Raw genomic sequence first — 56049 nt, 5'->3', positions numbered from 1 at the left:
TTCGCCATGGCAAGCCCATCGCGCAGTGCCGCACCAGAGCGGGCGCGGACCTGAACCTCGAAACCCGGCGGGATCTGCATTTTCAGCCCGGTCGGGATAAGCCGCCGTTCCAGCGGCGCAAGCGTGACCTCGTCCCCGCGCAGGTCTGCGCGAAGGTCGGCACCCGCTGCACCCGCCGTCTCATAGGCAGGCAAGGGCAGCAGAGGATCGGCACCCTCGTCTTTGAGGATCAGAATTTCGGGCTGCATGACATGACCTTCCGGCAAAGCAAAAGGCCGCCCGAGGGCGGCCCCATTGGATATCGCTCCTTAGCGTGGTGCGATCATCATGACCATCTGCCGGCCTTCCAGCTTCGGCATGTTCTCGACCTTGCCAGCCTCGCCGACATCGTCGCGAACGCGGTTCAGCAGGTCCAGCCCCAGATCCTGGTGCGCCATCTCGCGGCCGCGGAAACGAAGGGTCACTTTGACCTTGTCGCCCGCTTCCAGGAACTTCATGACGTTGCGCATCTTGACGTCGTAGTCGTGCGTATCCGTACCCGGACGGAACTTCACTTCCTTGATGTCGATGATCTTCTGCTTCTTGCGGGCCTCGGCCTCGCGCTTCTGCTGTTCGTATTTGAACTTGCCAAGATCCATGATCTTGCAGACGGGCGGGGTCGCATTGGGCGAGATCTCGACCAGATCGAGACCGGCTTCCTGTGCCATCTCCAGCCCGCGGGCGGGCGAGACGACACCGACATTTTCACCGTCAGCGCCGATCAGGCGAATTTCGGCGACACGAATACGTTCATTGACGCGGGGACCGGCGTCACGGTTCGGGGGCGGCGCGTTGTGCGGACGACGAGCTATGGTCGGATTCCTTTTATGGTGCGGTTGAATGCCGGGCAAAATAGGGATTCGTTCGGCGCGTTACAACCGGATTCCCCGCTATGACCTTCGACGCGCGGGCTTTTCGCCACAGGCTGCTTGTGGCAACAGGGGACATCAAAAAGGAACGCCCGATGCGCAGGCTGATCGCGATTGTCATCATAATGCTTCTTCTTGGCGGCGCGGGCTGGTGGGGCTGGACGCATCCTGATGCGTTGCCGGGTGCATTGCGCGATAAGCTCCCGCCCCTTGCCGAAGAAACCGCGCCATCTGCGACAGATCCATCGGGGCCTTCGACCGAAGCGATGACCGAACCGGCGCAAGCGCAGGCAGACCCGGCAATACCGGACGATGCAGCCTCGTCCAGGTCTGACACGGCTGGCACCGCCGCAGCCACGGCAACAGAGCCTACGCCCACGCCCGCACCCATGGATGCGCCGCTTCCCGCGCAGACCGGAAGCGCCATGGCTGTCGAGACAGAGCGCGTTGCCGAAGCCGTGATCGCCGCCGCCGATTCCCGCGCCCGCGCCGAAGCCACAGCCCGCGCCGAGGAAGCGGCGCTCGATACCGCGCGCGCCGATCTGCGCGACGTGCTGGCGCCGTATCTTGATGCGCAGGCGTTCGACAGCGCCGCAATGCGCAACGCGTTATCGGCCCCACCGTCGTCCGATGACATGCTGGTCGCGCAGCAGCGGAACCGGCTGGCCGCGCAAGTCGAAGCGATCCTGTCAGACGCGGATCGCGATGCAGCCAATGCTATCCGCGCCGCCGCGACGGGCGCTGCGGCTCGTGCCGCGCTGCCTGACAGCACGCCCCCGCTTCAGGGCTATGACCCATCGGCCCAGCTGGCCCGGCTTCGGGAATTGCTGCAATGACACCGTCACTTCGCGATTATCTGGCCGCGCACCCGGCAGAGCTTAAATCCGGGCCCATCGCGATTATCCTGTTCGAGGACGAGACAGAAGCGGCCTCGACCGTCGATCACGCACTGCGCGCCGGGTTTCGCACGCTGCTTGCCCTGTCGCCCGAACCGCTGAGCTTTCAGGCGACGCGCGACGGGATACGCAACCTTATCTTCGACACCCGCCGCCCCAACGCCCATGCAGAGGCTGTCAACGCGGTGAACGATGCCGTGCCGGCGGGCACATGGATCTACTACGGATACAATGCCGAGTATCTGTTCTATCCCTTCTCGGAATCGCGGCGTGTCGGCGAAATGCTGGCATTCCATACCGAGGAGCGCCGCGCCTCGATGCTGAGCTATGTGATCGACCTTTACGCGCCGGATCTGACGCGCTTTCCGGATGCCGTCAGCCTGCCCGACGCGATGTTCGACCGCATCGGTTATTACGCGCTTGGCCGCAAGGATGCGACCGGACAGTTTCTGCAGCGGCAGCTGGATTTCCACGGCGGCCTGCGCTGGCGCTTCGAGGAATACCTGCCCGAGGAACGCCGCAGGATCGACCGCATCTCGCTGTTCCAGTCCCGCGCGGGACTGCGACTGCTGCCCGATCACCGCTTCAACGATCAGGAATACAATACCTATTCCTGCCCCTGGCATCACAATCTGACTGCCGCTATCGCGTCCTTCAGGGTCGCCAAGGCGCTGATGCGCAATCCGGGATCGCGCGACGAGATCAAGCGCTTCACCTGGCGCAATTCGCATCCCTTCGAGTGGAGTTCCCAGCAGCTGATGGATCTCGGCCTGATGGAGCCGGGTCAGTGGTTCTAGACCGCAGCTTGCGGGAACGAAAGTTGATCGTTAGACAGGGCGCCTGAAACAGGGTGACGACCCGTCAACTAAGGAAGGCGATTGCAGGCATGGCAATGCAGAAGACCAAATTCGACAAGGACGATCTGCTGGCTTGCGCGCGCGGCGAACTTTTCGGACCCGGCAACGCTCAACTGCCCGAACCGCCGATGCTGATGATGGACCGCATCACCGACATATCCGAAGATGGCGGCCAGCATGGCAAGGGCCATGTCGTGGCCGAATTCGATATCAATCCCGATCTGTGGTTCTTCCCCTGCCACTTCCCCGGAAATCCGATCATGCCGGGCTGCCTCGGTCTTGACGGGTTGTGGCAGCTTACCGGCTTCAACCTCGGCTGGCGCGGCTGGCAGGGACGCGGCTACGCCCTTGGCGTGGGCGAGGTCAAGCTGACCGGCATGGTCCGGCCCGACCGCAAGATGCTGACCTACAAGGTCGATTTCACCAAGGCCGTGCAGACCCGACGGCTGACGATGGGCGTTGCCGACGGCATCGTCGAGGCCGATGGCGAGGTGATCTATCAGGTCAAGGACATGAAGGTCGCGCTTTCGGAAAGCTGAGCCTGCCTGCCTTCGCTGCACGATGAATGAAGGGCCGCCGTCGAAAGCGGCCCTTTTCATGTCGGCCAGGATGCCAGCAAGCGCGGAAGCGCAAGCGTGATGACCGGGAACAGCAGCAGCAGCGCAACGCGCAGAAGCTCGGCAAAGAAGAACGGCAGCACGCCCTTGAATGTCTCGATCATCGGCACGTCCTTCGCGAGGCTGGAGATGATGAACACGTTCATTCCGACCGGCGGCGTAATCAGCCCCAGTTCGACCACGATCAGCGCGAGGATACCAAACCAGATCTTCAGGTCCTCTGTGCTCATGCCGAAGCCCGCGCCGTCCGCGCTGATCTGGTAAAGGCCTCCGTTCAGTTCCAGCAGCATTGGCCAGAAGAAGGGTATCACCAGCAGGATCATCGAAAGGCTGTCCATCAGGCAGCCGAGCAGTATCAGCGCGATCAGGATGACGACCATGACCGCCATGGGAGACATGCCACTGTCGGCGATCCATGCGGCCGCAGTCTGCGGCAGTCCGGCGCGCGACATGAAGATCTTCATCAGCTCCGCGCCCAGCAGGATCAGATAGATCATCCCGGACGAGCGCGCCGTCGCCTTCAACGCCGTGATCATCGAGCCCCAGCGGATGGAACCGCGCAGCAGGCCATAAAGCGCGACCAGAAGCACGCCAATGGCGGCGGCGGGGGTCGGGTTGAAGAAGCCCAGATAGATGCCGCCAAGCACGAGCCCGAAAATCCCGATCACCGGAAGCAATCCGATGCTGGCGGACAGGAACTCCTCGCGCGATGTCGCACCGCCGCGCGGGCCTGCCTCGGGACGGATGGCGACATAGATCGCGATGGTCAGGATGAAAAGGAATACCGCGAGTATGCCCGGCAGAAGTGCAGCGGCGAACATGGTGACGATATTCGCCTCGACCATGACGGCATAGACGATCAGCACAACCGAGGGCGGGATCAGAATACCGAGCACCCCGCCAGCCGCCAGCGAGCCCGTCGCCAATGCGCCGGAATAGCGGTATTTTCGCAGTTCTGGCAGCGCCACCTTGCCCATAGTCGATGCGGTGGCGAGCGACGATCCGCAAACCGCGCCGAACCCGGCACAGCCCGCAATAGCCGCCATTGCCGTGCCCCCCCGCATCCAGCCAAGCCACGCGTTCGCGCCGCGAAACAACGCCTGACTAAGACCCGCAACCGTCGCCAGCTCTCCCATCAGGATGAACATCGGCACGATCGACAGGTCATAGACAGAGAACTGACCGTAGGCGAGCGTCTTGAGCTGGCTCAGCAGCAGTGCCGGGCCGCTCAGCATCATGATGCCCCCCGCCCCGACGAGGATCATCGAATAGGCGATCGGAATCCTTATCGCGATCAGCGCGACCAGCAGAACCAGCGCGACAAGGCCAAGGGTGATCGGATCGCTCATGCGACTGCCTCGCGCAGAGACTCGATAAAGCTCAGCACCGAGGTTGCGATCAGCAGCACGAGCGAGACGAGAACTGGAACGAAGGCCCACCAGACGGGAATCTGCAGGATCGCCGTGATTGAGGAATAGCTTCGGTGATCGGCCAGACCCAGCGACATACGCCACAACAGAACGGCGGCGAAACCGCATGCGACAAGGGCCGCGAGCGCGCGCAGCGCAGACACGGACCGGGCGCTGGCGCGTGCGGTAAAGATATCCGCAGTGACATTCGCGTCGGTCAGTTGGCAATACGGCAGGAAGGCGAAAACGGCGACGGCGATACCCATCTCTGTCATCTCGAAATCGCCGGCAAGCGGGTGGCCCAAAGCTGCACCTGCAACCGATAAGGCGTTGATGCCCACCACCGCCAGCAGGACCAGCCCGCCAAGCAGCGCCCATCCCGTGGCAAGGACGGCAACCACAGCGGCAAGGCCGCTGCGGCCGGAACGTTCTTCTTCGAACATTACTGCGACGCCCCTTCGTCGCCTGTGTTCTTCGCGATCAGGTCGCGAGCCGTCGCGACAAGCGCCGCACCGTCTATGCCAAGCGGTTCAACCTCGCTCACCCAACGATCCACGACAGGTTCCAGCTTGGCGCGGAAAGCCTCGGTTTCTTCCGGGGTCAGAGTGATATGCGTATTGCCGCTATCGACAGCGACCTTGATGCCGCGATCATCCGTCTTGCGCCAGATCTCGCCGACCTCAACCAGCCAGTCATGGCCCGACGCATCGCGGAACGCTTTTTGAACATCCTCTGGAAGGCTGTCCCAACGCGCCTTGTTCATGGAAACCTGAAACACAGATGTGCCGAGGCGGGTCTTGTCTGCGCCTTCGATCTGGAACTGCGTCTGATCCTGTATCTTCAGCGCCGGTATTATTTCCCACGGGATCAGTGCACCGTCCACGACGCCTTTCGACAACGCAAGCGGCAGATCGGGTACCGGCATCGAAACGGGTTGCGCATCAAGTGCCTCGATCACCCAGGCGCCTGTGCGTGTCGGGATGCGCAGCTTCATGCCGGCCATATCCTCGGGCGAGTGCACCTCTTTCGATACTGTCTGGATCGCCTGGCCTGCATGGGTGTGCAGGAACATCGGCTCGACGCCCTTGTATTCCTCGGCCAGATGTTCCGGATAAAGCTCGGCCAATGCAAGATTGGCGGCAACCGGGTCGTTCACGAAAACGAAGGGCAGTTCCATCACCTCGGTCCTTGGGAACAGGCCGGGCGTATAGCCATTCAGCGTCCAGACGAGATCGACAACACCGTCACGGACCTGGCTGACCAGTTCCGGCGGGCGACCACCAAGTGTCATCGACGGGTAGATCTCGATTTTCACCTTGCCGCCCGAGTTCTCCTCGACCCGCTTCGCCCAAGGCTCAAGCATATCCTTCTGCGCAGGCGATTCCGCGCCCAGAAAATGGTGCAGTTTGAACACGTGCTCCTGCGCGAGCGCGCCGCCCGCGCCAAGAAGCACCGCGAGTGCCGCCGCGCCAGCGGCAATGCTGATATTGAAGACTTTCATCCGTTTTTCCTCCCGTTTGGTTTATTGTCCCGGCCCCGGTCGGGATTTCACAGCATTGGCGGGGCGCAGGCGGTCCGCCGCAGGAGGCGGGCCGCCGTCTGTCAAAGCGCCGCGGTCACAATGAATTCGACGCGATAGGCGGGCGTTGCCAGACGCGCCTCGCCCGTGGCACGGACCGGTGGATTATCCTTGTCGATCCAGGCTTCGTAAACCTTGTTCATGGCGTCGAAGTCGCCCATGTCGGCCAGCCAGACAATGACCTGAAGCGCTTTCGACTTGTCGGTCCCGGCCTCTGCCAGAAGCGAATCAACTGCCGCAAGCGCCTCCTCCGCCTGCTCCATGACGCCGCTGCCGGGGTTGCCGACCTGCCCGGCCAGATAGACTGTGTCACCGTGAATGACGGCCTCGCTCATCCGGGGACCGGCGTGAAGGCGTTTGATCGACATGACTGTTTCCTTTCTGCTGCTGTCGCTTGTCCCATCATATGCCCACAAGTGGTGCCGCCGCACAGTGCAAAGGGCAAGCCCGGACCGGTCACGCCGCCAGATTGCCCTGAAGATTGGGGCGGGTCGCCGTCGCCCTATGCGCGGGACGGTGGATTCGTTTATGATGACCGCCAGCATCGGTTTGAATGCGCCCCCGCAACTTGTATGGGAGGGGTAGCGTGATTATCGTCACGTCAACAGGGCCAAGCCCTTGAAGGAATGAGAAGAGGAGCGTGCATGCGCCGCGTCGTCATCACCGGGCTGGGGATCGTCTCGCCCATCGGCAATAACGCCCAGGAAGTGACCGAAAGCCTGAAGGCCGGTCGCTCAGGCATCGTCTTTGCACCGGAATATGCCGAACATGGCTTCCGCAGTCAGGTTCACGGCATGCCCCAAATCGTGTTGGAAGATCATATAGACAAGCGCAATCTGCGCTTCATGGGTCCGGGTGCGGCCTATAATTTCCTTGCGATGCAACAGGCAATCGCCGATGCGGGGCTAGAGGAAAGCGACGTCTCGAACCCCCGTTCTGGATTGATCATGGGATCTGGCGGTCCATCCACATCGAATTTCTTTGATGCACATCAGATCGTTATCGAGAAAGGTTCACCCAAACGCATGGGGCCGTTCATGGTCACGCGCTGCATGTCGTCAACGAATTCCGCCTGCCTTGCGACACCGTTCAAGATCAAGGGTGTCAACTATTCCATTACCTCGGCCTGTTCGACCTCTGCGCATTGCATCGGAAACGGGGTCGAGCAGATTCAGATGGGCAAGCAGGACATCGTCTTTGCTGGGGGTGGCGAAGAACTTGACTGGACCCTGTCCTGCCTGTTCGACGCGATGGGCGCGATGTCGTCCAAGTATAACGACACGCCCGAAACCGCATCGCGTCCCTATGACGTCAGCCGCGACGGCTTCGTCATCGCAGGTGGCGGCGGCGTCGTGGTGCTGGAAGAACTGGAACACGCCCGCGCCCGCGGCGCCAAGATTTATGCAGAGGTGACGGGTTACGGGGCCACGTCGGACGGCTATGACATGGTCGCGCCATCCGGCGAGGGCGGCGAAAGGTCCATGCGCGTCGCGCTGGCGACGCTGCCAGAGGATCGCGTGGTGAGCTATATCAACTCGCACGGGACGTCGACGCCGGTTGGCGATATCGGCGAGGTCAAGGCGATCCGGCGTGTCTTTGGTGAAGGCTCGACCCCGCCCATCGCATCCACGAAATCGCTGACCGGCCACAGCCTTGGCGCGACCGGCGTGCACGAGGCGATCTATTCGCTGCTGATGATGCAAAATGGCTTCATTGCCGCATCGGCGAACGTGGCCGAGCTTGACCCCGAACTCAAACCCGAGGAAATCGCTACACAGCGTATCGACAATGTCGATTTCGACACGGTCCTGTCCAACAGCTTCGGCTTTGGCGGCACCAACGCGACGCTGGTGATGTCGAAATTCCTGGAGTGATTTGAGAATGGGCGATCTTCTGAAAGGCAAACGCGGTCTGGTCATGGGGGTCGCCAATGACCGATCCATTGCCTGGGGGATCGCAAAAGCGCTGGCGGATGAAGGTGCGGAACTGGCCTTTTCGTATCAGGGCGACATGTTCGCAGGCCGCGTCGCCCCTTTGGCGGAATCGGTCGGATCGGACTTCCTGATCGACGTCGATGTGACCGACGATGCCAGCCTGGATGCCGCCTTTGCGCAGATCGGCGACCGGTGGGGCAAGATCGACTTTCTTGTTCACGCCATCGCCTTTTCCAACAAGGACGAGCTGGCCGGCCGGTTCATGAATACCAGCCGCGCCAATTTCAAGCACTCGCTGGATATCTCGTGCTATTCGCTGATCGAGGTCGCGCGCCGCGCCCACCCGTTGATGGGTGCTGGCGGGTCGATCCTGACGCTTACTTACGGCGGATCGAACCGTGTGACGCCGTTCTATAATGTCATGGGCGTCGCCAAGGCAGCGCTGGAGGCATCGGTCAGGTATCTTGCCAACGATCTTGGCCCGGACGCAATTCGTGTGAACGCAATCAGCCCCGGCCCGATGAAGACGCTGGCTGGTGCCGCCATTGGTGGCGCGCGAAAGACCTTCCGCCACACGGCAGCGAATTCGCCCCTGCGCACCAATGCGACGCTGGAGGCCATTGGCGGCACCGCAGTCTGGCTGACAAGCGATTGGGCCAATGCCACGACGGGTGAAATCATCATGGTCGATGGCGGCTATCATGTCCTCGGGATGCCCCAGAGCGAAAATCTGTAACCGGTCGGAGGCGAAATGACGCAATTCTTCACTGCGGAAGACGGCGCCCGTATCGCCTATTCAGACGAGGGTGAGGGTCTGCCGGTCCTGTGTCTGGCAGGGCTGACGAGGAACATGGCGGATTTCGACTATGTCGCGCCGCATCTGCGAGGCGTCCGAATGATCCGCATGGACTATCGCGGTCGTGGAGAGTCCGATCACACCGGCGCTGCGACCTATACCGTCCCGCAAGAGGGCAAGGACGCGCTGGCTCTGCTCGATCATCTGGGCATCGAAAAGGCGGCCGTCCTTGGCACGTCGCGCGGGGGGCTGATCGCCCTGCTTCTTGCCGCCGTCGCGAAGGATCGGCTGCTGGGACTGTGCCTGAACGATGTCGGCCCTGCGATAGAGCGTGCGGGGCTGGATCGCATATTCGACTATGTCGGGCGTAACCCGATGGCCAACACCCATGAGGAGCTGGCCGCGAAGTTGCCGGCGAATATGCCAGGCTTCGCCAATGCGCCTGAGGGTCGCTGGCTGGCGGATGCGCAAAGACATTATGCGGAAACGCCCGAGGGGTTGCAGATCAAATACGATCCCGCCCTGCGCGATGCGTTTCTTGCAGCGTTCGAGGGCGAGGCCCCTGACCTGTGGCCACTATGGGACGCGACTGCCGGCTTGCCGGTTGCCGTGATCCGCGGCGCGAATTCTGACCTGCTCAGCCCCGATGCCTTCGCCGAAATGCAGCGGCGCAGGCCAGACGGCGTCTATGCCGAGGTGCCGGACCGCGCCCATATCCCGTGGCTTGACGAGGCGGAGAGCCTCGGCGCGATCAACTCATGGCTGGATGCGCTTCGTGCCCGAACCAAATAACGCGGGTTAACGCGCTGTCAGGCGACGGCGCGCGAAAGCAGTGCCTTCGCCTCTGGCGTCAGGTTTCGCGCGCAGGTGTCGTCAATCAACGCGATCTGCGCTTCGGTCAGGTAATCGCCGAACCCACCGACCTTGCCGCGACGCATGCGAAGATTTTCGCTGTCGCTGCGATCATATTCATGCCCCGGCAGGCCTGATTTCAGTTCCAGATTGAGCATCCGCTTGAAACTCGCGGTTTCGATTGCGGCGTTTAACATGTCCGGATTTTCTTCCAGCCCGAGAAAGGCCAGAACCTTCGCGGTTTCCGTCACCGGATCGCTCGAAAGTTTCTCGTAGCTTATGACGATATGTGGACGGTCGCTAAGACCTGCGGCCCATCCGTTCAGATATTCTGTCAGAGACGAGATTCCCTGTTTCGGATCAACCAGAAACGCGTCGATATCGCCCGAGAAGCGATGCTTCTGTCGCGTCGCGTGAAAATATGCAGATACCAGCACGTCCTTCGGATCGCGGACCATGAATACGGTCGGATAGGACCGGAACCACCTGCGGGCATAGCGAAGATGGCTGACCGCGATCAGTGGCGGTTTCGGTTTATGGTCGGCAAAGGCAAATGCCGGAAGCCCGCGAACCGGATCGAGATCGAAATTCGGCAGAACCCTGAACATCGTATGCAAATCCGGGGCAGGTTCCAGCTTGTAAAGCCGGGCGATATAGGATGACAGGATGTACCTGAACCACGTCCGCCCGGATTTCGGATAGGAGGCCAGAATTGCGTCGATCCGATCAGAATAGCGCCAGAGTGAAAATGTATTTGACGCGCGCTTCCAAACCAGGCGCGGCATATGCTGTAGCTTGCTCATTCCCGTTACTCAGAAAAAACAGATCCCGTTAACGAGGATGGTACTGGAGCCTATCGGGTTTTCAATCTTATTCCCGCGCGGGTAACGAGTTTTTCAGCGACTGCGTCTATCCAGTTCCCTGACGGTCGCGATTGCCCCCTTTTCGGTCAGCTTATAGCGCGCGCGCTCGTGCCAGTCGGCATCGTCGAAGTCTGGAAAGAATGCATCCGCATCTTCGATCAGGGTATCGACCTCGGTAATCAGAAGGCGGTCAGCGCGGGGCAGCATCTCGCGATAAATCCGCTCTCCGCCGATGCCATAGATGCGCGCATAGCCCGCCGCCTGCGCGGCAGCTAAAGCCGTATCTATATCGGCCACGGCGTGCCCCGGCAGATCCAAGGTCGAGGTGACCACCAGATTAAGGCGTTCTTTCAATGGCTTGAAAGGAAGGCTCTGCCATGTTCGCCGTCCCATGATGATCGCACCCCCAAGCGTTTCGCGCTTGAAGAAAGCCAGATCCTCGGGCAGATGCCACGGGATCTTCCCGTCTTTGCCAATGGCCCCGTTTCGCGCACGCGCCGCGATCAGTGTCAGCATCAGACGGCCACCGGCGCTTTGATCGCGGGATCGGGGTCGTAGTTCAGGAATTCGAAATCCTCGAACTTGAAGTCGAAAATCGAATCGACCTTGCGGGTGATCCGAAGCTGCGGCAGCAGCTTTGGCTTGCGCGAAAGCTGAAGCTGCACCTGATCCATGTGATTCGAATAGATATGCGCATCGCCAATCGTGTGAACAAAATCGCCGGCTTCATATCCCGTCACATGGGCCAGCATCGCCAGCAGCAGCGCATAAGACGCGATGTTGAACGGTACGCCAAGGAACATGTCTGCCGATCGCTGGTAAAGCTGAAGATGCATCTTTCGCCCGATGACACGGACCTGCCACAGCGTATGGCAGGGCGGCAGCGCCATGTCCGGCACCTCGCCGGGGTTCCACGCAGACACGATCAGGCGGCGGCTGTCCGGGTTCTTGCGAATGTTTTCGACCAATTCGGCAATCTGATCGACTGAACGCGCGAAAAACAGCGGCTGGCCGTCAGGGTCTTCGCCCGCCGGTTCCAACGCGGGGAAACGCCGCCATTGTGCACCGTAAACCGGGCCAAGATCGCCGTTTTCATCGGCCCATTCGTCCCAGATCGAGACTTTGTTCTCGTTCAGATAGCCGATATTGGTGTCGCCGGCGAGAAACCACAGCAGCTCGTGAATGATTGAGCGCAGGTGCAGTTTCTTCGTCGTCACCAGCGGAAAGCCATCGGCCAGAGGATAGCGGGTTTGCATTCCGAAATACGCCAGCGTGCCGGTGCCGGTGCGGTCGGTCGTCTGCTCTCCCTGTTCGAGAATCGTCCTCAGCGCGTCGTGATATTGCTGCACCCTCGTCCCCTGCCCCCGTGCCTGTCGGTGTTGTTCGACCCTCTTCTTATCGCTCCCGGAACCTGCCGCAAACCGCCAATATTGTCGCGGCCGGTGGTCCGTGCCACATTGCGCGCAACCACTTCAGGGAAAGGAACACCGATGCCGCTGCGTTATCTGCACACGATGGTTCGGGTCAAAGACCTCGACAAGACCATGGATTTCTTCCGTCTCCTCGGACTGGAGGAGACGAAGCGGATCGAAAACGAGAATGGGAGGTTCACGCTGGTTTTCATGGCGCCTCCGGGTCAGGAGGACTGCCCGGTCGAACTTACCTATAACTGGGACGGTGATGACGCCCTTCCATCCGACAGCCGTCACTTCGGTCATCTGGCTTACCGCGTCGATAACATCTACGACATGTGCCAGAAACTGATGGATGCGGGCGTCACGATCAACCGGCCCCCACGCGATGGCCATATGGCCTTTGTGCGCAGCCCCGACAATATTTCGATCGAGCTGCTGCAGGACGGACATCTGGAACCGCAGGAACCCTGGGCGAGCATGGAAAATACCGGCCATTGGTAAACGCGCGGCGACCCGGTCCTCGCGGTCAGGCGCAGAGCTTTCTGCGTCATTTATGCCAGCCGCGACAGGACCTGCATCGCTTCAGGCCCAAGATTTTCGACGCACCCGCACAACGCTTCGTACCGCGTCCCGGCAGCCCTGCGATCAGACGACAGCAAATGGTGCCGTCAGTAGATATAGCGGATCTGATCGAGCCAATATCGTTCGATCCGCCGCCACTGCCGGTTCACGGCATCGAGCGGTGGGTCGTCAAGGATGCCCGTATCAACCAGATCGGCAGCATGACGCGCGAAAAGCTGGCCGATCTGTTCGCGCACAGACTGTCCGTCCACGGTCAGACGCACGCGAACAGATCTGCGGTCCTGATCGCTGCGTTCGTGATGGACATATCCCATCCCAACAAGCTTCTTGAGATTGTAGGACACGTTCGAGCCCTGATACATCCCGCGAGAGCGCAATTCGCCCGCTGAAACCTCCGCCTCGCCAAGATTATACAGCAGCAGCGCCTGCACAGGCGTGAGATCGCACCGGCCGACACGTTCGAAATCATCCTTTATCAGGTCGAGCATCAGGCGATGCAGCCGCTCCAGAAGCTGGAGGCACTGGAAGTAGCTTTCTGCGGCGTCGAGTTGCGGCAGGTATTCCTGTCTGGGCAGCGCTGAAGTCATGTTGTCATCCCCTTGCTGAGAATGACCATCGCCCAAAAACAAGAATCTTCGGTTAATCCGCGAGATCTTTTTGCGGACGGTTCGTGAACTCTGCAGGCATCTCGGCAAGCCGACCGAATGCATGGGCGGCGATCACATCCAGCACGTCCGCAATTTCGGCGGGGCCGGCATCCTCGCCACGCGAACGTGCAATCACCCAGCGATAAAGGTCCTGGTCGTTCTCCGCCATCACCTGCTCGTATGCGTCCAGCAGTTCTGGGGCGAGCCCGGCAAGCGCGGTATCCGCGAAAGGCCCAAGGATCAGGTCCATCTCTTTCATCCCACGCCGCCAACTGCGCATCCGCAGCCGTTTCAGCCGGATGTCGGGATCTTCCATTCTTTGCCTCGCTTGTGGCCCGGGAAAACGCAGCATATGACGTGAAACCAGAGATTCCAAGGAGCGCAGCATGGCTTTCCTCTCAGACGCGATCAACCGCATCAAGCCTTCTCCAACCGTTGCGATGACCGGACGTGTGGCCGAACTGCGTGCCGAAGGCCGCGACATTATCGGGCTTTCGGCAGGAGAGCCGGACTTCGACACGCCCGAACATATTCGCGACGCCGCCAAAAATGCGATCGATGCTGGCCACACGCGCTATACCGCCGTCGATGGGATCGCCCCGCTGAAACAGGCGATTTGCGACAAGTTCGCGCGAGAGAACGGGCTCGATTACAGCCGCGATCAGGTCAGCGTCGGGACCGGCGGCAAGCAGATCCTGTTCAACGCGCTTCTTGCCACGCTGAACCCCGGTGACGAGGTTATCATTCCCGCGCCATACTGGGTGAGCTATCCCGATATCGTCGGGCTGGCGGGCGGGGTGCCGGTGATCGTCCCCTCGACCGCGGAAGACGGTTTTCGCATCTCGGCTGCGGCGCTGCGCGCGGCGATTACGCCCAAAACGAAATGGCTTATTCTCAACTCCCCCTCCAACCCGTCGGGGGCGGCTTACGACGCCGACCAGATGCGCGCGCTGACCGATGTGCTGCTGGATTATCCGCAGGTCTGGGTCCTGTCGGACGACATCTATGAACATCTCGTTTTTGACGGCTTCACTTTCGTCACGCCTGCCCAGATCGAGCCGCGCCTTAGGGACCGCACGCTGACGATGAACGGTGTCAGCAAGGCTTATGCCATGACAGGCTGGCGGATTGGCTATGGTGCCGGCCCCAAGGCGCTGATCGCCGCCATGGCGAAACTGCAATCGCAATCGACCTCTAATCCCTGCACGATCAGTCAATATGCGGCGCTCGCCGCGCTGGAAGGGCCGCAGGATTATATCGCGGCCTCTCGCGAGGCGTTTCAGCGTCGCCGTGATCTTGTCGTCGCAGGGCTGAATGAATGCCCCGGTGTCAGTTGTCCGATGCCGCAGGGCGCATTTTACGTCTATCCGTCAATCGAAGGGCTGATCGGCAAGGTTTCGGCGGCGGGCACCACAATCAGCGATGACGAGGCGTTCGCCAATGCGCTGCTGGACGAAACCGGCGTGGCAATAGTCTTTGGCGCGGCATTCGGCCTTTCGCCGCATTTCCGCGTCAGCTACGCGGCAAGCGACGACACCCTGAGCGAGGCAATTCGTCGCATCCGCACCTTCTGCCAAGGCTGTCAGGAACCCTGATCGGGCACGGGCGTTTTTCCGGCAGACCAAGCAAGGAGCCAGTCATGCTGGAACATAATGCACTCGTCGTCGTCGCTGACGGACACCACGCGATCCTTTACCGCAACAGCGCGAAACAGGGGATCGAGCTAACCGAGGTTCAGCAGCTTAACCCCAAGAACCTCGCCGATGAGGCCGAAGGCCATGCGCCGCAGGAGCGATCACCAAAGGATGAGGACGAGGCGACCTTCGCCAAGCAGTTGGCAGAACGGCTGAACGGCATCGTTTTGCGTCACAAGGCCGATCAACTCGCGATCATTGCCGATCCGACAACGCTTGGCACATTGCGCAAGCACTATCACAAAGAGCTGGAAGGCAAGCTGAAGAAAGAACTTGCGAAGGATCTGACCAAGGCGTCGCCTGAAGATATCGCGAAGGCTTTGTCCTGATCCGCTGTCCCTGACAATCATTCGGCCCGTGCGCTGTTCTGCGCACGGGCTTTTTTCATTGACTCACCAGCCCCACTGGCGCAGCGCGGGATCTACATTGTGATCGAGGATGCGGCCGCTTCCGCGCGATGGACGAAGGCTTGCGCCGCCATCCAGGCCGATATCGCGGCGAAGATGTTCCGGCACCTCTTTCAGCGAGGCGCGCAGCATGGCACGTTGATGCCGTTTTTCGTGCCACATCGCGATCGCCTGAAAAACCCGTGCAAGCGATGATTGCATATGTGCCACGGCGGGCAGCTCGATCGGGGTCATGGTCATCTTGTCTCTCCCTTTCATGGCGACGCGTCATCCCTCCCTCATAAAGCGGGCTTGTGCCGCCTGGGGCGCCGGATCGGGCGTCGAATTGAGTTCTCTTGCAGAATTTCGCCGTCTGTGTTGGCTTCTGCTTCTATCGATACTCAGATGATGCTAGCTTTGCTGAAGGAAATCCAACAAAACGCAAGTAACAACGCATAAGGAGTGCTTATGGAGATTCCGCCCCTTGCAGCGCTGCGCGTCTTTGACGCCGCCAGCCGCCAGCTCAGCTTTACCCGCGCAGCCGAGGGGCTGGGCATGACGCAGGCGGCGGTCAGTTATCAGATAAAGCTGCTGGAGGAGCGGTTGGGAGGACAGCTTTTCCTGCGCAATCCCAAAGGGCTTGAACTGACCGAACTCGGGCAGCGCTACGCTGGACCCACAACCGATGCGTTCGACCTGCTGCGCGAGGCATTCTCGTCAAGCTCCGGGCAGCAGGAAACATTGTCGATCTCGACCATGACGACGATTGCAAGCAACTGGCTGGCCTATCGGCTCGGTCGCTTTCAGCTCAGGCATTCCGAACTCGCGGTAAGGCTGGATACTGACGACAAGGTCGTCGATTTCGCGCGGCAGGATGTCGACGTGGCCCTGCGTCATGGACATGGCGAATGGGAAGGGCTTGTGTCGAACTTTCTGTTCAGTTCGGACGTGACCCCGATGCTGTCCCCTGCCCTGATCGAAGAATATGGGCCGCTGCGCAAACCCGAAGATGTTATCGACATGCCCTGGCTGAACAGCACTGACCGGGAATGGGACGGGTGGCTGAAACTGAACGGGGTGGCCGAGCTGTCCTGCGCGCCGACTCGCAGGTTCGAGATCGAAGCGCAATCCCATCTGGGCCGGGCGGCGCTTGCGGGGGAAGGCATTGCGCTGCTGAACCCGCGTTTCTTCCGGTTCGAGCTTGCGACCGGATCACTTGTCCAGCCCTTTCCGTCTGTGCTGAAGGGCGAGAAAAGCTATTGGCTGGTCTATCCCCATGCCCGCAGGAACCGGCCCGCAATAAAGTCGTTTCTTCGCTTCCTGCAGGAGGAGATTGTTGCGGAAGATTCCGAACTTGCAGCCTGATGCGATCCGGCACGCGACCATTCACGTCAAGCGCGATGCGCAGGCTTAGACCAGCCAAATAGATTGAAGCGGCAACAGCCCCCGGCGCGCCGCTTCAATCCACGATTTCATTCAGAAAAGGTCATTCAGAAATCAAAGCGCGGTCCACCCACCGTCCACACTGATCGTCGTGCCGGTAATCTGATCCGCCGCCGGGCTGCACAGAAATACTGCCGTCCCGCCCATCTGCTCGACCGTAGCAAATTCACCGGATGGTTGACGGGCGAGCATCACGTTCTTGATGACCTCTTCGCGGTCCATGTGATGGGTTTTCATCTGATCAGGGATCTGCTTTTCGACGATGGGGGTCAGGACATAGCCGGGGCAGATGGCGTTGCAGGTAATGCCCTTTCCGGCCTCCTCAAGCGCGGTCACCTTGGTCAGCCCGACGACGCCGTGTTTGGCGGCGACATAGGCGGATTTGAACGGGCTCGCCGTCAATCCATGCGCCGATGCGATGTTGATGACGCGGCCCCAGCCCTTTTTCTGCATCTCCGGCAGCGCAGCGGCCGTGCAGTGAAATGCCGATGAGAGGTTGATCGCAATGATCGCGTCCCATTTTTCGACCGGGAAGTCGGGAATTGCGGCCACATGCTGGATGCCGGCATTGTTCACCAGGATATCGCAAGCGCCGGCCTTTTCGATCAGGGCGCGGCACTGATCTGCCTTTGACATGTCCGCCTGAATGTATCGCACCTCGGTTCCGAATTCCTTCGCGATTTCCGTGGCCAGTTCGTGATCCGCGGCGTCATCGGTGAAGCTGTTGATGACGACGGATGCACCTGCTTCAGCGAATGAACGCGCGATACCCAATCCGATACCGGAATTGGACCCGGTAACGATCGCCGTCTTACCCTTCAGGATATTCTCGAACATGGTCTTGCTCCGCCAGTTGATGCTGCGGGATTTCTACGCCTGCCCCAAGCGGACCTCAAGTGAAGGCCGCGGTGCCATCAACCGTGCGCTCGCGCACAAAAAAAAGCGCCCGCACGAAGCGGGCGCCAGTCATGAGGCAGGTTTCATACAGGCAAGAAACCTATCGAGCAGTGAGTCATGTATAGGCGAAACCGCGCGTGAGTCCAAGGCTGTTGTTTGTATCGGTAAACTGGCTCGGATAGTCTCTGCATTGAAAACAATGACATTTGCCGCAGAGGGGCCATCGTCGAGATGCGAATCTTCAAAAACTCTAACGATTCCGCGATCAGAAGGTCATTTCTGGGCGTTCTTATGGCCGCCGCAACTGTTGCCGCGATGCCGCTGGCAAGCCTTGCCGAGCCGACCTATGGCATTGCGATGTATGGCGAACCTGCGTTGCCGAGCGATTTTTCTCACCTGCCATATGCCGACCCTGAAGCGGCGAAAGGCGGCTCGATTCGGTTGGGCGAATCGGGCAGCTTCGATTCGCTCAATCCTTGGGTTTTGAAGGGAAATCCCGCCTGGCCTGTTTACACGATGCCCGGAGTCATTGCGGAAACGCTGATGTTTCGCAGCCTGGATGAACCCTTCACACTTTACGGTCTGCTCGCCGAATCGGTCGAGACAGATGAAGCGCGAAGCTGGATTGAATTTACGCTGAGACCCGAGGCGAAATTTTCCGACGGCTCTCCGGTGACGGTCGAGGACGTCATGTGGTCCTATGAAACGCTCGGTACCAAGGGCCACCCGCGCTATCGCGGCGCATGGTCGAAGGTCGAAAATATGGAACAGACCGGACCGAACAAGATCCGCTTCACCTTCAACACGCCGGACCGCGAATTGGCGCTGCTTATGGGGATGCGCCCGATCCTGAAGAAAGCACAGTGGGAGGGCAAGGATTTCGATGCCTCGGGGCTGGAGGCTCCGATCGGTTCCGGCCCCTATATTGTCGATAACGTCGATCCGGGCCGCTCGCTGACGCTTCGCAAGAACCCCGACTGGTGGGGCAAGGATCTGCCGATCAATCAGGGACTTCATAATTTCGACCGCGTTATTTACGACTATTACGGCGACGCAAACGCCATGTTCGAGGCGTTCAAGGCGGGCGAGTTGGACGTCTGGAGAGAGTTGAGTTCCAGCAAGTGGAACACCGAGTTCAGCTTCCCCCGCATGTCGTCGGGCGAGGTTGTCAAATCCGACATCCCGCATCAGCGCCCGTCCGGAATCTCGGGCCTCGTGATGAATACGCGCAATCCGCTCTTTGCGGATTGGCGCGTGCGACAGGCGATGATCGAAGCGTTCAACTGGCAGTTTATCAACAACACGGTTTCGGGCGGCGCAGATCAGCGGATCACGTCGTATTTCTCTAACTCTGATCTTGGGATGACGCCCGGCACCCAGGCGACGGGGAAGGAACTGGAACTTCTGGAACCTTTCGCCGGCGAACTCCCGCCCGGCACGATCGAAGGCTATGCGCTTCCCGAAGGCTCTGAACGTGCGCTAGACCGCAAGGCGCTGCGCTCCGCTCTCAAACTGCTGGAAGAGGCAGGGTGGACAATCACGGACGGAACGCTCCGAAATGCAGAAGGGCGCGCCTTCGAATTCGAGATATTGCTGAACCTGTCAGGTGACGTCACGACCACCGCTGCAGAGATGCGCCAGATCGCAGATATCTATGCGCAGGCCCTGCGCAATCTGGGCATGTCGGCGAAAATCAGCCTCCTCGACAGCGCGCAATATACTGAAAGAACGACGAATTATCAGTTCGATATGACTTGGTATCTGCGCGCCTTGTCGCTGTCGCCAGGGAACGAACAGATGCTGTATTGGGGCTCCAGCGGCGTGACGGAACCGGGGACGCGAAACTTCATGGGCATGAATTCGCCCGCCGCCGAGGCCATGATAAACGCCATCGTCAACGCCGAGTCCGAGGAAGATTTCCTGGCCGCTGTTCACGCACTTGACCGCGTTCTGACGGCCGGGCGCTACGTCATCCCAGCAGGTTTCTCGCCGGTCGGCCATCTCGCACATGATGCGACGCTGAAATTTCCTGAGCACATCCCGATCTACGGCGACTATCCGGGGTTCCTTCCCGAAACCTGGTGGCGAGAAGGTGGCGGTTCCTGAGGAACCGCTGGCCTCGCGACGCCGTTGGGGCGCATGATCGAACAAAGGAAAGGCGCATCCGCGCAAAGGATGAAGGAATTTGCTGATGAAGTGGCATCATGTCGCCGAGAATTGGCCAGCATTTTACGAGGCGATCGTCGACCGCTGGCCCGGTATTGACGAAGCCGATCTGGACGAGGTTGACGGCGATCAGCGTCGCTTCGTACGTCTTGTCGCGGAAACCGAGGAGCTTGAGGTCGAAGAGGCCCGCGCAGAAATCCGCGAATGGCTGATCGGCGAAATCCCGTCGGATGTCGTGATGGACGAAGCGCATGACGACCGCTCGATCCGCAATTCCGCAAAATATGTCGGTGAGGGCGAAGACGAATATGACGACGATGCCCGCTTCGGCGATGATGACGAGGTCGATGAAGACGGCGACTGAGCCTAAGCGTCTGCGTCAGCACGAGGGATCGCTCGCTTTGAGGACGGGGTAGTTCAGTCAAGAAAAGGCCCGCGCATTCTGCGCGGGCCTTTTGATACCAGAGGGCTGACCATCAGTCTTCGGACAGCACATCCTCTTCGCCTGCACCGCCGGGCACCGCAAAATCGAGCCCGTGGCTTGCACGGATCTTGTCCTCGATCTCTATCGCAAGTGCCTGATTGTCACGCAGAAATTGCTTCGCATTCTCTCGCCCTTGGCCGATCCGTTCGTCGCCATAGGAATACCAAGCACCCGATTTGTCGACGACGCCTGCCTTGACGCCAAGGTCGATCAGTTCCCCCATTTTCGAGATACCCTCGCCATACATGATGTCGAATTCGACCTGGCGGAACGGCGGCGCGACCTTGTTTTTCACCACTTTTACGCGGGTCGAATTGCCCACCACTTCGTCACGATCCTTGATCGAACCGGTGCGACGGATATCGAGACGAACAGAGGCATAGAATTTCAGCGCATTGCCGCCCGAGGTCGTTTCCGGGTTGCCGAACATTACGCCGATCTTCATGCGGATCTGGTTAATGAACACGACCATGCAGTTCGACCGCCCGATCGACGCGGTCAGCTTGCGCATCGCCTGGCTCATGAGACGCGCCTGCGCGCCGACCTGAGCATCGCCCATATCGCCTTCAATTTCTGACTTAGGGGTCAGCGCGGCCACCGAATCGACGACGACCATACTGACCGCACCCGATCGCACCAGCGTATCAACGATTTCCAGCGCCTGTTCGCCGGTATCCGGCTGCGAGATCAGAAGCTCATCAAGGTTAACGCCCAGCTTTCGCGCATATTGCGGATCGAGCGCATGTTCGGCATCCACGAAGGCGCAAACGCCGCCCTTCTTCTGCTCTTCGGCGATGCAGTGCAGCGTCAACGTTGTCTTGCCAGAACTTTCCGGCCCATAGATTTCAATGATGCGGCCCTTCGGCAGACCGCCAATACCGAGCGCGATATCAAGACCGAGCGACCCGGTCGACGTCGCCTCGATCTCGGCCACAGGGTTGTCGGCCCCAAGCTTCATGATGGAGCCCTTGCCGAACTGCCGCTCAATCTGCGCAAGCGCGCTGTCCAGAGCCTTCTGCTTGTCGGCCGATCTCTTGTCCATGTTCGTATCGCTCATCCTGCCAAAACTCCTTGCCCTTATATTCGGAACAGTGCCGGCATCTCAACCAATGTCGCGAAATGTTCCGTTAATGTTCTAATAAGTGAATCGCCGCGTTCTGGCAAGACTCCACCTTCAGAACTCTATCGGCAAAATCTTAACCGAAGGTTTACACCACAGCGGCCGCGTCCTATCGGATAGCCAACAAAACACGAGGAAAGATCATGCTGATTTTCTGGGACCAGAGGCTGGTCTTCCTGGCAACGCCGAAGGCCGGATCGACCGCGGTTGAAGTTGCGCTTGAACCGCTTGCAAGCTTGGCCGTTCAGCGCCCGCCGGAGATGAAGCATGCGGATGCGGCCGGTTTTCACCGCCATATTCACCCCTGGCTGACCGAGATGACGTCCGATCATTTCACGACCGTCGCGCTGATGAGAGAGCCGCTCGACTGGGTCAGAAGCTGGTATCGCTTCCATTTGCGCGATGCGCAGGATCAGGATGCGGACGCCGAGCGTTTCGAGGATTTCGTGCAGGCGTATCTCGGCGATAGCAAGACGCTTACGCAGGGTATCGGGACGCAGGCCGCCTTTCTGACAGGGGGTGACATCCCGGTCGACCGGATATTCCGGTACGAGGATATGCCGGCCTTCACAAACTTTCTCGACGAATGGCTGGACTGTGAAATCAGCCTGCCGCGCATCAACGTGCCGCCCGCCGCAGATGTGTCACTCTCACCCGGAACCGAGGCGTCGTTGCGTCAGGCGCTTGCCGCGGATTTCGCGCTTTACGCCTCGCTCGTCTGAAGGGCGGGCAGTTCGGCGGCGTGATCGAACTTCTCGCCGACCGCAGCGACGAGATCGCTGAGCGAGAAAGGCTTCTGCAGAAACGACGCCCCTTCGATCGAGCTGCGCCCGTCCTCGAACACATCTTCGGTATAGCCCGACATGAAGATGACACGCGTTCCGGGACGGTCGCGCAGCGCGCGCCTAACCCAGCTCAGCCCGTCCATCCCCGGCATGACAACGTCAGAGACGAACAGATCGACGGTCAGCTTGTCGTCGGTCAGCAATTCCAGTGCTTCCTCGCCTGATTCCGCCTCTATCACCTGATAACCGCGCAGCTTCAACGCGCGGCTGGCAAAGGCGCGCACGGGCGCCTCATCCTCGACCAGCAGCACGCGACGGTCAGGCGGCGCTGTCATGCTGACGCTGCGCACCGGATCGGCGATCTCCTCGGGCGGGGTATCGTCGGCACCGAAATATGCGGGCAGATAGATCGTGAAAGTCGTTCCTTGCCCCGGCGCGCTCTCGCACATGATATAGCCGCCGGTCTGCTTCACAATCCCGTAAGCGGTCGAGAGGCCAAGACCCGTGCCCTCACCGACGCGCTTCGTGGTAAAGAAAGGCTCGAATATCTTGCCAAGAACATCCGCGGTCATGCCGCAGCCCTGATCGGTTACGTCTATGCGCACATACCGACCGGGCGGGACCGCAAACCGACCATGCAGCTGAGGCTGCGACAGGTCGATATTCTGCGTGGCAATGTCGATCCGGCCGCCCTGAGGCATTGCATCCCGCGCATTCACGACGAGGTTCATCACAACCTGCTCGAACTTGCCACGGTCGACGCGAACAGGATAAAGCCGTGGATCGTGCCGTTGTTCCAGCGTGATCTTCTCGCCCACTAGCCGGTTCAGCAGATGCGAAAGATCGGCGATGGTGTTTCGCAGATCGACGCGCTGCGGCTTCAGCGTCTGCTTGCGCGAGAAGGCGAGCAAGTGGCTGACGAGATTGGCTGCGCGGTTGGCGTTCTGGCTGATCTGGTCAAGATCGGAGAAGTCTGGATCGCCCTTGTCATGGCGCAGCATCAGCAGATCGCAATGACCACTGATGGCTGTCAGCAGGTTGTTGAAATCATGCGCAATCCCGCCGGCAAGCTGCCCGATCGCCTGCATCTTCTGGCTTTGGACGAACTGCGCTTCAAGCGTCTTGAGGGCGCGCGCGTCGGACAGCACGGCAATAAGGGCCGACCCGTGATCCTCAGCATGCATGGAGACCTGAATAAAGCGGTCCTGCCCAGCATGTGGCGCGCGCAGCACCTCGGGGATCGAGGTGCCGGGCGACGCGAGCGTTTCGTGCAGCCATGCGTCAAAGGGCCGCCCTAGCCCGTCCAGAACCCGTGACACATGCGCTCCGACCGCATCATGGCCACAGAAGGGCGTGGCGGCGCTGTTCACGTTCAGTATCGTCCCGTCAGGCGCTAGGCGCAGGATCGCGATCGGCAGACGCTCGTAATCCATCGGATCGGCGGTCGAAGGGCTGGCGCTTTCAACCAGAGATGACATTGAAATCCGAAGAAGATCGGTGCCGGAGCGTTCGAACAGCAGCTTGACGCCGTCCGGAAGATCGCGTTCGGCGCGACCATGCCGCAATGCGCGTGCGATCAGGCGAGTAGTTTCGCGCTCCGCATCGGCGAACTGCCCTGCAAGAAGCTGCGACAGCGGACGCCCCTTCCAGTCACCCCAGCGATCAAGCGCCTCGGGCGATTGGGCAAGAACCATGCCGCCGCCAGCGACCGCCCACCCCGGCTGGCCCGCAACCTCCAGCATGGGTCGCAATTTCGATAACTGGCGTCGTTGCAGTATTCCGTCGCGGGCGCGGGACAGCGCAATACCGCCCGAAAGCAGATACCAGCTGAGTATCGCCGTCATTGCCAAGAGCGAGACTTCAAGCCCCGGATTTCGCCGCGCGCCCTGCAGATGCAGCCATATTTCACCGATCACCAGTGGCAGGGCCAGCAAGGGAACCCAGAGCACGGCATGACGCGGTATCCGATGCAAAAGCCTCAGCATGGACCTTTCCCCCGATGTCAGTCTGCCCGAGCTAACATCGAGAGTTTAAGGAAGTATTAACGCCCGCCTGCCCCGCGTCGAAGCAGCGCCAGGAAAAACCCGTCAGAGCCGTCTTCAGGCGACCAGGATTGGCGCTCTATTTCAACGAATTGCGGCTGCCTGCCAGTGAAAGCCGAGATCTGTTCGCCATTTTCTGCATCGAGCAGCGAACAGGTCATATAGGCCAGCAGCCCCCCGTCGCGAACAAGTCCGGACGCATCGTCAAGGATCTGGCTCTGGACCGCCAGCAATTGATCCAGCCCGGCGCGGGTCAATCGCCATTTGGCGTCCGGCGTCCGACGCCAGGTTCCCGAACCCGAACAGGGAACATCCGCGACCACCAGATCATAGTCGCCCCCCAACTTAGCAGGCGGCGAAAGCGTGACCTCGACGCCAGCACGCCGCGCGCGTTCGGGCAGATCTGCCATGCGCTTCGGTGCCGCATCATGGGCGGTAACCTCGATATCTTCGCGAGACAGCAATGCCAGCGCTTTGCCCCCGCCCCCTGCACAGTAATCCAGAACACGCGCGCCCTGTGCGAGAGGCAGGGACGCGCAGGCGAGTTGCGGCGACAGGTCCTGCAACTCTACCCATCCTTCCCGATAGGGTTCGGAATTCGCGATCTTCCTTTCGCCCGCCGTCACGCGAAGGGCGGTTGGCAATGCGTCGGCTTCGACCGTTTCGATCCCGGCTTGCGCCAACGCCTTGCGTGCTGCGCTGACGGAAGCGCGTCGCGGGTTCACGCGCAGCCAGACAGGCGCCCTTGCGCGCATCGCATGGGCCAGAGGCAGCGCACGCTGTCCGATCGATGCCTGCCAATCCGGCCAGAGCCAGTTCGGCAGATCGGGAAGAAGATCGGCGGCCTGCGCGCTGCCGCCACTTGCGCGCTCTTTCTCGGTAAGGGCAGCCGGGGCGTGGCCCGTCCCGGTAAAGAACTCGTCCGGATTGGCCTCATCGGTGCGCAGCAGACCCAGCATCAGCGCACGACCGTCCCGACCGCCACCAAGCAGCGCGAGGCTGTCGCGACGCCGCAACGCCTCGAATACAAGATCCCTGACCGCAGCGCGATCGCCCGACCCTGCGAAGCGGCTGGCGCGCGCCCACCCGATCAGCGCTGCCTCGGCAGCGGTACCGCCCAGCACCCGATCCAGAATTTCGATGGCCGCGGCGACGCGCGCAGCCGGGGTCACGAATGCCCCCGCGCGCCGGATGCGCTGTTGATCCCGATCCGGCGACGCAGCCATTGGCCAAGCCGCGTCTGCGCGCCGTGGATCACGGAAAAGAGTGCGGGAACGAACAGCAGAGACAGAAGCGTTGACAAAAGCAGCCCGCCGATCACCGCCGTCGCCATAGGCGCGCGGAACTCACCACCAGCGCCGGTGCCGATCGCAGACGGCACCATCCCTGCGGTCATCGCAATGGTGGTCATGATGATCGGACGCGCGCGCTTATGAACCGCATCCAGAAGCGCGACCCGCTTGGGCGCGCCGTCGCTCATTGACGTCAAGGCGAACTCGACCAGCATGATCGCATTCTTGGTAACGATCCCCATCAGCATGAGGAAGCCGATCAGCACTGGCAGGCTCATGGCGTAGTTGAAGAAGAACAGCGCGAAGATCGCGCCGCCAATGGCCAATGGCAGCGAAAGAAGGATCGAGACAGGCGTGATGAAACTGTGGAACAGCAGCACCAGCACGACGAACACCAGCATCACGCCGGCGGCCATGGCAGTGCCGAACGCCTCAAAGATGTCGGCCATGATTTCGGCGTCGCCCGATGCCTGTATCTCGGTTCCGGGGGGAAGTTCCAGCGTCTGCTGCAACGCAGCCACCTGAGCATTCACAGGGCCGAGCCGTGCGCCATCAACAAGATTGGCTGTCACTGAAACCCGATAACGGCGATCATAGCGCCCGATTTCGGCAGCGCCGGCGCTATAGCCTATGTCGGCGACAGTTTCGAGAGGGATGAGCCCTTGCGAGCTGGGAACCCGCAGACTGCGCAGAATTTCCATGTCTTCGCGCGCATTCCGGTTGAGCCGCACCATAATCGGGACCTGACTGTCGCCCGAGTTGAATTTGGCGAGGTTTTCCTCGACATCGCCGATCGTCGCAATCCGCAGGGTCGCAGCAAGATCGACCGCGCTGACCCCGAAACGCGCCGCGAGATCAGGCTTCGGCGTGATCGTGATCTCAGGGCGCAGCAGGTTCGCATTGCTCAGCACACCTTCCAGTTCCGGCATGCCTGCCATCGCTTCGGCAAGGCGCTGCGCGGCAAGGGCGGCGCTTTCCTCGGTATTGCCAAGAACGCTGATCGAAAGATCGTTCTCGCCATTCTCGTTCTGAAAGCTCAGCCGCATATCGGGAATGTCGGACAGGGCCTGCTTGATGTCTTCCTCGATCTCGAACTGGCTGCGCTCGCGTTCCTCTTTCGGGCCGTAATTCACGAACAGCTTCGCTTCGGTCACGTCGCTGCCGCCGCCTTCGACAAAGACGGACTTCACATCCGGGAACTTGTCGAGCCGCCGGGTGACAAGGCGCGCCGCATCATCGGTTTCAGATATGGTGGCACCGGGCGGCAGTTCGAGCGTGACGGTCGAGCGACCGATATCGGTCGGCGGCATGAACTCCCCCGGCAGAAGCGTGGCCGAGTAGATCGAGCCTGCGAAAATGGCAAACCCCGCCAGCAGTGTCAGCGCGCGGTGCTTCAGCGTCCACGCCGAAACTTTCATCAGATTGCGCATCACCATCCCGTCCTTTGCGTCGACATGGTGCGCATCTTTAAGGAAATAGGCGGCAAGCATCGGTGTGACGATCCTTGCCACCAACAATGACAGCAGGACCGAAACCGCGACAGTCAGGCCGAACTGTTTGAAATACTGCCCCGCGATCCCGGACATGAAACTTACCGGGGCGAAAACCGCCACAATCGAGAAGCTGATTGCGATAACCGTGGTGCCGATCTCTGTCGCGGCTTCCTCGGACGCCTGATAGGCGGGCACACCCATATTGATATGCCGCACAATGTTCTCGATCTCGACGATAGCATCATCGACGAGAATCCCCGTCACCAGCGTGATCCCGAGCAGGCTGATCGTGTTCAGCGTGAAGCCCAGCATATCCATGATGAAGAATGTGGGAATGATGGATAACGGGAGCGCAAGCGCGGCAATGAGTGTGGCGCGCCAGTTTCGCAGGAACAGAAAGACCACCACGATCGACAGGGCCGCGCCTTCGTAAAGGGTTTCCATCGCGCGGTGGAAATTGGCCTCGGTATAGACGGTCGTGTCGTCGATCAGGTAAATCTCGGTCGAGGGATAACGCTCCTGCAACTCGGCCAGCTTTTCCTTGCTTCCCTCGGCCGCCAGAAGGTCGGATTCTCCGCTTGCGCGGAAGATGCCGAAGGCAACGACCGGGGTGCCGTCATACAGCGCGAAGCCGCGCTCCTCGGATGCGCCGTCGATGATCCTGCCAAGCTGATCGAGCCGCACCGTCGCCGCATCGGAAATGCTGATCGGCGTTGCGGCAAGCTGGTCAAGCGTTTCGGCCGCACCAAGCGCGCGGATCGAAAATTCGGTTCCCGCAAGGTCGCCGCGCCCGCCGCCAAGGTCGATATTGCGCATGCGCAACTGCTCTGAAACCCCAGCCGCAGTCAGCCCATGTGCGAGCAACCGGTCGGGATCGAGTTCGACCTTGATTTCGCGATCCGCCCCGCCCAGCCGGCTGACCTTTCCGACCGCATCGACCGTGGCGAGGTCACGCGCGACAACATCATCGACGAATTTCGAAAGTTCCTCGATCGAGCGTGTATCGTCACGCACCGCATAGGTCAGAATGGGGACGCCGGTGACGTCCAGCCTGCGGATGATTGGCTCGGTCACGCTGTCGGGGAGTTCACCCCTGATCTCGGCCACTGCGTCCTTGATGTCGTTGACGGCGCGGTCGCTGTCGGTCTCCAGCTCGAACTCCACCACGAAGGAAACCGCACTGTCCTGTGCCGTCACGGTCGTGTGCCGCACACCGACAACCGCGGCAATCGCATCCTCGATGGGCTGGACGACCTGTGTGACCAGTTCCGATGGCGCAGCACCTGGTTGGCCAACCGACACCGTCACAAGCGGCAGGTCGATATTCGGGAACTGCGTGACCGCCAGCGAACGGAAGCTGTAGAACCCGGCCAGCATGAGGACCAGAAACAGCGCAATCGGCGGGACCGGGTGGCGGATGGACCAGGTTGAAAGGTTCATTGCCCGGCCCCTGACATTGCCGCGCGCGGTGTCGCGGCACTCTCGCCCTGTTTCGCGGATACCGTGCTTTCTGCGGGCGGCTCCTCCGCCGTGACCGGGGACACCTTGTCGCCGTCGCGGAAGAATGCGCCTGCGCGTTCGATGACCTGTTCGCCCGACGCAAGTCCGGTCAGTATCTCTCGATTGCCTTTCCAGATCGCGCCTGCTTTGATCTCGCGCGTCTCGACAATGCCGTCGCGCACGACCTGCACGATCTGCGCGCCGTCGCCTTCCAGCACTGCCGTCAGCGGCACCGCAACCCCGTCATGGCGATCCACGATCACCCAGCCAGAGGCGAACAGGCCGGATCGCAGCCCCACCACCTGATCCAGCGAAATGCGCATTTCGCCAAGCCGCGTCACCGGATCAACGGCAGCAGGCAAAAGCCTGACCACGCCCGGCACCTCGCCCATCCCGGCGACCGAGGCCAGCACCGGATCGCCGACCTTCAGCCTGTTCAGTGCGGTTTCGACCACATCCGCCTGCCATTCGATGGTCCCGTCGGCAATGATGGTGAACATCGGATCGCCCGCCGCACTGCCGAGCGCGCCGAGCCGGGCGCTGCGTTCGCTGACAATCCCGTCAACGGGGGACGTGACGCTGGTGCGATCACGATTCAGCTTGGCCAGATCGAGCGCTGCATTTGCCTGCGCGCGCGCAGCCTCTGCCACGGCAAGTCCGTCGCGCGCCGAGGCCGCCGCTGCGCGCGCCGCCGCTTCGTTCGCCACGACCTCATCCAGCGCCGCGCGTGTCGCAGAGCCGCCGCGCTGAAGCTGACGGGTGCGTTCCAACGCAGCCGCAGCCTGCGCGAGCGTCGCCTCCGTGCTGTCGATCTGGCTGCGTGCCTGACCGACGGCTGCATCCGCGCGCTGCGCCTCTGCGTCTGCCTGTGCAAGCTGCGCTTTCACCGTCAGATCGGACAGCCGCGCCAAAACCTGACCCTTCGTAACGCGGTCGCCTTCCTCAACCAGCAATTCGGTTATCTCGTCCCCGGCCAGTTGCGGATAGACGAGCGCCAGCTCGCGCGCGACCAACGAGCCCGAGGCCGGAACCCGGATTTCAATCGGCATAACGGTCGCCGGCACCACCGTCACCGGCAAGGCGCCGCCCCCTGTCGTCGCGTCTGCAGGCGGATCGCCGGCCTCTTGCGCGGCAAGTGGGCCAACGGGTGCAAGGACAGCAAGCGCGCTTAGAAAGGCACAAAAAACGACCCGACAAAACACCATGCTCATCCCTTAGCGCACGACGCACCAGTTCAGGACGACGTGAAAAGCTCCTCATTGCGCGGGACATCATGTTGCGGGCGGTCCCGTCAGACATGCGCCCCGTCGCTCTTGCGCGAAAGCCTACAGCAGCCGCACCGGATAAAAAAGGACAAGCCGGGCGGCCAGCGATCACATAAGCAACAACTGGCCCTGACCACGCCCCGGACGATACACGGCTCAGTTGAGGCCAGCCGCAATTTCTGTCCCCAAAAGCGCGTTATCTCAACATAAATTCCTGTTTGATACCGTTTTCATTGACGTGTCGCTTCAGGAACGTAACACTCGACCTGTAAATATACAGGTTGCCATCCTGATGTCCCAATCACCGAAGCCGACCAGATCCGGCAAGCCCCGGAAAGCGGGTCCGCGCGCCACGCAGACCCGCCGGACCCGAGAGGAATTGCGCGCAGAGACGCTCGCAGCCGCGCGCGAGATCATCTTGCAGGACGGGCCCGAGGCACTGACGGCACGGCGTCTCGCGCAGGCAGTGGGTTACACCGCAGGCACCATCTATAACTTGTTCGACAGCCTGCCCGACGTTCTGTGGCAGGTGAACCGCGAAAACTTTTCCAGGATCGCCACGCTGTTCAAGGATTTGCCCGGCGACGACCCTGCCGAGCGCCTGCGCGCGCTGACCGTGCGCTATCTGGACCTGGTCGAGGCAGAGCCGATGCTGTTTCGCGCCCTGTTCGACGGCCCCCGGAAGTCCGAGAAATTCCCCGACTGGTATATGGATGCGATCTCGACCCTGCTCGACGGTGCTGCGATCGAACTTCGTGCATTGGCACCGAAGCTGACGCGCGAAGCCGCGAAAAGCGAGGCGGCGGCCATGTTCGCGGCGGTGCAGGGCATCGCATCCCTCAGGGCGTCGGGCCGACTGGAGTTGCTGACCCCGGTTCCGGCGATCGACCTTGCCGACCGCCTGATTACGCGCGTCTTGCGCGATGCATCCACCCAGGGCGGCTGAGAGGCGCCGCAGGCATCGACCTGCGCGCGTCACTCTGCCGGGGATACTGCATCCGTTTTCTGCTTGTGCCAGCCGCCGAAGACCCGTCGCACGACCATGAAAAGCGATGGGATCAGGAAAACACCAAACAGCGTCGCCGCGATCATACCGCCCATCACGCCCGAGCCGATGGCGTTCTGCGCGCCTGCACCGGCACCTGTCGCGCGCGCCAGTGGCAGCACGCCCAGAATGAAGGCAAGCGAGGTCATCACAATCGGCCTAAGCCGCTGACGTGCAGCCGTCAGCGTCGCGTCGAGCAGCGATTTTCCCTGATTTTGCAGCTCAACGGCGAATTCAACGATCAGAATGGCATTCTTTGCCGCCAGCCCAATCGTCGCCAGCAGTCCGACCTTGAAGTAAACATCGTTCGACTGACCCAGCAGATCGGCACCGACAAGCGCCCCCATGAGGCCGACCGGCACCGCCAGCATGACAGCCAGGGGGATCGTCCAGCTTTCGTACAACGCTGCAAGCGACAGGAACACAACCAGCGCAGAGATCGCGTAAAGGAAACCCTCTTGCGATCCCGAAAGCCGCTCCTGATAGGAAATCCCCGTCCAGGCGATCCCATAGCCACCGTCCAGATCGGCTGCCAGCGCCTCCATCCTGTCCATGGCATCGCCAGAGCTTATGCCGTCTGCAGGCGACCCTGACAGCGACAGTGCCGCGGTCCCACCATAACGGTCCAGCGAAACCGGCACGTCCTCCCAACTCACGGTCGAAAATGCGCCGAAGGGCACCATTTCATCATCGGAATTGCGCGCGTTCCAGTCCTCGATGTCATCGGGCTGCATCCGATAGGGGGCATCGCCCTGCACGATGACAGGTTTCAATTCCGCCCCAAGCTGAAAGTCATTGACCTCGGTGCCGGAATAAATGGTCGAAAGCATCTCATTGACCGAGGAGAGCGTCAGCCCGAGACGTTCCGCACGTTCCCGGTCAATATTGATCCGAAGCGCCGTTTTCTGCTGATCTTCCGCGCCGCGCAAGTTTGTCAGCTCGCCGCTCGCCTCCCCGGTGGCCACCAGGTCTTCCGCAGCGCGCACAAGTGCGTCATGCCCGTTGCTTCCCTGATCGACCAGATAGGCACTGAACCCGTCGGTATTGCCCATGCCCATGATCGCCGGCGGCTGCATGAAGAATATCCGCCCGCGCCGATCGCCCGCGAATGCCATTGTCGCCCGCCCGGCAATTTCCGCCGCGCTCTGGCCATCCATCGCTAAGCGCTCGTCATAATCGCGAAGCTTCACAAACAGCATCGCAGAGTTCTGCGAACTGCCGCTGAACCCGAATCCGAGCGAGCCGAAGACAGCCTCTACCCCTTCGGATTCTTCATTCAGCAAATAGTCCTCGACATCGGTCATGGCTGCCGCGGTCTGCGCGGTGGTCGATCCCGATGGCAGGTTTATCATCGTCATCAGCACGCCCTGGTCTTCTTCCGGCAGGAACGACGCGGGCAAGCGCTGATAGAACAGAACCGCCAGCGCAACGACGACCGCCAACCCGGCAATCGCCGCAAGCGGAATACGAAGCAGTCTGCCGAGAACGCGGATATAACCGTCCTGCGTGCGTTGAAAGCCGTTGTTGAACCAGCGCGCAGGTGCGATTTCACGCCCCTTCTTCGGTCGCAGCAAAGACGCGCACAGCGCCGGCGTCAGGGTCAGCGCGAAGACCGTCGACAGCACCATGGCCGAGATGATCGTGACCGAGAACTGGCGATAGATCACACCCGTGGCCCCGCCGAAAAAGGCCATGGGCAGGAATACCGCACACAGCACGGCGGTCGTGCCGATCAGCGCGCCGGTGATCTGGCCCATACTCTGCTCGGTCGCCTCCATCGGGGGAAGGCCTTCTTCCTCCATGACGCGCTCGACATTCTCGACCACGATGATGGCGTCATCGACAAGCAGACCGATCGCCAGAACCATCGCGAACATGGTCATCGTGTTGATCGAATACCCTGCGATGGCCAGAACACCGAAAGTGCCCAGCAGGACAACAGGAACTGCAAGCGTCGGAATCAGCGTCGCGCGCCAGCTTTGAAGAAAGACCAGCATGACGAGGAAAACGAGGACGATAGCTTCGGCCAGCGTGTGATAGACTTTCTCGATCGACAGTTCGACGAAAGGTGATGTGTCATAGGGAATCTGGATCGACACGCCCTCGGGCAGCGAACCTGAAAGCCTGTCCAGTGTTTCGCGGACCGCTGCGGCGGTATCGACGGCATTCGCCCCGGTCGCAAGGTTCACGCCGAAGCCCGCGGCCGGCTTGCCGTTGAAGCTCGAATCGCCGCCGTAGCTTTCCTGCCCTATCTCGATCCGGGCGACATCGCCAAGCCGGACCATTGCCCCTTCTGCGGTGGTCTTCAGCAGGATCTCGCGGAACTCGTCCACGGTGGTCAGCTGGCTTTGCGCGGTCACATCCGCCGTGAATTGCTGCGCCTCCACTACCGGCTGATCGCCGATAGAACCGACGGAAACATTGGTGTTCTGCGCCTCGACGGCACTGGTAATGTCGGATGGTGTCAGCGAGAATTGCTTGAGCTTCACCGGGTCAAGCCAGATGCGCATCGCATAGCCTGAACCAAACGTATTGACGCTGCCCACACCCTCGGTCCGCTCGATGCTGTCCTGGATCGAGTTTTCCATCAGATCGGCCAGCTCGATGGTTTCGCGCGCACCGTCATCGCTGACGAGCGCCCCGATCATCAGGATCGACGAGGTCGAGCGCGAGACAGTGACCCCGCGCTGCTGAACGCTTGTCGGAAGCTGGCTGGTGACGCCCGATACCTTGTTCTGCACCCGGACCTGCGCATCCTCGCCGTCCTCATCCTGCTCGAATACCACGGAAACCGAGGCGCTGCCGCGCGATGACGACGACGTCATGTAGACCATACCGTCAAGGCCGGTCAGCGCATCCTCGATGACCGAGGTTACGCTGTTCTGCACCGCTTCGGCGGATGCGCCCGTATAGGTCGCGCTGATCCGGACTGTTGGCGGCGCGACCTCGGGGTATTGAGACACGGGAAGCTGGGTCATCCCCAGCATGCCAAGAAGCATCGTGACAATGGCGATGACCCAGGCGAAGACCGGGCGGTGAATGAAGAAGCGCGACATGGTTACTGCCCCGCCTGCGCATCACTGGCCGAGGCATCGGCGCCCCCTGATGTCGCGTCATTCGCGACGGCAGGCTCCGCCGGTGCCGGGCTCTCGGTTTCGGCGGCTGCGTCGGTCCCGGCCGTGCCAGACGTTTCTGCGCCGCCCGCCTGAGCCTGCGCTGTTGCATCTGCCTCGCTGACGACGCCGCCGGTGCCGAGGGTGACGGCGACGGGCTGCACGTCCGCGCCGTCGCGCAGGTTATCCTTGTTGTCCACGATCAGGATCGTTCCCTGCGCAATCCCTTCCGGCACGATCCATGCCGAATCCGTGCTTCCGGTGGGCTGCACATAGACTGCTTTTGCCTTTCCATCCTCGACCGTGAAGATCTCGATCGTCCCATCCGCCTGCGCGGACGCCGCGACCTGCGGGACCAGCACCGCCTGCATCGTTCCGAAAGTCAGTCGGGCAGTGACAAACATTCCCGGCAGCACCGCGCGGTCAGGGTTCGCGATTTCCACGCGAACATTGAACGTCCCCGTGCTGGTCGAAACCTGATCGCCGACCGAGACGACCTTGCCGTCTCCGCTCAGTTCCTCGCCGTTTTCAAGGATCAGCCGGACCTCAAGCGACGCGCCCGGTTTCAGGACGCCCTGCGCGAACATGGCGCGCAAGCGCAGCATCCGGGCGCTGGTATCCGCGAGATCGGCATAGATGGGGTCAAGCTTTGTCACCGTGGCAAGAATGTCAGATTGCCCGCTGGTAACCAGATCGCCGACCGAGATTTCTGCGACCGAAGCCTCACCCTCCAGCGGGCTTTTGATCGTTGTATTGTCGAGGTCGAATTGCGCGGCTTTCACCTCTGCCTCGGCCTGCTCGACAGCGGCCTGCGCCTGCAACAGCGTGCTTCTGGCGCTGTCCGCATCCGCTTGCGTGACGCCCCGCCCCGCAAGCGCGTCATAACGATCAGCATTTGCCTGTGCCTCGTCGCGCGCGGCCTCGGCGCTGGATAGGCTGGCCTTGGCGACAGCCAGGGCCGCGTCATAACTGGTCGGGTCAATCTGGAACATCGGGCTGCCGACGCTCAGCCTTTCGTCTGGGCGATACAGGATTTCCTGCACAACGCCCTGAACCAAGGGCCTTATCTGGGCGCTTTCCGCCGCAACCGCCGTTCCCGAAAGATCGAGCGTCAGCGGGACTGCCTCGGGCGACAGCGTAACGGTTCCGACGCTCACCTTCTGGTTGGCCATACCGGCAGGTGGCGCGGACTGTGCCCAAAGCGTCGCAGGAGTGGAAAAGGTCAGGGCAAACGCGGTCAGGACGACCCAAGGTGAATAACTCAAATGACTTCCCTCATTCCAGACTTCAGGCAAAAACGGCGCCCGGCATAGATCGATGTCGGAACATCGCGCGGCGCGACGGCCATGTCCATGCCTGCCGTCGAGGTCCTATTTCGGGTTTTACGCGACCGGCACCGATATGACCGGGATGGGCCAAGACCGGTGCCGAGCCTTTAGGTCCGGTGGATCGTTATCTGCATCACCTCGACAGCACCGATGCGATTACGCCTGTGACCGAAGAAACCAGCAGGTAGCTTTCGCCGTCGCGCACCCATATCTGGTGTTTGCTGGGCGTGGGAAGCCCGGCGTCACGGTAATCGACAAGGCTGCCCTTGCCGGAATATCGCGCCCCGCGCTTCCATTCGGCTGGCGACGCCATCTCCGCCAGCTCTGCCGCCGCAGGCACTCGCGAGGTGTTGCCGACTGCATCCGCCGCATGGACCTGACCACCCAGACCGAACAACACGACCGCGAGGAGCATGCCTGTATGTTTCATGTCACTGTCCTCCGATCACTTCTGCAGCGGCGGACAGGGCATATCGGCGTCGCGTCCTTGGGGTTTCATATCGCGCTGCACCTGCCGCTCGCCCTTTGGGGGCGCGGGCATCTTGCAGTCGCTGGCATCACGCCGAGACGACTTGTCTGCCAGCCTCTGAGCGTCACGCAGTGGAGGCTTTGGCTGATCGTCAGAAATCGCCGCGCGCTTGCCGTCAGGCGGTGGCTTGCGCGCCGCGTCGCCTTTCCGTTCGCGCGTGGTCGCGTCCGCATCGCTGCGCTTCTTCTTGACCTTGGCGGGCGGGCAATCCTGAGGCGCAGCTTTGCCCTTCACCGTCTGCTCGCATCGCGGCGGCGATTTCTCTTGCGCTGTGGCGACTGCGGGCATTGCGGCAGTGCCGGCAAAGGCCAACAGGGTCGAGATCATGATGGCTTTCATCTTGTGGTCCTTCATCCAAATACGACGCGCCCCAGCTAGGCGAAAACTTTGTCCCGGTTACGTCGCGCGAGTAACAAAAGGTCTCTGCGCAGGGGAAATTTGTGAACGAATGTTTCTGCTGCCGGACTGGAAACATTTCGTTGCAGATTTGCCGGTCGCGGGGCGCACGGCGACGCGCTATGTCAGTCTCATCAGCAGGAGCGGGCGATGCCGAACCAAAGCCAGAACCAGACCCACATCCTCGTCGTCGATGACGATGCAGAGATCCGCAGCCTGCTGGCGCGCTATCTTGCCGGTCAGGGATTTCGCGTATCGACCGCCGCGGACCGTCGCGAATGTATGGCACGCCTCGCGGATGCGAAGCCCGATCTGATTGTTCTGGACGTGCTTTTGCCGGACGGATCGGGACTGGAAATCTGCCGGGCGATGCAGGACAGCCAGCCACGCGTGCCCGTCATCCTGCTTACCGCGCTGAAAGAAGAAATCGACCGGATTGTCGGGCTGGAAATCGGTGCGGACGATTATCTAGGCAAGCCCTTCAATCCACGAGAGCTGAGCGCGCGCATCCGTGCGGTCCTGCGCCGCGCGGCAGGGCCTGCCAATCCCGGCCCTGCGACCGGTGCCCGCCGTTTCGATTTTGGCGGTTTCCACGCCATGCCGGAACAGCGCCGCATCGCGCGAAGCGATGGCAGCGAAATCGACCTGACCGGCGCCGAATTCGACCTGCTGATGGTGTTTCTGGAACGACCTGGCCGTGTGCTTTCGCGCGAATTGCTGCTGGACCTGACACAGGGTCGCAACCGCGATCCGCTCGACCGCTCTATCGACGTGCTGATGAGCCGGCTGCGCCGGAAACTTGCCACAAGCGACGGGAGCGCGGTGTTCAAGACAGTGCGGAACGGAGGATATCAGCTTGTCATGCCCGTCAACACGCAACTGAACGGCGGGGGCGAGGTTTAGATGACCTCATTGCGCAACCGGATCGCGGCGCTGCTTATCCTCGCGATTGTCAGCGTGGTCGGATTGGCGACCTTGGCGGCGGTTCAGATGATCCAGCGCCGACCGCCCGATGTTTTCCTGATTCCGATTGCCCGGCAGATCGGCTGGCTGGCAGACATGAGCGCCGAAAGCCCTGCCGAAGCGTCCGCACTGGGGGTCAGGATAGAGGGGGGTCCGCAGGACGGGCGCATCGATACCCGCGAGACGCGGATGTGGGAACGCGAATTGAAGCGCGCCGGTCATGACGGGCAGCTTGTCGTCACGAGCGAGCAGAATGGCCGCAATCTGTACATATCGCTGGATATCGGCGCAGCTGGCTGGGTGATCCTGCCGCTGCCCGATCTGCGTCCGCCACGAAACGCGTGGCTGGCGTTCGGTGGGTGGCTTCTGCTGATCGTGGCCGGGTCGGCGGCGATATCGCTTCTTGCGGCGCAGCGGATCACGCTGCCCTTGCGGCTTCTCAACTCTGCGGCCAATCGCATCGGCCCCGAGGGCGTGCTGGCGCCATTGCCCGAAACAGGCCCACCCGAAACCCGTGCTACCGCCCGCGCGCTGAACCAGTTATCGGCTCGCCTGAAAGCCGCGATGGAAAGCCGGATGCGACTGGTCGCGGCTGCCGGCCATGACCTGCGCACGCCGATCACGCGCATGCGCCTGCGCGCCGAGTTCATCGAGGACGAAGCGGATCGCGCGAAATGGCTGGCAGATCTGGCAGAGCTTGAGACGATCGCCGACAGCGCAATCAGCCTCGTCCGGGACGAGGCGGGTGCCGGTCTGCCGCAGACAATCCGGCTGGATACGCTGCTGGCCGATATCGCGCAGGAACTTCGCGCACATGGCCACCCAGTTACGCTTCATGTGCCAGCACCGCAGGCAATGGTGCATGCGCCACGTGTCTCGCTCAGTCGCGCGCTTCGAAACCTGATCATCAATGCCGCCACGCATGGTCAGGGCGCGGAAATAACGCTGACGAAGGACGGCAGCGTCGCGGAAATCACGATCCTTGATAACGGACCTGGCATCCCGGAGCCACTGCTTGAACAGGCATTCGAGCCGTTCTTCCGGGTTGATCCGGCCCGGCGCAAATCTCCCGCAGGGGCAGGACTTGGCATGGCCATCGCGCTTCAGACGGTCGAGCGCCTGAACGGCAGGATCACCCTTCGCAATCGCGCAGGCGGCGGTTTGTCGCAGACTGTCACCCTGCCTGTTGCCCCCTCGGATGGGGACAACGGCGACTATGACGAAGTCTGAGCCACGGCATCCGGCTCAGACCAGAACGAGATCGTCGGCCAGCTGGTTCGGATCTGTAAGCCCGTTGATGCGGATCAGATTGCCGCCGCCGAGATCCAGAACGGTATTTCCGCCCCCGACCCGCGCGAGATTCAGGACGTCGCCGATATCAAGATCCAGCCGGCCAATCGCGTCGCGGACGATGACGATGCTGTCGACGTCGTTTGTGTAATCAAGGACACGCATATCGCCGCCACGGAATACGAACCCGTCCGCACCCGCGCCGCCCAGTAACACATCGGCGCCCGCTTCGGCGACGATCCAGTCGTTTCCATCGCCGCCTTGCATCGTGTCATTGCCAAGACCGCCGATCAGCGTGTCATTCCCGACAGAGCCTGCAAGACGATCATTGCCAAGCCGTCCGATGATGAAATCGTCGCCGCCGCCCCCGAACAGATAGTTGCCAAGATGATCGCCGCGCAACGTGTCGTTTCCACTGCCCGTGACGATGGTTTCTATCTCTCGCAGCACGTCACCCGCCGCATCGCCTGTGTTCGTGCCACTGTCGCGAAGGTCAACAACGATGGAAGCGCTGCCGGTATAGACCGCCATGTCATTGCCTGCACCGCCGATAAGCGTATCCGCACCGCTTCCGCCCTCCAGCCGGTCGTTGGCCGCATCGCCGATCAGCACATCGTTTCCATCGCCACCAAAAAGCCAGTCGCTGCCGCTGCCGCCATTCAACCGGTCGTTGCCGTAACGCCCGTCAATCACGTCATTGCCGCCATTTCCGACAAGATGATTGGCATTCCAGTCGCCGCGCAGGGTATCGGCAGCACCGCTGCCAATCACGATTTCCACGTCGCTCAGGACGTCGCCTGCGGCTTCGCCGGTGTTTCGGGCCCTGTCGCGCAGGTCCAGCGTGACTGCGGTGTCATATATGACGCGGTCCACGCCCGCCCCACCCTGCAGCACGTCTGCCCCGGCCGATCCGCGCATCACGTCATTGCCGCCCCCTCCGATCAGGGTGTCTCTGCCCGCGCCGCCGAAAATCGTGTCGTTGCCCGCGCCCCCGTCAAGGATGTCGTTTCCGCCGCGGCCGTCCAGAAAGTCCGCCCCTGCCGCCGCAACGAAACGGTTTGTCCAGTTGTTGCCAAGCAATGTGTCAGCGCCGTTGCCCGCAATCACGCCTTCGATCCCGATCAGCCGGACATTGGTGATAGCGCCGGTATTGCGGCTGAAATCGCCCAGATCGATGCGGGTTGCATTGCCACCGATCCTGACCAGGTCGATGCCACCGCCGCCATCGAACAGATCGTAGCCAGACTGCAGCACAAACACATCATTGCCATCGCCACCATACAGGCTGTCGCTGCCCTGCCCGCCGATCAGTGTGTCATTGCCTGCACCGCCGTAAAGGCGATCATTGCCGCGGCGGCCGTCAAGCACGTTATCTGCGAATTGCCCTGAAATCGTGTCCGCGCCGGACGAGCCGATCACATTCTCGATCACCGTGTTTCGTTCGATCAGCACGTTCCCGGTCAGACCGAAGGCAGAGTTTATCGAGCCGGGCATGAGTGACAGCCGGATCGCATCGTTTTCGCCTCGGAAGCTCAGCGTATCGACACCTGACCAGTCCATGATCGTCAGCGCGAAGGGCGTCGTCAACGTGCCGTTCATCAACCCGCTTCCGATGCGCCCGTACGCGCCCGATGCGTTCGTGTCCCAGAAATATGTCGTGTTGCCCGCACCCGGATTGATGTCGGTGCCGTAAATGCTCAGCATTGCCGCAATATCGCCCGGCATCGGTGTCAGGACATAGGCGAAGGACGCATTTATCGACGTGTTCTCGTCCTGCGGAAAATACGACATGACCGACATCTGCCAGCTGTCATTCGTGAAGTGATTATCCACTCCGTAAGTACCGCTTCCGTTGTAATTGCCGGTATGCCCCAGTCCGAGCGCATGCCCGATTTCGTGGAGCCAGGTCTGGTAAGTATAGCTTCCGAAATATGTGCCGCTTTGCGCGCTGAAATCCGGCCCGACATTCGACGTCGCCAGATAAGACCATACGCTGCGATCAAGATGCCACGTTGTCGCGCCACCATTCAGATCGTCGATCAGCGTCACGTCTGCCGTTGAAGAGGTCGTGAACTGGAAATCGAAGCCCAGCACAGACCACGCATCAAGCGCCAGACGTGCCAGCTGTTGATTTGCTGCTGTAAGCGACGTCAGATTGACGGTTACATTTGGCCCGTAATGTGGCGGTTCGGAACTGCCTATGTCCCGCCAATAGCCGTGGACCAGATAATTGCCGACTTCACTCACTGAATAATTGCGCATCATTTACCTCCGGCGAATTTCTCCGTTTCTGGCCGGATTTCGTCGACTGATCCAGCAAAAAACATCTTTCCGCTGCAGCGTGGCTTGCATCCGCCCGTCCGGGCAGTCATCTTTTGGCGCGCCTGACAGAGAGTGCCGATGGAAAAGATCACCCTGCCCGAACGACCCGGCTGGCGCGACCGCGCGAAAGAGCTTGGCTTCACATTCGCCGATATGGGCGGCGAGCCATACTGGGACGAAACCTCTGCCTATCGTTTCACGCTCGACGAGATCGAGAACAATATCGAAGACCCCTCGACCGAGCTTCACCAGATGGCACGCGAGGCCGCCGCGAACGCGCTCGCCAGCGACGAATGGCTGACCCGCATGGCGATCCCCGAAGCGCAATGGGATTTCGTTGCCGATAGCTGGAAGGCCGGCGAACCTGAACTTTATGGGCGGCTGGACCTTGCCTATGACGGCAACGGCCCGGCGAAGCTTCTGGAATATAACGCAGACACGCCGACGTCGCTTTACGAATCCGCCTCGTTCCAGTGGCTCTGGCTGGAGGAACAGCAGCGCCTTGGCGTGCTGTCGCCTGACACTGATCAGTTCAACGCCCTGCACGAGGCACTTGTCGCCCGGTGGGGCGAACTCGCGCCGCAGGACACCGACATCCACTTCGCCGCCGACAAGGACAACCCGGAAGATTATGCAACGGTCGAGGCGCTCGCCTGGGCTGCGCGCGAAGCCGGTCTAGGGGCCCATTTCACCGATCTGGCGGGGATCGGGCTGACCGATGAGGGGCAACTTGCCGATGACGAGGACCGCGTGATCGGCACGCTTTTCAAGCTTTACCCGTGGGAGGACATGCTGCGCGACGACTTCGCCCCGCATCTTGGTCCCTCGGGCACCCGCTTCATAGAGCCGCCGTGGAAGGCTGTCGTCTCGAACAAGGCTTTGCTGCCGCTGCTCTGGCAGATGTTTCCGGGTCATCCGAACCTGCTGCCCGCGTTTTTCGAGGCCGATATCCGCGACGCGCTAGGCGGTGGTGCGCCTTCTTCGCGGATTGCGACGGCCTTCGACGCCGCCGCTGACACTTTACGCGCAGGCCATGTCTCAAAGCCGATCTTTTCCCGAGAGGGTGCGGGCGTTATCATCAGACAAAGCGGGCAAGAGATCGAGCGCGCGCCGGATGACAGTTACGACGACCACCCGCGCATCGTTCAGGCAATGGCACCGCTGCCGGAATTCGCCGGTTTCTATCCGGTGATCGGGTCCTGGATCGTCGGGGAGACCTGCGTCGGAATGGGCCTGCGCGAGGACGCCTCGCGCATCACGCATAACCTGTCGCGCTTCAAGCCGCATTACATCGAGGGCTGACATGACCGCACCAACCCGCAAATCCGCCCGCAAACGCTCGCGCCACGTCGCGTTGTTCCTGGCCGGCACAGCCGTGATGGCCCTCGCCGCGTGCGAAGAGGAAAAGACAGATGCCGCTGCCTTTCCCGATCTGCAAAGCTGCATCGCCGAGGCGCAGAACGGCTCGCTGTTCTTCACCGAACAGGATTGCCAGACCCAGTTCGCCGCTGCGGAACAGACCCATCTGGAAACCGCCCCCCGCTACGATTCTAAGGAACTCTGCGAACAGGAACATGGCGCAGGCAGTTGCGAGACCGATCCGACCGCGCAGAACCAGTCCGGCGGAGGTTCGATCTTCATGCCGATGCTGATGGGCTATATGATCGGCTCGATGCTTGGCGGCGGCAATCGCGGCGTCTTTTCGCAACCGATGGTTCGCACGGCGCAAGGCGGCTATTCGACGCCGTCGGGCAATCAGACATTCGCCAACAACCGCGGCACCGGCAAGGTGGCAACCTCGACCTTCACCAAGGCCCCTTCGACCATTGGCAAGGCCCCGATGACGCGGGCGCAGGTCAGCCAGCGCGGCGGCTTCGGCGCCTCGTCAACTTCGCGCAGCAGCGGCGGTTCGCGCAGCTACGGTGGCTGACAAGGGCAAAGGGCGCTGAGAGATCGCGCATCATGCGGCTAAACGCGCGCTGCGCATCGGCGGGCGCCATCGGTCGCTTTTCCTTGCCGGTTTGGCTGACAAGACGGTTGGTGCAGGTATCGCGGTCGATAAGCTCGCGCAGCGCCGGCACAAGCGGCGCGTCGATCTGCAAACCGCGCTCGATCCCTGTCGAGCGGATTTTCGACATCGCCGCGCGTGACAGTGTAAATTGTCTGGACCCCGTCATCTCTCTCCCTCCCCGGCCCGGCCGCGTGCGGGGCGGCCACGGCCGGGAGGCAGAGACAGGCGGCGCTTTGTCTCGGCGATCTTGATCGCGTAGATGAAGGTCGTCCCGACAAGCGCCGTGGGACGGTCAATTTCTCGATCGGCAATGTCGATCACCGTGTCGCAGATCGAGGTCAGTCAGCGGGAATTGAGTTCTGCCGAAATCTCGGTCATTGCCTGTGGGCCGGTCTTATCACGTCAGCAAGATCGGTCCGGCGGTCTGACGGCAGGCCTCAGCGATGGGATATGGCGGGCAACGCTGCCCGTCATGAAAAACGGCGCCCGGAGGCGCCGCTTTCTGAGTTCTTCAGGACCGGATCAGACCGCGCCCTTGATGAAGTTCACGGCATCGCCGAAGGTCTGGATGGTTTCGGCGGCGTCGTCCGGGATTTCGATACCGAATTCCTCTTCAAAAGCCATGACCAGCTCGACCGTGTCGAGGCTGTCCGCACCCAGATCGTCGATGAACGACGCCGTTTCCACGACCTTGTCCTCGTCCACACCCAGGTGCTCGACAACGATTTTCTTCACGCGATCAGCGATATCGCTCATGTCTTATCCTCATGTTCGCGGGCATGCGCCCAAGGTTTGCGGCCATGCCGCGATGCCGGGGTTTCCCCCTTGGCCTCAAGACGGGATATAGCAGCCAGACCCGCCCATGCAACCGCTTTCGCCGTTATTTCCACGCCGAAAGGACTGCAGATGTTCAGTGTCACAGCATCGCCATGCCACCGTTGACGTGCAAGGTCGCCCCGGTGACATAGCCCGATTCGGGGCTGGAGAGGTAAAGGACGGCAGCCGCAATATCCTCGGGCGTGCCCATTGCGCCTGCTGGAATCTGGGTCAGGATTTTGCCCTTCTGCTCATCATTCAGCTTGTCGGTCATGGCCGTGGCGATGAAGCCCGGCGCGACGCAGTTGACGGTGATGCCACGGCTCGCGACCTCGTAGGCCAGCGACTTTGACATGCCGACCAGCCCGGCCTTGGCGGCAGCATAGTTGCCCTGCCCCGGATTGCCGGTGGCCCCGACGACGCTGGTGATATTCACGATCCGGCCCCAACGCGCCTTCATCATGCCCCGCAGGACGCCTCGCATCAGCCGGAAGGATGAGGTCAGGTTCACGTCGATCACCTTCGCCCATTCCTCGTCCGACATGCGCATGAACAGGTTGTCGCGGGTGATGCCTGCATTGTTGACCAGTATGTCAACGCCGCCCATTGCCTCTGCCGCCGCTTTCGGCAGTGCCTCGACCGCCTCGGGATCACCCAGATTCGCCGTCACGACATGGGCGCGTTCGCCCAGCTTGGCGGCAAGTTCCTGCAAAGGCGCCTCTCGCGTGCCGGACAGCGCGACGGTTGCGCCGGCCGCATGCAACGCTTCGGCAATGCCGCCGCCGATGCCGCCTGATGCGCCAGTCACAAGGGCGCGTTTCCCTGTCAGATCAAACATATGTCTCTCCTGTCTCGAAACAGGCGGCTTCCAGCGCCGCCCGGCAGTGAATTTCCACGGTGTCGAAAACCGGCGCGGGAACATTGCCCGCATTCAGCAAAAGCCCGACCTCTGTACAGCCAAGGATCACGCAATCCGCGCCATCGCCGAGCAGACGCGCAGCGATGTCCTCATAGGTTCTGCGACTGCTGTCGTTGACCTCGTCGCGAACAAGTTCTTCAAATATGATCCGGTGGATTTCTGCCCTATCGGCATCGTTCGGAATGACCGGTTGAAGCCCCGCCGCATCCAGCCTGTCGCGATAAAAATGGCGCTCCATCGTATAGGCTGTGGCGATCAGGCCGGGCCGCTTCAAACCCGCCGCCGCGATGGCATCGGCGGTCGCATCGGCAATATGGATCACTGGCAGGCTGACCGCGCCGGATACCTGATCCGCGACCAAATGCATGGTGTTTGCGGCAATCAGCAACAGGCCCGCGCCGGCCGCCTCCAGCCCGCGCGCGGCATCGGCCAGAACCTCGCCAGCACCCTGCCAGTCATCGTCTTTCTGCATCTGGGCAATCGGCGCGAAATCGACCGAATGCAGCAGGATCCGGGCCGAGTGCAGCCCGCCCATCCGGGCAGAGGCCATACGGTTCAGCGTCGCATAGTAATGCGCGGTCGAAACCCAGGACATGCCACCCAGAATGCCGATCGGGCGCATCAGGTGCCTTTAAGTGCGGCGATGTCGACGGGCGTGCCAACGGCGCGCGTTTCGGCGTCCTTGCTGATGCGCTTGATCATGCCGGACAGCGCCTTACCCGCACCGATTTCCCAGAATTCGGTGACGCCCGCGCCTGACAGGAACTCAACCGATTCGCGCCAGCGGACCGACCCGGTGACCTGTTCGACCAGCAGGATGCGGATGGCGCCGGGTTCCAGAACCGGCTCTGCCCGGACATTGGCGATGACGGGCACGGCGGGCGTTTGAATATCCACGGCGGCCAGTGCGTCGGCCATGGCGGCGGCGGCGGGCTGCATCAATACGCTGTGGAACGGCGCCGAAACCGGCAGCATCAGGGCGCGCTTTGCACCGCGTTCCTTGGCAAGGGCTGCGGCGCGTTCGACCGCGTCCTTATGGCCGGAAATCACGACCTGCGCAGGGTCGTTGTCATTGGCGGCCTGACAGACCTCATCACCAGCGGCTTCGCGCGCGATTTCGTCCACAGCCGCGAAATCGAGGCCGAGGATCGCGGCCATGGCACCCACGCCAACGGGGACCGCATCCTGCATGGCCTGCCCGCGCAGGCGCAAAAGGCGGGCGGTGTCGGCAAGGCTGAACGCCCCCGCCGCGCAAAGTGCGGAATATTCGCCAAGCGAGTGACCGGCGACGAAATCGGCATCGGTGATGTTGAAACCTTCGGCCTGAAGCGCCCGGAAAGCGGCCATCGACGTGGCCATCAGCGCCGGTTGGGCGTTCCGGGTCAGGGTCAATTCCTCGATGTCGCCTTCCCAGATCAGTTTCGAGAGGTCTTCGCCAAGTGCTTCATCCACCTCGTTAAAAACATCCATCGCGGCGGGATAAGCTTCGGCCAGCTCGCGGCCCATGCCGATGGTCTGGGCGCCTTGGCCGGGAAAAACGAATGCGCGCATGTTCTTGGTCCCCATGTGTTTTTACCGTCCTAACCCGGCGGAAGGGGCGCGGCAATGTCAAAGGGGCGCGGACCCACCGGCCCGCGCCCCCTGAAAAGCCTGGCAGAACGGACGGATCAGCCGACCAGTTCAAGGCCCGAGAAGAAGAATGCGATTTCACGCGCGGCCGATTCCGGGCTGTCGGAACCGTGGACCGAGTTTTCGCCCTTCGACACGGCGAAGTCCTTGCGGATGGTGCCGGCGGCGGCTTCTGCCGGGTCGGTGGCGCCCATCACTTCGCGGTTTTTCAGAATTGCGCCTTCGCCTTCAAGGACTTGCACGACGACAGGCTGCGAGGACATGAAGTCAACCAGCTCGCCATAGAAGGGGCGTTCGGCGTGTTCGGCGTAGAAGGCGCCAGCCTGTGCGGGCGACAGATGGATGCGCTTGGATGCGACGACGCGCAGGCCGGCGTCTTCGAATTTCGACACGATCTTGCCGGTCAGGTTGCGCTTGGTGGCGTCGGGTTTGATGATCGAGAGCGTGCGCTCGGTAGCCATGGGATTACTCCATCAGAATGGGCGCGGGGCGTGCCTGCGCGGAAATTGTGGGCGGCTCGTATCATGGGACGGGAATGTTGAAAAGCCGTGTCAGGCGGCAGTCATAACGCGTAAATAATCCGCATATATCCTGTATATAAAGCGTAGATACGGGCGCACGCGGCCCGCGCGCCTAGAAAATCCGCTGATCCTCGCGCGAGATGAAGAAGCCGTGGCCTTCGGGATTGGTGCAGGTAACGCCGGGCCGTTCCATCCGGCACTGGATGCCGCCGCCGGAAATCGTCGCGCCATATTCCAGCACCTTCGCGCTCGGCGTTGCGACCACATCGCCAACGCAGCCGCGAATGCCCGCCCCCTTATCGTCCAGCCACAGCACCCCGCCCCAGTCGAGATCGCAGCCCTCGGGCGGGGTTGTCCAGACGGGTGTGAAGTCCAGCACATCGCAGCGAACCGAATGCGTGGGTTCCTGATCCTCCGGCGGATAGAGGTAACAGCGGATATTGCCGGTCGGGCTTTGGAACTCCTGACCGGCCTGCGCGCCGATCGCGTCGCTTGCATCCGTCGCGACAGCGGGGAGCGGCATCATCAGACGCGAACATGCGATCAGGGCGCAGCCAAACGCCGCGGCAGGGTGAAAGCGATTGGATAAGGTTGTCACAGCCCGGTTCCCCAAACGTCCATGTTGCCGCAACGCTAACCTTAGCAAAGCAAGGCCGCCACCCGCGAAAGCGGAGCAGCGTCCGCGGCATTGCCCCATTGACCCCGCCCCGCCCCTGCGTCATGGCGTGCGCCATGCTGCGTATTGATGACATATCCTATTCCATCGCGGGCCGCCCGCTGTTCGAACATGCCTCTGCCGCGATCCCGGAAGGGCACAAGGTCGGGCTTGTGGGGCCGAACGGTGCGGGCAAGACCACGCTGTTCAAGCTGATCCGGGGCGAATTGTCGCTGGATGGCGGCGAGATCGGGCTGCCCTCGCGGGCGCGCATCGGGGGCGTGGCGCAGGAAGCGCCGGGCACGGATCGCAGCGTGCTGGACACGGTGCTGGATGCCGATACCGAACGCGCGGCGCTGATGGCAGAGGCCGACACCGCGACCGACGCCCACCGGATTGCCGAGATTCATTCGCGGCTGGCGGATATTGATGCCTGGTCAGCCGAGGCGCGGGCCTCGACCATCCTGAAGGGCCTAGGCTTCAACGATGCCGATCAGCAGCGGCCAAGCGCGGATTTTTCCGGCGGCTGGCGGATGCGGATTGCGCTGGCGGGGGTGCTGTTCGCGCAGCCCGACCTGCTGTTGCTGGACGAACCGACCAACTATCTGGACCTTGAAGGGGCGCTGTGGCTGGAAAGCTATCTGGCGCGTTACCCCTATACCGTCATCATCATCAGCCATGACCGCGACCTGCTGAACCGGGCCGTGGGCCATATCCTGCATCTGGAGGACAAGCGGCTGACGCTTTACACCGGCGGCTATGACAGCTTCGCGCGGCTGCGCGCCGAACGCCGTGCGCTGCAGGCGGCAGAGGCCAAGAAGCAGGACCTGCGCCGCGCGCATCTGCAAAGCTTCGTTGACCGTTTCCGCGCCAAGGCATCGAAGGCCAAGCAGGCGCAGGCCCGCATCAAAATGATCGAGCGGATGGAGCCGATCACCGCCCCGGAAGAAGCGAAATTCCACCGCTTCACCTTCCCCGCGCCCGAACAGCTTTCGCCGCCGATCATCGCGCTGGAAGGGGTCAGCGTCGGTTATGGCGACCGCGCCGTGCTGCGCAATCTGGGGCTGCGGATCGATCAGGACGACCGGATCGCGCTGCTGGGGCGCAACGGTCAGGGCAAATCCACCCTGTCGAAGCTGCTGGCCGAACGGCTGGAGGTGATGGCCGGCCAGATGACCCGGTCGGGCAAGCTGCGCGTCGGCTATTTCGCGCAGCATCAGGTGGATGAGCTGGAACTGAACGAAACCCCGCTGGATCATGTCCGCCGTCTGCGCCCCGGTGAAAGCCCGGCGAAGCTGCGGGCGCGGCTGGCGGGCTTTGGCCTGATGGAAGCGCAGGCCGAAACCCGCGTGCGCCAGTTGTCGGGCGGGCAGAAGGCGCGCCTGTCGCTGCTGATCGCGACGATTGACGCGCCTCATATCCTGATCCTCGACGAGCCGACCAACCACCTTGATATCGAAAGCCGCGAGGCGCTGACCGAGGCGCTGAACGATTATACCGGCGCGGTGGTTCTGGTCAGCCATGACATGCATCTTTTGTCGCTGGTGGCCGACCGGCTGTGGCTGGTCGATCAGGGGGGCGTCCATGCCTGGCAGGGCGATCTGGACGATTACCGGGCGATGCTGCTGTCATCGCCTGACGAACGCGCCCGGCCGGAACCGGCAAAGCCCGCGCCGAAACGCGCCAGCCGCGACGAGATCCTCGAACTGCGCGCCGAAGCCCGCCGGGCCGAGGACCGCATCACCAAGCTGACCGATATGCTGGACAAGCTGGGCGTCAAGATGGCCGATCCCAAGGTCTATGACGATCCGGCCGAGGTCGAGAAATGGGGCCGCAAACATGCCGAGGCGACCGAGGCGATGACGCGCGCAGAAACCCTGTGGATGGAGGCGCTTGAGCGGCTGGAACGCGCCGAGCGGCACTGAAAGTTGTGGCCCTGATGACACGACCCGGCTATGCTTTGCGCGAGGTTGGCCGGCATGCTTGAATTCGGGTTATCGGATTGGCACATGCCGCCATAAGAAAAGGGCGACGAACCCTTCCCGAAGCCAAGGCAGCCGCCGCAAAACAACCGCCGCATACAAGGTCCGATGCCCATGAAATTCGTGCTTCCGCTGATCGCAGCCTTTGCCGTCACCACTCCCGCGCTTGCGCAGGATGCGATCGGGACCGGGACCAATCAGGTATCGGTCGATGTCGGGCTTGGCGCGAAATACGGCACGACCTATCCCGGCTCGGACGAGTTCGAAACAAGCCCCTGGATCATCCTGCGCGACCTGCGCCTGAATGGCAGCCGGGCTGGCGCGAATACGGGTTTCCGCATCTCTCCCAATGTCAACATGGTCGGCAATCGTGACGACAATGACGATGATCGCCTTGCCGGCCTTGACGAGATCGACCGGGCCTATGAGCTGGGTGTCAAAGCGACCTATAATATGGGTCAGACGACCGCCTATGCGACGCTGCGTAAGGGCTTTGGCGGCCATGACGGACTGACCGGTGAACTGGGCGCAAAGTACCGGTTCGAATCGTCGGATCGCATGACGCTGTGGGCCGGGCTGGAAGCCGGCTATGGCAATGACGCCTATAACGAAACCTATTTCGGCATCACCGATGCCGAAGCAGCGCGCACCGATTACGATGTTTACAAGCCCGGCGGCGGCTTCAACACCGCAGCCGCCAGCCTTGAGGCGCGTTATGACCTGACCCCGAACACCGCCATTACCGGCGAGGTCAAGTTCTCTCGGATCATCGGCGATGCGGCCGACAGCCCGATCGTGCGCGATCGCAACCAGCCCTCGATCAAGCTTGGCATCGTGCGGACCCTGAATTTCGCGTTCTAAGGGTGCCGACGGTTCAGCCGTCACGTGCCGCGATAAGCCAGACGAGCAGAAGCAGCGGGGCCGTCACCGCGACGCCTGCTGACAGCCAGAGAAGCAAGTAGGGCTCCGTCCCCAATTCGGCGATCAGCCAGATCGAGGCGGGCAGCATCAGCGCGATACCGGGGATCGTTCCCGGCACGAGCTGACGCTTCCATAAACTGATTGCCGCCTGCAAGATTGCATTGGCGGCAAGCGCCCCTGCCAGCATCAGCACAAGCCAGTTCCAGTCGAAAAGCAGCCCCGCCAGCAGCAGAAGCGGCACCAGAAAGCTGACAATCGCCACTGCCCTGCGCCGGAGTCGCGCGGTTGCAGCCGTGCCCCGGCTGGCAAGGAAAGGCGGGACCGGCGGTCCCCCACCCCGCAGTTCCGCGAGGTTCTGGATCAGGAAGGCCGCGATCAGCGCGATTGCCGCCAGCCAGAGCGTCACCCCGCCACGCCGCGCAACAGCCGCTGACGGGCGGGCGGGATCGACGCGATTTCAAGCCCGGTAAAGACATGCAGCGTGCCAAGCTGTTCATCCACCACGGCGTGATCGCTGACCCAGCCGCCCATCAGCAGATAGGTCCGCAAAAGCGGCGGCAACCCGGCCTGCGCGCGGCGCGGATCGGGCTTGAAGCGGGCAAGCGCGCGGGCGAAGCGGAACACCTTGGGCGCCTTGACACGCGGCAGCCAGCGACGCGGCGCAAGGTGCTTTTCCTTCAGCATCGCGAAGGCGTCGGCATAACCATGCGCATCCGTCCCCATGAAGGACGAACAGCCGAACAGAAGCGTGATGCGATTGTCATCGACATAGCGCGTCATCCAGCCCCACGCGACGCGCAGGATGTCGGGGTCGGGGAATTCGGGATGGACGCAGAAGCGCCCCATCTCGACCATGGGGCCCGCAAAATGGCGAAGCTTGTCGAGATTATAGAAATGCGCCGAATAACTGCGCCCGATCTCTGCGCCAGAGCATAGATGCATGAAGCGGAAGGTGGCGACAAGCTGGCCGCTGCGGGCATCCTCGATCAGCACATGGCGGCAGCCGGCGTCATATTCGTCCGCATCTATTGCCGCGCCGTCATCGGCACCGCCACGACGACCGATAAAGGCCAGCCAGCGCAACCGCTGCGCGGCACGCAGGTCGTCACCGGACTTTGCTTCCCGTGCCAGATACCGGCCCTTGCTGAGCAACATCATGCGCCCCCCTGCTGACGATCGCGCCATTGTCAGTCCTTCGCATATTCCGCTGTTGTAACGGCAGCGCAACAAAAGAGTTCGATGGTCCGCGCGCTGAACGCAGATGCGGACCGGGCCGTCGGTTCCTTCCGCTGGCATGACGGACAGGAACGCGAGTCCGCCAAAGCGCGCCAATTTCGCCGCACCTGCACCCGCCACATTCGGTGTTGAGTGGCCTGGGCACTGGCAGGCGCTTCGCCGCGCGCTAGTATAGCGCAATCGGCAGGGAGAATGCGCATGGCTGAGCGAAATCAGGCGGAAGATCACGGCACATCGCTGGATGCCCCCGTCGAAGACAAAGAGGACGCGGCAGAGAATCACGGGCTCAGCGCCGTTTCCGTCTATATCGTCGTCCACGAGGAGGGCATGGACGAGCTGCGGCGTCCGGTCAAATCGCTGTGGTGGTCGGGGGTCGCGGCGGGGATCGCGATTTCCGCCTCGGTGCTGGCGGAAGGAATCCTGCATTCGATTTTCGAAGACCATCCCTATCGCCCCGCAATCGAGAACCTGGGCTACACGGTCGGCTTCGTACTGGTCATCCTCGGCCGGTTGCAGCTTTTTACCGAGAATACGATAACCGCGATCCTGCCGCTGCTGTCCCGGCCCAGCCGTGACATGCTGTGGTGCACGGCCCGGCTTTGGACCATCGTGTTTTTCGCCAATATGGTCGGCACGCTGTCAGCGGCAATCATGACGCTGTGGATCGGCACCGTCCCGCCGGATTACGTCGAGGGCATGATGGCGATTTCCGCGCATTATGCGGAACTGGGGGTCTGGGACGTTTTCGTGCGCGGCACCCCTGCGGGCTTCTTCGTCGCCGCAATCGTCTGGATGCTGCCCTCGGCGCGGGCCTCGTCGATCTTTGTCATCATGATGTTCACCTATCTGATCGCGATGGGCGATTTCACCCATGTCATCGCCGGGTCCACCGAGCTTTTCCTTCTGCTTCTGGACGGGCAGATCGGGGTGTCTCATGCGCTGTCGCTGCTGGTGGCGACACTGCTGGGCAATATCCTTGGCGGAACCGGGCTGTTCGCCGTGCTGGCCTATGGTCAGGTCGCCGACGAGATGGATGACGAGGCCCAGCGTGCCGACAGGCGCTGATGCGTGCAGCGCTGTCCGGCAGGGAGGTGCTGGTGTAAGGCCGTGCCGGTTATCGGCCGACTGGCCCTGCCCCGCATCCGGCGGCCCGGCGCTCAGGCGGCGTCGCTCTTTTCGGGTTTGTGGGCGGGCAGGTCGTCGCCCAGAACGCCCTCGATATAAAGCCGCTGGACCAGAACCATCGCGACCACCATTAGCGGTGCCGCGACCAGAATGCCGGGCAGGCCAAACAGCACCCCGAAGCCGATCACGCCGAAAATCGTCATGACCGGCGGCAGCCCGGCCGCGCGGCGCTGGATCAACGGCATGATGACGTTGCCTTCAAGCTGCTGGATCACGATGAACAGGACCAGCACGTTGATCGCATCGCGCGGCCCCTGCGTCAGCGCGAACAGCACGGCTGGGGCGCCGCCCAGAAACGGACCGATATAGGGTATCACGTTCGTCAGCCCGGCAATGATGCCCAGCGCCAGCGCCAGCGGAATGCCAAGCAGCCACAGCCCGAGGCCCGACAGCGTGGCGACAACCAGCATGTCAAGCGCCTGCCCGGCAAGCCAGCTCCATAATTTATCGCCGAGTTCCTGAACGATCGCCGCCGCGCGTTCCCGGCGTGGGACCGGCACGAGCAGAAGCGCCCCCTGAATATAAGGGCCGGGATTGATCGCAAGGAAGATCGCAACCGTCACAATCAGCACAAGATTCGCGATGCCGCCGGTGGCGGCATTCAGCGTCCCGCGCACGAAACCGAAAATGCCGTTAAACGTGCCTGCGGGCGGACCGGACGCGCCGGACGCACTGGCCCCGTCGCGCACCACATTGCCGCTTTCGGACATCTGATTGATCAGCAGATTGCCGATGGTGGAATTCGAAAGCCATTGCGTCACCTGCGTCCACGCCTTCGGAATCGCATTGATAAGCTGGCGCATCTGTTGCGCGATTTCTGGCCCGGCATTTGCAATCAGTGCCGCGACAGCCAACAGCACGAGCCCGAGGACCAGAAACACGCCGACGGTCGGCGGGATGCCGGTAAAGCGGGCGATGAAGATGGCAGAATTGCGCAGCGCTATCGCCAGAAGCACGCCGGCAAAGCCCATCAGCATCACGAAGGACAGTTTCCACACGACCACCAGCGCAATGGCGATGGCAAATACCGTCAGAATCGTTGCGAGCGGCACCGGCCCGCGAGAAACCTTGATCGCGCCCTCGGCAGCGTCCGGATCGGTTTCGGCGTCGACATGCACGCCGGAATGCGGGCGGTCCTGTTCGGTATCGGGCCGGTCGCTTGCAAGTGGCATGGGATCATCCTGACTGCTCTCGGGGGCTAAACCTGTCACATCCGCCAGAGTTCCGCGCCAGCCCGGATCAGTCGATGAAACGGCCCGCGGTGATATTGCCGAGCGTCCCGAGCGCCTGCCGAAGCGCGCTGATCGAGGTGATGCCCGAATCGGTCACGCGGCGCGACAGGACGACGATGCGGCCCTGCTCCAGCCCGAATCTTTCGACATTGGCGACGGTGCCTTGCGGGGTGAAATTGATTGCGACGACTTCGCGGTCGATTTCCTGCGGCGGCATCGCGCCATAGTGACGCCAGCGCGATCCGACATAATACCAGCCCGAGCCTTCCAGCAGCCCTTTCGAGGTCGGGCGACCGATAAGCGATTCGACCTCTGCCTGCGAGGTCTGGCCGACGACGACCTGCGACAGCGCATCATCGGGCGGAATATAGCCGTGATGGCGATATACGGGCGCACAGGCGGTCAAGGCGAGGCTCAGCGACAGCGCAATGACAAAGCTGCGGATCGTTATCATACCAATTGTCTTTCCCGCCTGAACCACGGCCCGGTTGACGCCGCCTGCCACGCTTAGCAAACTCGGCCGGTCCGCTCAAGAACATCGCGGGCAAGTGACCGGAATCCATTCGGAAAGCCAAATGCCAGCATCGTCCCCCCTGCCCGACCGCCTGCGTGTCGCCCATCTTTCACCGGCGCGCGACAATGAATTCGACCTGAAGCCCGATGCCGGCGCGCGCGCGGCGATCGCCGCCGAGATGGAGCTGTCGGACCTGCCGAAGCTGCGCTTCACGGGCCGCGTCCGGGCGCGCGGCAGCGACGAATGGGTGCTGGACGGCACGCTGCGCGCGACTGTCGTTCAGCCCTGCGTCGTGACGCTGGATCCGGTGACAACCCCGCTGGAGGAGCAGGTATCGCTGGTCTTTTCGCCCCATGTCACGACCCCGGAGGAGGACGAGATAGAGATGGGCGACGAAACGATCGAGCCGCTTGGCCAGTGGATAGATCTTGGCGCAATCGCCCTTGAGGCGCTGGCGCTGGCACTGCCGACCCATCCGCGCAAGGACGGGGCCGAATTGCCGGAAGCCGCTGCCGACGATGACGCCGGGGCCGCATCGGCTGAGACGCGCAAGCCCTTTGCTGGGCTGGCAGATCTGATGAAGAAAGACCCCGGCTAGGTTTTTGCGGGCTTGAAGGGGGCCATGCCCGCGCGCGCCAGTTCGTCCGCGCGTTCGTTTTCGGGATGCCCGGCATGGCCCTTGATCCACGCCCAGGTGACCTTGTGGCGCGATTGCGCGGCGTCGAGCCTTTGCCACAGATCGACATTCTTCACCGGCTTGCGGTCGGCGGTTTTCCAGCCGTTCCGCTTCCACCCGTGAATCCAGCCGGTCACACCATTCTTCACATAGGCGGAATCGGTGGTGATGGTGATCGCGGATGGCCGCGTCAGCGTCTCCAGCGCGCTGATCGCGGCCATCAGCTCCATTCGGTTGTTGGTGGTGTCGGGCTCTCCGCCGGACAGCTCGCGTTCCTTGGCGATGTCGTCGCCCTTCATGGCGCGCATCAGCACGCCCCAGCCACCGGGGCCGGGATTGCCGGAACAGGCCCCATCGGTCCATGCAAATAATTCGCTCATGGCAGGGCTTCTAGTCGATGCCCGCGATGGGGAAAAGCGGTCAGGCCCGTTCGGTCGCCAGTTTCAGGCCCAGAAGCGCGAAGCTGGCCGCAAAGGCGCGGCGCATCCAGTTCATCGCGGTTTCGCTGGACAGGATGCGCTGGCGGCCCGTCGCGGCAAGGGCGACATAGCCCATGAACACGGCGAAAGTCATGGCGGTGAAGCCCGCGCCAAGCTGGATCAGCATTGGGGTGCCAGCGCCTGCCGGCATGAATTGCGGGATGAAGGCCATGAAGAACAGGGGAAGCTTGGGGTTCAGGATGTTCAAGAGGATGCCGCGACGCACAAGCTGCGCGGGCGCGGCAGGCTCGGCCGGGCGGATCGACAGCCCGCCGTGATCCTTCAGCACCGCCCATGCCATCCACAGCAGATAGGCGACGCCGGCGAATTTGATGAACTGGAACAGAACGGCGCTGGTATGCAGC

At 61.8% G+C, this 56049-nt stretch carries 57 protein-coding genes (2 of these 57 cut by a window edge); 22 read left to right on the top strand and 35 right to left on the bottom strand.

The annotated features are described in order from the left end of the window. A protein-coding gene (dut, locus tag FQV27_RS11625) for a dUTP diphosphatase (RefSeq protein ID WP_147098616.1) crosses the window boundary here: on the bottom strand, positions 1-248 show its 5' portion. Its footprint begins 208 nt before the window's first position; the window shows 248 of its 456 coding nt (coding positions 1-248); its start codon is at positions 246-248; the stop codon falls past the left edge of the window. Positions 249-308: 60 nt separating this feature from the next. Continuing rightward, on the bottom strand, positions 309-890 hold the full coding sequence (gene infC / locus FQV27_RS11620) for a translation initiation factor IF-3 (RefSeq protein WP_246133083.1): 582 nt from the start codon (positions 888-890) through the stop codon (positions 309-311). 113 nt (positions 891-1003) lie between these two features. On the opposite strand from infC, the gene FQV27_RS11615 reads away from it, so the two are divergent. From FQV27_RS11615 to fabA, 3 genes are all read left to right on the top strand, one after another. Beyond that, positions 1004-1744, top strand: a complete 741-nt coding sequence (locus tag FQV27_RS11615; RefSeq protein WP_147098614.1) for a hypothetical protein — start codon at positions 1004-1006, stop codon at positions 1742-1744. Then, on the top strand, positions 1741-2601 hold the full coding sequence (locus FQV27_RS11610; protein ID WP_147098612.1) for a glycosyltransferase family protein: 861 nt from the start codon (positions 1741-1743) through the stop codon (positions 2599-2601). The genes FQV27_RS11615 and FQV27_RS11610 overlap by 4 nt, the downstream gene beginning before the upstream one ends. 89 nt (positions 2602-2690) lie before the next feature. Further along, positions 2691-3200, top strand: a complete 510-nt coding sequence (gene fabA / locus FQV27_RS11605) for a bifunctional 3-hydroxydecanoyl-ACP dehydratase/trans-2-decenoyl-ACP isomerase (protein ID WP_147098610.1) — start codon at positions 2691-2693, stop codon at positions 3198-3200. Between the two features lie 56 nt (positions 3201-3256). On the opposite strand, the gene FQV27_RS11600 is transcribed toward fabA, so the two are convergent. The 4 genes from FQV27_RS11600 to FQV27_RS11585 form a co-directional block, all read right to left on the bottom strand. Further along, positions 3257-4627 (bottom strand): TRAP transporter large permease, encoded by a 1371-nt coding sequence (locus FQV27_RS11600; protein ID WP_147098608.1) that lies wholly within the window; start codon positions 4625-4627, stop codon positions 3257-3259. Further along, a complete protein-coding gene (locus FQV27_RS11595; protein WP_147098605.1) occupies positions 4624-5130 on the bottom strand; it encodes a TRAP transporter small permease in 507 nt (168 codons plus the stop codon). The genes FQV27_RS11600 and FQV27_RS11595 overlap by 4 nt, the downstream gene beginning before the upstream one ends. Continuing rightward, entirely contained in the window at positions 5130-6188 is a 1059-nt protein-coding gene (locus FQV27_RS11590; RefSeq protein WP_147098603.1) for a TRAP transporter substrate-binding protein, read from the bottom strand. Before FQV27_RS11590 ends, FQV27_RS11595 begins: the two co-directional genes overlap by 1 nt. Positions 6189-6289: 101 nt before the next feature. Beyond that, entirely contained in the window at positions 6290-6634 is a 345-nt protein-coding gene (locus tag FQV27_RS11585; protein WP_147098601.1) for a RidA family protein, read from the bottom strand. A 276-nt stretch (positions 6635-6910) separates the two neighbouring features. Between FQV27_RS11585 and fabB the strand changes: the two genes are divergently transcribed. Genes fabB through FQV27_RS11570 form a run of 3 tightly spaced genes read left to right on the top strand, consistent with a single transcriptional unit; the run spans position 6911 to position 9788 of the window. After that, positions 6911-8140 (top strand): beta-ketoacyl-ACP synthase I, encoded by a 1230-nt coding sequence (gene fabB / locus FQV27_RS11580; RefSeq protein ID WP_147098599.1) that lies wholly within the window; start codon positions 6911-6913, stop codon positions 8138-8140. Between the two features lie 7 nt (positions 8141-8147). Continuing rightward, complete coding sequence (locus tag FQV27_RS11575) at positions 8148-8936, top strand: enoyl-ACP reductase FabI (protein ID WP_147098597.1); 789 nt, start codon at positions 8148-8150, stop codon at positions 8934-8936. A gap of 15 nt (positions 8937-8951) precedes the next feature. Further along, positions 8952-9788, top strand: coding sequence for an alpha/beta fold hydrolase (locus FQV27_RS11570; protein WP_147098595.1), 837 nt, complete (start codon positions 8952-8954; stop codon positions 9786-9788). Positions 9789-9805: 17 nt separating this feature from the next. Here FQV27_RS11570 and FQV27_RS11565 read toward each other — a convergent pair whose 3' ends face one another. From FQV27_RS11565 to FQV27_RS11555, 3 genes are all read right to left on the bottom strand, one after another. Next, positions 9806-10633 (bottom strand): sulfotransferase domain-containing protein, encoded by an 828-nt coding sequence (locus FQV27_RS11565; RefSeq protein ID WP_147098593.1) that lies wholly within the window; start codon positions 10631-10633, stop codon positions 9806-9808. Positions 10634-10744: 111 nt separating this feature from the next. After that, positions 10745-11227 (bottom strand): dihydrofolate reductase, encoded by a 483-nt coding sequence (locus FQV27_RS11560; protein ID WP_147098591.1) that lies wholly within the window; start codon positions 11225-11227, stop codon positions 10745-10747. Continuing rightward, positions 11227-12060 carry a thymidylate synthase gene (locus FQV27_RS11555; RefSeq protein ID WP_147098589.1) on the bottom strand — a complete coding sequence of 278 codons (834 nt, stop codon included), beginning with the start codon at positions 12058-12060 and terminating at the stop codon, positions 11227-11229. Before FQV27_RS11555 ends, FQV27_RS11560 begins: the two co-directional genes overlap by 1 nt. A gap of 141 nt (positions 12061-12201) precedes the next feature. On the opposite strand from FQV27_RS11555, the gene FQV27_RS11550 reads away from it, so the two are divergent. Next, positions 12202-12627: a VOC family protein gene (locus tag FQV27_RS11550; RefSeq protein WP_147098587.1), complete on the top strand. Its 426-nt coding sequence runs from the start codon at positions 12202-12204 to the stop codon at positions 12625-12627. Between the two features lie 167 nt (positions 12628-12794). Here FQV27_RS11550 and FQV27_RS11545 read toward each other — a convergent pair whose 3' ends face one another. Beyond that, positions 12795-13295, bottom strand: coding sequence for a MarR family winged helix-turn-helix transcriptional regulator (locus FQV27_RS11545; RefSeq protein ID WP_147098585.1), 501 nt, complete (start codon positions 13293-13295; stop codon positions 12795-12797). 52 nt (positions 13296-13347) lie between these two features. Beyond that, on the bottom strand, positions 13348-13671 hold the full coding sequence (locus FQV27_RS11540; protein ID WP_147098583.1) for an FAD assembly factor SdhE: 324 nt from the start codon (positions 13669-13671) through the stop codon (positions 13348-13350). Positions 13672-13741: 70 nt separating this feature from the next. Here FQV27_RS11540 and FQV27_RS11535 point away from each other — a divergent pair, with 70 nt between their 5' ends. Together FQV27_RS11535 and FQV27_RS11530 are read left to right on the top strand one after the other, a co-directional pair. Continuing rightward, a complete protein-coding gene (locus FQV27_RS11535; protein WP_147098581.1) occupies positions 13742-14950 on the top strand; it encodes a pyridoxal phosphate-dependent aminotransferase in 1209 nt (402 codons plus the stop codon). Positions 14951-14994: 44 nt separating this feature from the next. Next, a complete protein-coding gene (locus FQV27_RS11530; RefSeq protein WP_147098578.1) occupies positions 14995-15378 on the top strand; it encodes a host attachment family protein in 384 nt (127 codons plus the stop codon). Positions 15379-15441: 63 nt separating this feature from the next. Here the strand turns inward: FQV27_RS11530 and FQV27_RS11525 are convergent, their stop codons facing one another. Further along, on the bottom strand, positions 15442-15696 hold the full coding sequence (locus FQV27_RS11525; protein ID WP_147098576.1) for a hypothetical protein: 255 nt from the start codon (positions 15694-15696) through the stop codon (positions 15442-15444). A gap of 207 nt (positions 15697-15903) precedes the next feature. Here FQV27_RS11525 and FQV27_RS11520 point away from each other — a divergent pair, with 207 nt between their 5' ends. Continuing rightward, entirely contained in the window at positions 15904-16800 is an 897-nt protein-coding gene (locus tag FQV27_RS11520; RefSeq protein ID WP_147098574.1) for a LysR substrate-binding domain-containing protein, read from the top strand. Between the two features lie 132 nt (positions 16801-16932). Here FQV27_RS11520 and FQV27_RS11515 read toward each other — a convergent pair whose 3' ends face one another. Beyond that, positions 16933-17715: a 3-hydroxybutyrate dehydrogenase gene (locus FQV27_RS11515; protein ID WP_147098572.1), complete on the bottom strand. Its 783-nt coding sequence runs from the start codon at positions 17713-17715 to the stop codon at positions 16933-16935. 351 nt (positions 17716-18066) lie between these two features. On the opposite strand from FQV27_RS11515, the gene FQV27_RS11510 reads away from it, so the two are divergent. Then, entirely contained in the window at positions 18067-19881 is a 1815-nt protein-coding gene (locus FQV27_RS11510; RefSeq protein ID WP_246133082.1) for an extracellular solute-binding protein, read from the top strand. An 85-nt stretch (positions 19882-19966) separates the two neighbouring features. Further along, positions 19967-20305, top strand: coding sequence for a hypothetical protein (locus tag FQV27_RS11505; protein ID WP_147098568.1), 339 nt, complete (start codon positions 19967-19969; stop codon positions 20303-20305). 112 nt (positions 20306-20417) lie between these two features. On the opposite strand, the gene recA is transcribed toward FQV27_RS11505, so the two are convergent. Continuing rightward, complete coding sequence (recA, locus tag FQV27_RS11500; protein WP_147098566.1) at positions 20418-21482, bottom strand: recombinase RecA; 1065 nt, start codon at positions 21480-21482, stop codon at positions 20418-20420. Positions 21483-21688: 206 nt separating this feature from the next. Between recA and FQV27_RS11495 the strand changes: the two genes are divergently transcribed. Further along, a complete protein-coding gene (locus FQV27_RS11495; RefSeq protein ID WP_147098564.1) occupies positions 21689-22267 on the top strand; it encodes a sulfotransferase family protein in 579 nt (192 codons plus the stop codon). On the opposite strand, the gene FQV27_RS11490 is transcribed toward FQV27_RS11495, so the two are convergent. Genes FQV27_RS11490 through FQV27_RS11475 form a run of 4 tightly spaced genes read right to left on the bottom strand, consistent with a single transcriptional unit; the run spans position 22249 to position 29862 of the window. Beyond that, entirely contained in the window at positions 22249-24315 is a 2067-nt protein-coding gene (locus FQV27_RS11490) for a hybrid sensor histidine kinase/response regulator (RefSeq protein ID WP_147098562.1), read from the bottom strand. The two genes, FQV27_RS11495 and FQV27_RS11490, sit on opposite strands and share 19 nt — an antisense overlap. Before the next feature lie 56 nt (positions 24316-24371). After that, positions 24372-25544, bottom strand: a complete 1173-nt coding sequence (locus tag FQV27_RS11485) for an RsmB/NOP family class I SAM-dependent RNA methyltransferase (RefSeq protein ID WP_147098559.1) — start codon at positions 25542-25544, stop codon at positions 24372-24374. Beyond that, a complete protein-coding gene (locus FQV27_RS11480) occupies positions 25541-28597 on the bottom strand; it encodes an efflux RND transporter permease subunit (RefSeq protein WP_147098557.1) in 3057 nt (1018 codons plus the stop codon). Before FQV27_RS11480 ends, FQV27_RS11485 begins: the two co-directional genes overlap by 4 nt. Further along, entirely contained in the window at positions 28594-29862 is a 1269-nt protein-coding gene (locus FQV27_RS11475; protein WP_281290023.1) for an efflux RND transporter periplasmic adaptor subunit, read from the bottom strand. Before FQV27_RS11475 ends, FQV27_RS11480 begins: the two co-directional genes overlap by 4 nt. Before the next feature lie 352 nt (positions 29863-30214). On the opposite strand from FQV27_RS11475, the gene FQV27_RS11470 reads away from it, so the two are divergent. After that, a complete protein-coding gene (locus FQV27_RS11470; protein WP_147098553.1) occupies positions 30215-30868 on the top strand; it encodes a TetR/AcrR family transcriptional regulator in 654 nt (217 codons plus the stop codon). A gap of 29 nt (positions 30869-30897) precedes the next feature. Here the strand turns inward: FQV27_RS11470 and FQV27_RS11465 are convergent, their stop codons facing one another. The 4 genes from FQV27_RS11465 to FQV27_RS11450 all read right to left on the bottom strand — a co-directional run bounded on the left by FQV27_RS11465 (position 30898) and on the right by FQV27_RS11450 (position 36276). After that, positions 30898-34023 (bottom strand): efflux RND transporter permease subunit, encoded by a 3126-nt coding sequence (locus tag FQV27_RS11465; RefSeq protein ID WP_147098551.1) that lies wholly within the window; start codon positions 34021-34023, stop codon positions 30898-30900. 2 nt (positions 34024-34025) lie between these two features. Next, positions 34026-35345, bottom strand: a complete 1320-nt coding sequence (locus FQV27_RS11460; RefSeq protein WP_147098549.1) for an efflux RND transporter periplasmic adaptor subunit — start codon at positions 35343-35345, stop codon at positions 34026-34028. 196 nt (positions 35346-35541) lie between these two features. After that, positions 35542-35838: an RcnB family protein gene (locus FQV27_RS11455; RefSeq protein WP_147098547.1), complete on the bottom strand. Its 297-nt coding sequence runs from the start codon at positions 35836-35838 to the stop codon at positions 35542-35544. Between the two features lie 15 nt (positions 35839-35853). Then, positions 35854-36276, bottom strand: coding sequence for a hypothetical protein (locus FQV27_RS11450; RefSeq protein ID WP_147098545.1), 423 nt, complete (start codon positions 36274-36276; stop codon positions 35854-35856). Positions 36277-36483: 207 nt separating this feature from the next. Here FQV27_RS11450 and FQV27_RS11445 point away from each other — a divergent pair, with 207 nt between their 5' ends. Both FQV27_RS11445 and FQV27_RS11440 read left to right on the top strand, forming a co-directional pair. Continuing rightward, positions 36484-37236, top strand: a complete 753-nt coding sequence (locus FQV27_RS11445) for a response regulator transcription factor (RefSeq protein ID WP_147098543.1) — start codon at positions 36484-36486, stop codon at positions 37234-37236. Continuing rightward, positions 37237-38526, top strand: coding sequence for a sensor histidine kinase (locus FQV27_RS11440; protein ID WP_147098541.1), 1290 nt, complete (start codon positions 37237-37239; stop codon positions 38524-38526). It begins immediately after the preceding gene. Positions 38527-38541: 15 nt separating this feature from the next. Here the strand turns inward: FQV27_RS11440 and FQV27_RS11435 are convergent, their stop codons facing one another. Continuing rightward, positions 38542-40848, bottom strand: coding sequence for a M10 family metallopeptidase (locus FQV27_RS11435; RefSeq protein ID WP_186827286.1), 2307 nt, complete (start codon positions 40846-40848; stop codon positions 38542-38544). A 138-nt stretch (positions 40849-40986) separates the two neighbouring features. Between FQV27_RS11435 and FQV27_RS11430 the strand changes: the two genes are divergently transcribed. Together FQV27_RS11430 and FQV27_RS11425 are read left to right on the top strand one after the other, a co-directional pair. Further along, positions 40987-42210: a glutathionylspermidine synthase family protein gene (locus FQV27_RS11430; protein ID WP_147098538.1), complete on the top strand. Its 1224-nt coding sequence runs from the start codon at positions 40987-40989 to the stop codon at positions 42208-42210. Between the two features lies 1 nt (position 42211). Beyond that, positions 42212-42838, top strand: coding sequence for a DUF1190 domain-containing protein (locus FQV27_RS11425; RefSeq protein ID WP_147098536.1), 627 nt, complete (start codon positions 42212-42214; stop codon positions 42836-42838). Between the two features lie 603 nt (positions 42839-43441). Here the strand turns inward: FQV27_RS11425 and FQV27_RS11420 are convergent. The 6 genes from FQV27_RS11420 to FQV27_RS11395 all read right to left on the bottom strand — a co-directional run bounded on the left by FQV27_RS11420 (position 43442) and on the right by FQV27_RS11395 (position 47330). Then, complete coding sequence (locus FQV27_RS11420; protein WP_101498706.1) at positions 43442-43675, bottom strand: acyl carrier protein; 234 nt, start codon at positions 43673-43675, stop codon at positions 43442-43444. Between the two features lie 160 nt (positions 43676-43835). Continuing rightward, the gene (fabG, locus tag FQV27_RS11415) at positions 43836-44573 is read right to left on the bottom strand and encodes a 3-oxoacyl-ACP reductase FabG (protein ID WP_147098534.1); all 738 of its coding nucleotides are present in this window, start codon (positions 44571-44573) and stop codon (positions 43836-43838) included. After that, entirely contained in the window at positions 44566-45276 is a 711-nt protein-coding gene (locus tag FQV27_RS11410) for an aspartate/glutamate racemase family protein (protein ID WP_147098532.1), read from the bottom strand. The genes fabG and FQV27_RS11410 overlap by 8 nt, the downstream gene beginning before the upstream one ends. Further along, complete coding sequence (fabD, locus tag FQV27_RS11405) at positions 45276-46205, bottom strand: ACP S-malonyltransferase (protein ID WP_147098530.1); 930 nt, start codon at positions 46203-46205, stop codon at positions 45276-45278. Before fabD ends, FQV27_RS11410 begins: the two co-directional genes overlap by 1 nt. Positions 46206-46321: 116 nt before the next feature. Then, positions 46322-46744 carry a nucleoside-diphosphate kinase gene (ndk, locus tag FQV27_RS11400; RefSeq protein WP_147098529.1) on the bottom strand — a complete coding sequence of 141 codons (423 nt, stop codon included), beginning with the start codon at positions 46742-46744 and terminating at the stop codon, positions 46322-46324. A gap of 172 nt (positions 46745-46916) precedes the next feature. Then, positions 46917-47330 (bottom strand): DUF6636 domain-containing protein, encoded by a 414-nt coding sequence (locus FQV27_RS11395; protein WP_147098527.1) that lies wholly within the window; start codon positions 47328-47330, stop codon positions 46917-46919. A gap of 206 nt (positions 47331-47536) precedes the next feature. Between FQV27_RS11395 and FQV27_RS11390 the strand changes: the two genes are divergently transcribed. Both FQV27_RS11390 and FQV27_RS11385 read left to right on the top strand, forming a co-directional pair. Then, on the top strand, positions 47537-49384 hold the full coding sequence (locus FQV27_RS11390; protein ID WP_147098524.1) for an ABC-F family ATP-binding cassette domain-containing protein: 1848 nt from the start codon (positions 47537-47539) through the stop codon (positions 49382-49384). 171 nt (positions 49385-49555) lie between these two features. Next, positions 49556-50302: a MipA/OmpV family protein gene (locus FQV27_RS11385; RefSeq protein ID WP_246133081.1), complete on the top strand. Its 747-nt coding sequence runs from the start codon at positions 49556-49558 to the stop codon at positions 50300-50302. Between the two features lie 13 nt (positions 50303-50315). Here the strand turns inward: FQV27_RS11385 and FQV27_RS11380 are convergent, their stop codons facing one another. Continuing rightward, complete coding sequence (locus FQV27_RS11380; protein ID WP_147098520.1) at positions 50316-50768, bottom strand: hypothetical protein; 453 nt, start codon at positions 50766-50768, stop codon at positions 50316-50318. Next, positions 50765-51520: a GNAT family N-acetyltransferase gene (locus FQV27_RS11375; RefSeq protein WP_147098518.1), complete on the bottom strand. Its 756-nt coding sequence runs from the start codon at positions 51518-51520 to the stop codon at positions 50765-50767. Before FQV27_RS11375 ends, FQV27_RS11380 begins: the two co-directional genes overlap by 4 nt. Positions 51521-51796: 276 nt before the next feature. On the opposite strand from FQV27_RS11375, the gene FQV27_RS11370 reads away from it, so the two are divergent. Then, on the top strand, positions 51797-52663 hold the full coding sequence (locus tag FQV27_RS11370) for a formate/nitrite transporter family protein (protein ID WP_147098516.1): 867 nt from the start codon (positions 51797-51799) through the stop codon (positions 52661-52663). Positions 52664-52755: 92 nt separating this feature from the next. Here the strand turns inward: FQV27_RS11370 and FQV27_RS11365 are convergent, their stop codons facing one another. After that, the gene (locus FQV27_RS11365) at positions 52756-53955 is read right to left on the bottom strand and encodes an AI-2E family transporter (protein WP_147098514.1); all 1200 of its coding nucleotides are present in this window, start codon (positions 53953-53955) and stop codon (positions 52756-52758) included. Between the two features lie 67 nt (positions 53956-54022). Next, complete coding sequence (locus FQV27_RS11360; protein ID WP_147098512.1) at positions 54023-54469, bottom strand: outer membrane protein assembly factor BamE; 447 nt, start codon at positions 54467-54469, stop codon at positions 54023-54025. A gap of 121 nt (positions 54470-54590) precedes the next feature. On the opposite strand from FQV27_RS11360, the gene FQV27_RS11355 reads away from it, so the two are divergent. Then, entirely contained in the window at positions 54591-55127 is a 537-nt protein-coding gene (locus FQV27_RS11355; protein WP_147098509.1) for a YceD family protein, read from the top strand. On the opposite strand, the gene rnhA is transcribed toward FQV27_RS11355, so the two are convergent. Both rnhA and FQV27_RS11345 read right to left on the bottom strand, forming a co-directional pair. After that, complete coding sequence (gene rnhA / locus FQV27_RS11350; RefSeq protein ID WP_147098507.1) at positions 55124-55585, bottom strand: ribonuclease HI; 462 nt, start codon at positions 55583-55585, stop codon at positions 55124-55126. The two genes, FQV27_RS11355 and rnhA, sit on opposite strands and share 4 nt — an antisense overlap. Positions 55586-55625: 40 nt before the next feature. Continuing rightward, positions 55626-56049, bottom strand: partial view of a LysE family translocator gene (locus FQV27_RS11345; protein WP_147098505.1) — the 3' portion only. 179 nt of this gene lie beyond the right edge of the window; only the last 424 of its 603 coding nucleotides appear in the window; its start codon lies off the right edge, out of view — the gene reads right to left on this strand; the stop codon is at positions 55626-55628.

It is taken from the genome of Paracoccus aurantiacus, assembly GCF_007993065.1.
Lineage (GTDB): Bacteria > Pseudomonadota > Alphaproteobacteria > Rhodobacterales > Rhodobacteraceae > Paracoccus > Paracoccus aurantiacus.
The sequence above is the reverse complement of the archived record's forward strand: the minus strand, read 5'-3'. Positions and strand labels throughout refer to the sequence as shown.

Coding starts and splice junctions, on each gene's coding strand:
- FQV27_RS11615 (WP_147098614.1), top strand. CDS start 1,004: ATGCGCAGGCTGATCGCGATTGTCATCATAATGCTTCTTCTTGGCGGC.
- FQV27_RS11610 (WP_147098612.1), top strand. CDS start 1,741: ATGACACCGTCACTTCGCGATTATCTGGCCGCGCACCCGGCAGAGCTT.
- fabA (WP_147098610.1), top strand. CDS start 2,691: ATGGCAATGCAGAAGACCAAATTCGACAAGGACGATCTGCTGGCTTGC.
- FQV27_RS11600 (WP_147098608.1), bottom strand. CDS start 4,627: ATGAGCGATCCGATCACCCTTGGCCTTGTCGCGCTGGTTCTGCTGGTC.
- FQV27_RS11595 (WP_147098605.1), bottom strand. CDS start 5,130: ATGTTCGAAGAAGAACGTTCCGGCCGCAGCGGCCTTGCCGCTGTGGTT.
- FQV27_RS11590 (WP_147098603.1), bottom strand. CDS start 6,188: ATGAAAGTCTTCAATATCAGCATTGCCGCTGGCGCGGCGGCACTCGCG.
- FQV27_RS11585 (WP_147098601.1), bottom strand. CDS start 6,634: ATGTCGATCAAACGCCTTCACGCCGGTCCCCGGATGAGCGAGGCCGTC.
- fabB (WP_147098599.1), top strand. CDS start 6,911: ATGCGCCGCGTCGTCATCACCGGGCTGGGGATCGTCTCGCCCATCGGC.
- FQV27_RS11575 (WP_147098597.1), top strand. CDS start 8,148: ATGGGCGATCTTCTGAAAGGCAAACGCGGTCTGGTCATGGGGGTCGCC.
- FQV27_RS11570 (WP_147098595.1), top strand. CDS start 8,952: ATGACGCAATTCTTCACTGCGGAAGACGGCGCCCGTATCGCCTATTCA.
- FQV27_RS11565 (WP_147098593.1), bottom strand. CDS start 10,633: ATGCCGCGCCTGGTTTGGAAGCGCGCGTCAAATACATTTTCACTCTGG.
- FQV27_RS11560 (WP_147098591.1), bottom strand. CDS start 11,227: ATGCTGACACTGATCGCGGCGCGTGCGCGAAACGGGGCCATTGGCAAA.
- FQV27_RS11550 (WP_147098587.1), top strand. CDS start 12,202: ATGCCGCTGCGTTATCTGCACACGATGGTTCGGGTCAAAGACCTCGAC.
- FQV27_RS11545 (WP_147098585.1), bottom strand. CDS start 13,295: ATGACTTCAGCGCTGCCCAGACAGGAATACCTGCCGCAACTCGACGCC.
- FQV27_RS11540 (WP_147098583.1), bottom strand. CDS start 13,671: ATGGAAGATCCCGACATCCGGCTGAAACGGCTGCGGATGCGCAGTTGG.
- FQV27_RS11535 (WP_147098581.1), top strand. CDS start 13,742: ATGGCTTTCCTCTCAGACGCGATCAACCGCATCAAGCCTTCTCCAACC.
- FQV27_RS11530 (WP_147098578.1), top strand. CDS start 14,995: ATGCTGGAACATAATGCACTCGTCGTCGTCGCTGACGGACACCACGCG.
- FQV27_RS11525 (WP_147098576.1), bottom strand. CDS start 15,696: ATGACCATGACCCCGATCGAGCTGCCCGCCGTGGCACATATGCAATCA.
- FQV27_RS11520 (WP_147098574.1), top strand. CDS start 15,904: ATGGAGATTCCGCCCCTTGCAGCGCTGCGCGTCTTTGACGCCGCCAGC.
- FQV27_RS11515 (WP_147098572.1), bottom strand. CDS start 17,715: ATGTTCGAGAATATCCTGAAGGGTAAGACGGCGATCGTTACCGGGTCC.
- FQV27_RS11510 (WP_246133082.1), top strand. CDS start 18,067: ATGGCCGCCGCAACTGTTGCCGCGATGCCGCTGGCAAGCCTTGCCGAG.
- FQV27_RS11505 (WP_147098568.1), top strand. CDS start 19,967: ATGAAGTGGCATCATGTCGCCGAGAATTGGCCAGCATTTTACGAGGCG.
- recA (WP_147098566.1), bottom strand. CDS start 21,482: ATGAGCGATACGAACATGGACAAGAGATCGGCCGACAAGCAGAAGGCT.
- FQV27_RS11495 (WP_147098564.1), top strand. CDS start 21,689: ATGCTGATTTTCTGGGACCAGAGGCTGGTCTTCCTGGCAACGCCGAAG.
- FQV27_RS11490 (WP_147098562.1), bottom strand. CDS start 24,315: ATGCTGAGGCTTTTGCATCGGATACCGCGTCATGCCGTGCTCTGGGTT.
- FQV27_RS11480 (WP_147098557.1), bottom strand. CDS start 28,597: ATGAACCTTTCAACCTGGTCCATCCGCCACCCGGTCCCGCCGATTGCG.
- FQV27_RS11475 (WP_281290023.1), bottom strand. CDS start 29,862: ATGGTGTTTTGTCGGGTCGTTTTTTGTGCCTTTCTAAGCGCGCTTGCT.
- FQV27_RS11470 (WP_147098553.1), top strand. CDS start 30,215: ATGTCCCAATCACCGAAGCCGACCAGATCCGGCAAGCCCCGGAAAGCG.
- FQV27_RS11465 (WP_147098551.1), bottom strand. CDS start 34,023: ATGTCGCGCTTCTTCATTCACCGCCCGGTCTTCGCCTGGGTCATCGCC.
- FQV27_RS11455 (WP_147098547.1), bottom strand. CDS start 35,838: ATGAAACATACAGGCATGCTCCTCGCGGTCGTGTTGTTCGGTCTGGGT.
- FQV27_RS11450 (WP_147098545.1), bottom strand. CDS start 36,276: ATGAAAGCCATCATGATCTCGACCCTGTTGGCCTTTGCCGGCACTGCC.
- FQV27_RS11445 (WP_147098543.1), top strand. CDS start 36,484: ATGCCGAACCAAAGCCAGAACCAGACCCACATCCTCGTCGTCGATGAC.
- FQV27_RS11440 (WP_147098541.1), top strand. CDS start 37,237: ATGACCTCATTGCGCAACCGGATCGCGGCGCTGCTTATCCTCGCGATT.
- FQV27_RS11435 (WP_186827286.1), bottom strand. CDS start 40,848: ATGCGCAATTATTCAGTGAGTGAAGTCGGCAATTATCTGGTCCACGGC.
- FQV27_RS11430 (WP_147098538.1), top strand. CDS start 40,987: ATGGAAAAGATCACCCTGCCCGAACGACCCGGCTGGCGCGACCGCGCG.
- FQV27_RS11425 (WP_147098536.1), top strand. CDS start 42,212: ATGACCGCACCAACCCGCAAATCCGCCCGCAAACGCTCGCGCCACGTC.
- FQV27_RS11420 (WP_101498706.1), bottom strand. CDS start 43,675: ATGAGCGATATCGCTGATCGCGTGAAGAAAATCGTTGTCGAGCACCTG.
- fabG (WP_147098534.1), bottom strand. CDS start 44,573: ATGTTTGATCTGACAGGGAAACGCGCCCTTGTGACTGGCGCATCAGGC.
- FQV27_RS11410 (WP_147098532.1), bottom strand. CDS start 45,276: ATGCGCCCGATCGGCATTCTGGGTGGCATGTCCTGGGTTTCGACCGCG.
- fabD (WP_147098530.1), bottom strand. CDS start 46,205: ATGCGCGCATTCGTTTTTCCCGGCCAAGGCGCCCAGACCATCGGCATG.
- ndk (WP_147098529.1), bottom strand. CDS start 46,744: ATGGCTACCGAGCGCACGCTCTCGATCATCAAACCCGACGCCACCAAG.
- FQV27_RS11395 (WP_147098527.1), bottom strand. CDS start 47,330: ATGATGCCGCTCCCCGCTGTCGCGACGGATGCAAGCGACGCGATCGGC.
- FQV27_RS11390 (WP_147098524.1), top strand. CDS start 47,537: ATGCTGCGTATTGATGACATATCCTATTCCATCGCGGGCCGCCCGCTG.
- FQV27_RS11385 (WP_246133081.1), top strand. CDS start 49,556: ATGAAATTCGTGCTTCCGCTGATCGCAGCCTTTGCCGTCACCACTCCC.
- FQV27_RS11375 (WP_147098518.1), bottom strand. CDS start 51,520: ATGATGTTGCTCAGCAAGGGCCGGTATCTGGCACGGGAAGCAAAGTCC.
- FQV27_RS11370 (WP_147098516.1), top strand. CDS start 51,797: ATGGCTGAGCGAAATCAGGCGGAAGATCACGGCACATCGCTGGATGCC.
- FQV27_RS11365 (WP_147098514.1), bottom strand. CDS start 53,955: ATGCCACTTGCAAGCGACCGGCCCGATACCGAACAGGACCGCCCGCAT.
- FQV27_RS11360 (WP_147098512.1), bottom strand. CDS start 54,469: ATGATAACGATCCGCAGCTTTGTCATTGCGCTGTCGCTGAGCCTCGCC.
- FQV27_RS11355 (WP_147098509.1), top strand. CDS start 54,591: ATGCCAGCATCGTCCCCCCTGCCCGACCGCCTGCGTGTCGCCCATCTT.
- rnhA (WP_147098507.1), bottom strand. CDS start 55,585: ATGAGCGAATTATTTGCATGGACCGATGGGGCCTGTTCCGGCAATCCC.